Origin of the sequence: Ligilactobacillus apodemi DSM 16634 = JCM 16172, assembly GCF_001434405.1 — a bacterium.
GTDB classification, from domain to species: Bacteria; Bacillota; Bacilli; order Lactobacillales; family Lactobacillaceae; genus Ligilactobacillus; species Ligilactobacillus apodemi.
In genome coordinates this window covers 1-57,671 of record NZ_AZFT01000043.1, presented here as the reverse complement: position 1 = coordinate 57,671, position 57,671 = coordinate 1, and the positions used below count along the sequence as shown (strand labels likewise).

The 57,671-nt window shown below is 38.1% G+C and carries 52 protein-coding genes (1 of these 52 running past the window's edge); 37 read left to right on the top strand and 15 right to left on the bottom strand.

All coding sequences use genetic code 11. The features are described from left to right. The 8 genes from FC32_RS03570 to guaB form a co-directional block, all read left to right on the top strand. Positions 1-350: the 3' portion of a hypothetical protein gene (locus FC32_RS03570; RefSeq protein WP_025087524.1), read on the top strand. 127 nt of this gene lie to the left of the window's left edge; only the last 350 of its 477 coding nucleotides appear in the window; the start codon falls outside the window, past its left edge; the stop codon is at positions 348-350. Between the two features lie 512 nt (positions 351-862). Then, on the top strand, positions 863-1,903 hold the full coding sequence (locus FC32_RS03565) for a methionine ABC transporter ATP-binding protein (protein ID WP_025087525.1): 1,041 nt from the start codon (positions 863-865) through the stop codon (positions 1,901-1,903). Next, a complete protein-coding gene (locus FC32_RS03560; protein ID WP_025087526.1) occupies positions 1,896-2,582 on the top strand; it encodes a methionine ABC transporter permease in 687 nt (228 codons plus the stop codon). The genes FC32_RS03565 and FC32_RS03560 overlap by 8 nt, the downstream gene beginning before the upstream one ends. A 23-nt stretch (positions 2,583-2,605) precedes the next feature. Further along, the gene (locus FC32_RS03555) at positions 2,606-3,430 is read left to right on the top strand and encodes a MetQ/NlpA family ABC transporter substrate-binding protein (RefSeq protein ID WP_025087527.1); all 825 of its coding nucleotides are present in this window, start codon (positions 2,606-2,608) and stop codon (positions 3,428-3,430) included. A gap of 126 nt (positions 3,431-3,556) precedes the next feature. Further along, complete coding sequence (locus FC32_RS03550; RefSeq protein WP_025087528.1) at positions 3,557-4,909, top strand: hemolysin family protein; 1,353 nt, start codon at positions 3,557-3,559, stop codon at positions 4,907-4,909. 112 nt (positions 4,910-5,021) lie between these two features. Further along, positions 5,022-5,426 (top strand): (deoxy)nucleoside triphosphate pyrophosphohydrolase, encoded by a 405-nt coding sequence (locus FC32_RS03545; protein WP_025087529.1) that lies wholly within the window; start codon positions 5,022-5,024, stop codon positions 5,424-5,426. Continuing rightward, on the top strand, positions 5,419-8,268 hold the full coding sequence (locus tag FC32_RS03540; RefSeq protein ID WP_025087530.1) for a DEAD/DEAH box helicase: 2,850 nt from the start codon (positions 5,419-5,421) through the stop codon (positions 8,266-8,268). Before FC32_RS03545 ends, FC32_RS03540 begins: the two co-directional genes overlap by 8 nt. 121 nt (positions 8,269-8,389) lie before the next feature. After that, positions 8,390-9,877 carry an IMP dehydrogenase gene (gene guaB / locus FC32_RS03535; protein ID WP_056957265.1) on the top strand — a complete coding sequence of 496 codons (1,488 nt, stop codon included), beginning with the start codon at positions 8,390-8,392 and terminating at the stop codon, positions 9,875-9,877. 80 nt (positions 9,878-9,957) lie between these two features. Here the strand turns inward: guaB and FC32_RS03530 are convergent, their stop codons facing one another. The 6 genes from FC32_RS03530 to mscL form a co-directional block, all read right to left on the bottom strand. Beyond that, the gene (locus FC32_RS03530) at positions 9,958-10,632 is read right to left on the bottom strand and encodes an ABC transporter ATP-binding protein (protein ID WP_025087531.1); all 675 of its coding nucleotides are present in this window, start codon (positions 10,630-10,632) and stop codon (positions 9,958-9,960) included. Between the two features lie 44 nt (positions 10,633-10,676). Then, positions 10,677-11,738, bottom strand: coding sequence for an ABC transporter permease (locus tag FC32_RS03525; protein ID WP_056957264.1), 1,062 nt, complete (start codon positions 11,736-11,738; stop codon positions 10,677-10,679). 6 nt (positions 11,739-11,744) lie between these two features. Beyond that, on the bottom strand, positions 11,745-12,254 hold the full coding sequence (locus tag FC32_RS03520; protein WP_025087532.1) for a TetR/AcrR family transcriptional regulator: 510 nt from the start codon (positions 12,252-12,254) through the stop codon (positions 11,745-11,747). A gap of 120 nt (positions 12,255-12,374) precedes the next feature. Continuing rightward, positions 12,375-13,214, bottom strand: a complete 840-nt coding sequence (locus FC32_RS03515) for a YitT family protein (protein WP_025087533.1) — start codon at positions 13,212-13,214, stop codon at positions 12,375-12,377. Between the two features lie 69 nt (positions 13,215-13,283). Next, on the bottom strand, positions 13,284-14,222 hold the full coding sequence (locus FC32_RS03510) for a diacylglycerol/lipid kinase family protein (protein WP_025087534.1): 939 nt from the start codon (positions 14,220-14,222) through the stop codon (positions 13,284-13,286). A gap of 58 nt (positions 14,223-14,280) precedes the next feature. Then, the gene (gene mscL / locus FC32_RS03505) at positions 14,281-14,655 is read right to left on the bottom strand and encodes a large-conductance mechanosensitive channel protein MscL (RefSeq protein ID WP_025087535.1); all 375 of its coding nucleotides are present in this window, start codon (positions 14,653-14,655) and stop codon (positions 14,281-14,283) included. A 339-nt stretch (positions 14,656-14,994) separates the two neighbouring features. On the opposite strand from mscL, the gene gdhA reads away from it, so the two are divergent. Next, complete coding sequence (gene gdhA, locus FC32_RS03500; protein ID WP_025087536.1) at positions 14,995-16,329, top strand: NADP-specific glutamate dehydrogenase; 1,335 nt, start codon at positions 14,995-14,997, stop codon at positions 16,327-16,329. A gap of 76 nt (positions 16,330-16,405) precedes the next feature. On the opposite strand, the gene FC32_RS03495 is transcribed toward gdhA, so the two are convergent. After that, a complete protein-coding gene (locus tag FC32_RS03495; RefSeq protein WP_025087537.1) occupies positions 16,406-16,894 on the bottom strand; it encodes a hypothetical protein in 489 nt (162 codons plus the stop codon). 192 nt (positions 16,895-17,086) lie between these two features. Between FC32_RS03495 and FC32_RS03490 the strand changes: the two genes are divergently transcribed. From FC32_RS03490 to FC32_RS03475, 4 genes are all read left to right on the top strand, one after another. Next, positions 17,087-17,797 (top strand): TVP38/TMEM64 family protein, encoded by a 711-nt coding sequence (locus FC32_RS03490; protein WP_056957263.1) that lies wholly within the window; start codon positions 17,087-17,089, stop codon positions 17,795-17,797. A 576-nt stretch (positions 17,798-18,373) separates the two neighbouring features. Next, a complete protein-coding gene (apf, locus tag FC32_RS03485) occupies positions 18,374-19,105 on the top strand; it encodes an aggregation-promoting factor (RefSeq protein WP_056957262.1) in 732 nt (243 codons plus the stop codon). A gap of 218 nt (positions 19,106-19,323) precedes the next feature. Continuing rightward, positions 19,324-19,506 carry a hypothetical protein gene (locus FC32_RS03480; RefSeq protein WP_025087539.1) on the top strand — a complete coding sequence of 61 codons (183 nt, stop codon included), beginning with the start codon at positions 19,324-19,326 and terminating at the stop codon, positions 19,504-19,506. Between the two features lie 83 nt (positions 19,507-19,589). Then, on the top strand, positions 19,590-19,823 hold the full coding sequence (locus FC32_RS03475; protein ID WP_025087540.1) for a cytochrome b5 domain-containing protein: 234 nt from the start codon (positions 19,590-19,592) through the stop codon (positions 19,821-19,823). Positions 19,824-19,925: 102 nt separating this feature from the next. On the opposite strand, the gene FC32_RS03470 is transcribed toward FC32_RS03475, so the two are convergent. Continuing rightward, positions 19,926-21,161, bottom strand: a complete 1,236-nt coding sequence (locus tag FC32_RS03470; protein ID WP_025087541.1) for an aminopeptidase — start codon at positions 21,159-21,161, stop codon at positions 19,926-19,928. 178 nt (positions 21,162-21,339) lie between these two features. Between FC32_RS03470 and wecB the strand changes: the two genes are divergently transcribed. Continuing rightward, positions 21,340-22,482 (top strand): non-hydrolyzing UDP-N-acetylglucosamine 2-epimerase, encoded by a 1,143-nt coding sequence (wecB, locus tag FC32_RS03465; protein ID WP_025087542.1) that lies wholly within the window; start codon positions 21,340-21,342, stop codon positions 22,480-22,482. Positions 22,483-22,604: 122 nt separating this feature from the next. Here wecB and FC32_RS03460 read toward each other — a convergent pair whose 3' ends face one another. Continuing rightward, entirely contained in the window at positions 22,605-25,487 is a 2,883-nt protein-coding gene (locus FC32_RS03460; RefSeq protein WP_025087543.1) for a YfhO family protein, read from the bottom strand. 52 nt (positions 25,488-25,539) lie between these two features. Then, complete coding sequence (locus tag FC32_RS03455) at positions 25,540-25,995, bottom strand: flavodoxin (protein ID WP_025087544.1); 456 nt, start codon at positions 25,993-25,995, stop codon at positions 25,540-25,542. Between the two features lie 427 nt (positions 25,996-26,422). Here FC32_RS03455 and map point away from each other — a divergent pair, with 427 nt between their 5' ends. The 4 genes from map (at position 26,423) to FC32_RS03435 (ending at position 29,904) form a co-directional block, all read left to right on the top strand. Beyond that, positions 26,423-27,217 (top strand): type I methionyl aminopeptidase, encoded by a 795-nt coding sequence (gene map, locus FC32_RS03450; RefSeq protein ID WP_025087545.1) that lies wholly within the window; start codon positions 26,423-26,425, stop codon positions 27,215-27,217. 188 nt (positions 27,218-27,405) lie between these two features. Next, positions 27,406-28,278 carry a UTP--glucose-1-phosphate uridylyltransferase GalU gene (gene galU / locus FC32_RS03445; protein ID WP_025087546.1) on the top strand — a complete coding sequence of 291 codons (873 nt, stop codon included), beginning with the start codon at positions 27,406-27,408 and terminating at the stop codon, positions 28,276-28,278. An 80-nt stretch (positions 28,279-28,358) separates the two neighbouring features. Further along, on the top strand, positions 28,359-28,994 hold the full coding sequence (locus FC32_RS03440; RefSeq protein WP_025087547.1) for a LysM peptidoglycan-binding domain-containing protein: 636 nt from the start codon (positions 28,359-28,361) through the stop codon (positions 28,992-28,994). Next, the gene (locus tag FC32_RS03435; protein ID WP_235804340.1) at positions 28,981-29,904 is read left to right on the top strand and encodes a YihY/virulence factor BrkB family protein; all 924 of its coding nucleotides are present in this window, start codon (positions 28,981-28,983) and stop codon (positions 29,902-29,904) included. The genes FC32_RS03440 and FC32_RS03435 overlap by 14 nt, the downstream gene beginning before the upstream one ends. A gap of 45 nt (positions 29,905-29,949) precedes the next feature. Here the strand turns inward: FC32_RS03435 and recX are convergent, their stop codons facing one another. Continuing rightward, positions 29,950-30,744, bottom strand: coding sequence for a recombination regulator RecX (recX, locus tag FC32_RS03430; RefSeq protein WP_025087549.1), 795 nt, complete (start codon positions 30,742-30,744; stop codon positions 29,950-29,952). 93 nt (positions 30,745-30,837) lie between these two features. On the opposite strand from recX, the gene rlmD reads away from it, so the two are divergent. From rlmD to FC32_RS03390, 8 genes are all read left to right on the top strand, one after another. Beyond that, the gene (rlmD, locus tag FC32_RS03425; RefSeq protein WP_025087550.1) at positions 30,838-32,226 is read left to right on the top strand and encodes a 23S rRNA (uracil(1939)-C(5))-methyltransferase RlmD; all 1,389 of its coding nucleotides are present in this window, start codon (positions 30,838-30,840) and stop codon (positions 32,224-32,226) included. A 94-nt stretch (positions 32,227-32,320) separates the two neighbouring features. After that, positions 32,321-32,938: a GTP pyrophosphokinase gene (locus tag FC32_RS03420; protein WP_035460036.1), complete on the top strand. Its 618-nt coding sequence runs from the start codon at positions 32,321-32,323 to the stop codon at positions 32,936-32,938. 12 nt (positions 32,939-32,950) lie between these two features. Then, positions 32,951-33,616: a response regulator transcription factor gene (locus FC32_RS03415; protein WP_025087551.1), complete on the top strand. Its 666-nt coding sequence runs from the start codon at positions 32,951-32,953 to the stop codon at positions 33,614-33,616. Positions 33,617-33,627: 11 nt separating this feature from the next. Next, the gene (locus tag FC32_RS03410; protein WP_025087552.1) at positions 33,628-34,860 is read left to right on the top strand and encodes a sensor histidine kinase; all 1,233 of its coding nucleotides are present in this window, start codon (positions 33,628-33,630) and stop codon (positions 34,858-34,860) included. A 138-nt stretch (positions 34,861-34,998) separates the two neighbouring features. Further along, entirely contained in the window at positions 34,999-36,372 is a 1,374-nt protein-coding gene (locus tag FC32_RS03405) for an MDR family MFS transporter (protein WP_056957261.1), read from the top strand. Positions 36,373-36,512: 140 nt separating this feature from the next. After that, on the top strand, positions 36,513-37,058 hold the full coding sequence (gene ntdP, locus FC32_RS03400; protein ID WP_025087553.1) for a nucleoside tri-diphosphate phosphatase: 546 nt from the start codon (positions 36,513-36,515) through the stop codon (positions 37,056-37,058). Positions 37,059-37,393: 335 nt separating this feature from the next. Then, positions 37,394-38,518 (top strand): AI-2E family transporter, encoded by a 1,125-nt coding sequence (locus FC32_RS03395; RefSeq protein ID WP_025087554.1) that lies wholly within the window; start codon positions 37,394-37,396, stop codon positions 38,516-38,518. A gap of 88 nt (positions 38,519-38,606) precedes the next feature. Beyond that, on the top strand, positions 38,607-39,635 hold the full coding sequence (locus tag FC32_RS03390) for an NAD(P)H-dependent glycerol-3-phosphate dehydrogenase (protein WP_025087555.1): 1,029 nt from the start codon (positions 38,607-38,609) through the stop codon (positions 39,633-39,635). A 47-nt stretch (positions 39,636-39,682) separates the two neighbouring features. On the opposite strand, the gene FC32_RS03385 is transcribed toward FC32_RS03390, so the two are convergent. After that, complete coding sequence (locus FC32_RS03385) at positions 39,683-40,117, bottom strand: GtrA family protein (RefSeq protein ID WP_056957260.1); 435 nt, start codon at positions 40,115-40,117, stop codon at positions 39,683-39,685. 183 nt (positions 40,118-40,300) lie between these two features. Between FC32_RS03385 and FC32_RS03380 the strand changes: the two genes are divergently transcribed. The 3 genes from FC32_RS03380 to FC32_RS03370 all read left to right on the top strand — a co-directional run bounded on the left by FC32_RS03380 (position 40,301) and on the right by FC32_RS03370 (position 44,669). Further along, a complete protein-coding gene (locus FC32_RS03380; RefSeq protein WP_025087556.1) occupies positions 40,301-41,710 on the top strand; it encodes an ATP-binding cassette domain-containing protein in 1,410 nt (469 codons plus the stop codon). Between the two features lie 63 nt (positions 41,711-41,773). After that, on the top strand, positions 41,774-42,991 hold the full coding sequence (locus FC32_RS03375; protein WP_235722569.1) for a hemolysin family protein: 1,218 nt from the start codon (positions 41,774-41,776) through the stop codon (positions 42,989-42,991). Between the two features lie 100 nt (positions 42,992-43,091). Then, positions 43,092-44,669, top strand: a complete 1,578-nt coding sequence (locus FC32_RS03370) for a peptide chain release factor 3 (protein ID WP_025087558.1) — start codon at positions 43,092-43,094, stop codon at positions 44,667-44,669. Positions 44,670-44,715: 46 nt separating this feature from the next. On the opposite strand, the gene FC32_RS03365 is transcribed toward FC32_RS03370, so the two are convergent. The 3 genes from FC32_RS03365 to FC32_RS03355 form a co-directional block, all read right to left on the bottom strand. Continuing rightward, on the bottom strand, positions 44,716-45,864 hold the full coding sequence (locus tag FC32_RS03365; protein ID WP_025087559.1) for a MucBP domain-containing protein: 1,149 nt from the start codon (positions 45,862-45,864) through the stop codon (positions 44,716-44,718). 151 nt (positions 45,865-46,015) lie between these two features. After that, positions 46,016-46,291, bottom strand: coding sequence for a DUF1827 family protein (locus FC32_RS03360; protein ID WP_025087560.1), 276 nt, complete (start codon positions 46,289-46,291; stop codon positions 46,016-46,018). 127 nt (positions 46,292-46,418) lie between these two features. Beyond that, positions 46,419-48,563, bottom strand: a complete 2,145-nt coding sequence (locus FC32_RS03355; protein ID WP_025087561.1) for an ATP-dependent Clp protease ATP-binding subunit — start codon at positions 48,561-48,563, stop codon at positions 46,419-46,421. 152 nt (positions 48,564-48,715) lie between these two features. Between FC32_RS03355 and FC32_RS03350 the strand changes: the two genes are divergently transcribed. The 8 genes from FC32_RS03350 (at position 48,716) to FC32_RS03315 (ending at position 57,081) form a co-directional block, all read left to right on the top strand. After that, positions 48,716-48,901: a hypothetical protein gene (locus FC32_RS03350; RefSeq protein ID WP_025087562.1), complete on the top strand. Its 186-nt coding sequence runs from the start codon at positions 48,716-48,718 to the stop codon at positions 48,899-48,901. Between the two features lie 202 nt (positions 48,902-49,103). Continuing rightward, positions 49,104-49,370, top strand: a complete 267-nt coding sequence (locus FC32_RS03345) for a phosphocarrier protein HPr (protein ID WP_010688426.1) — start codon at positions 49,104-49,106, stop codon at positions 49,368-49,370. Next, positions 49,370-51,091 (top strand): phosphoenolpyruvate--protein phosphotransferase, encoded by a 1,722-nt coding sequence (gene ptsP / locus FC32_RS03340; protein WP_025087563.1) that lies wholly within the window; start codon positions 49,370-49,372, stop codon positions 51,089-51,091. Before FC32_RS03345 ends, ptsP begins: the two co-directional genes overlap by 1 nt. A gap of 178 nt (positions 51,092-51,269) precedes the next feature. Next, a complete protein-coding gene (locus tag FC32_RS03335; protein WP_025087564.1) occupies positions 51,270-52,457 on the top strand; it encodes a glycosyltransferase family 4 protein in 1,188 nt (395 codons plus the stop codon). A 20-nt stretch (positions 52,458-52,477) separates the two neighbouring features. Continuing rightward, positions 52,478-53,515, top strand: a complete 1,038-nt coding sequence (locus FC32_RS03330; protein ID WP_025087565.1) for a glycosyltransferase family 4 protein — start codon at positions 52,478-52,480, stop codon at positions 53,513-53,515. Beyond that, complete coding sequence (locus FC32_RS03325; protein ID WP_025087566.1) at positions 53,499-54,536, top strand: lysylphosphatidylglycerol synthase transmembrane domain-containing protein; 1,038 nt, start codon at positions 53,499-53,501, stop codon at positions 54,534-54,536. Before FC32_RS03330 ends, FC32_RS03325 begins: the two co-directional genes overlap by 17 nt. 113 nt (positions 54,537-54,649) lie before the next feature. Further along, on the top strand, positions 54,650-54,883 hold the full coding sequence (locus tag FC32_RS03320; RefSeq protein ID WP_025087567.1) for a YkuJ family protein: 234 nt from the start codon (positions 54,650-54,652) through the stop codon (positions 54,881-54,883). Between the two features lie 107 nt (positions 54,884-54,990). After that, on the top strand, positions 54,991-57,081 hold the full coding sequence (locus FC32_RS03315) for an LTA synthase family protein (protein ID WP_025087568.1): 2,091 nt from the start codon (positions 54,991-54,993) through the stop codon (positions 57,079-57,081). Positions 57,082-57,671 lie beyond the last annotated feature (590 nt).

Here is a 57,671-nt window from a genome sequence, read left to right as displayed (position 1 = left end):
AGAAAATGGTCGACGCCTTACAACAAGAGAAACTTGAACAAGCTGAATTAGCGATCGAAGGTAGTGATGATCCCATTTATGTAAGGTTAGAAACGGGGATAATCAATTTACCTTTTGAAAATATCAATCGTGTAGCTAATTTTTTTGATGATTTAACTGCTGAAGTACCAGTAAATATTTATTTAGTGGTCGTTTCACCTGATTTAAATGCATCTGGGCTTCACATTATGCAAATTTGTCCTGCAACTGATTTTGTCAACGGCGAAGGTCAAGATGCTGTTGTAGTTGCGGTGGCAGAAAGTTTAAAACAAATAAAAGAAAATATTGCTCAAAAAGTAACAACAAAATAGCATAAAAGGGTGTTTGCCAAGTGCAAGCCCTTTTTTTATGAGTTTTTTATTCGGCGTTTCTAATGGAATGTAAATTTTATCGTCGGGCTAAAAGCTAGATATATCAACAAATGAAAGCGAATATCAAAGTTTATTAATGAATAAAATTAAAAAAATTATTGACAAATGAGACAATTAAGGATAATATCAAGACAACAAGAATTTAATACCTAAAAGATGTTGATGAGAAGAGTAGTTTTTCGGAGTAGATAGACAGAGACTCTCGGTTGCTGAAAAGGGAGATCGAAAGGAAAAATGAAGATGAGCTCGGAGTCTGATCGTTGGTGCAAGCTTGCGGTCCGTTTTAATGCGATATAATTTGAGACTACTGACGTCACGTTAGTAGTTGATGAGTCTATTTTTGCGAAAAAATAGAAAAATAAGGTGGTACCGCGAGTTTTCGTCCTTTTAGGGATGGAAGCTTTTTTTTTGCCCTAAATTGAAAAATTAACGAATGAGAAAGTAGTGATCAGATGATTGAATTAAAGAACGTTTCAAAGACGTTTGAAACAGCCAATGGAAAAGTCGAGGCCGTTAAAAATGTTGAACTAACGGTCGATGCAGGCGAAATTTTTGGGATCGTCGGTTTTTCAGGCGCTGGTAAGAGTACCTTAGTTCGAATGTTGAATGGTCTAGAAACACCAACAAGCGGTGAAGTGATCATCAATGATGTCCGAATTGATACTTTAAAGGGCAAAGATTTACGTGAACAACGGAAAAAAATCGGGATCATTTTCCAACACTTTAACTTATTATGGTCACGAACGGTGTTAGAAAATATCGAATTTCCGCTCGAATTGATCGGCATGCCTAAAGCAGAACGCGAAACAAAAGCAAAGCACTTGGCTGAATTAGTTGGTTTGGGTGAACGGATCAATGCTTATCCTTCCCAACTTTCTGGCGGTCAAAAGCAAAGAGTGGGGATTGCTAGAGCGTTAGCTAATGATCCGGATATTTTGATTTCAGATGAAGCAACTAGTGCTTTAGATCCGCAAACGACTGATGAAGTTTTAGATCTGTTAGACGAGATCAATCAAAAACTCGATTTGACGATCGTAATCATTACCCACGAAATGCACGTTATCCGGCGCTTAGCCGATCGAGTAGCGGTAATGGAAAATGGGCGTGTGATCGAACAAGGACCTGTTTCAGAAGTCTTTACCCACCCACAAGAGGAATTGACTAAGCGCTTTGTTAGTTCTGAAGTTGAATTACCCCAAACAACAGATGTTAAACAAATTGCTCAAAAGTTATTGCAAAAAAATCCAACTGGCAAGTTAGTTGAGTTGAGATTTAGTGGTCAACAAGTAGAACGTCCAGTCATTAATGAATTAAGTAAGAATTTCCCAGAATTAGAAATCAGTATTTTGGAAGGTTCGATCCATCAATTAGCTGATAAGGGTACTTTAGGCTCGCTTTTTGTTCAATTGAATGGAACTGAGCAAAAGGTCCAAGCAGCCTTAGAATTTTTAAATGAACTTCAAGTGGAAGCGAAGGTGATCGAACATGGATAGTCAAGGATTGTCATCATATTTTAGATTTAGTGATGTTAACTGGCCTAATATGTGGGAAGCAACGTGGGAAACGATTTGGATGACTGTTGTCTCAGTTGCGATCGTAGCTGTCTTAGGGTTATTACTCGGGTTATTATTATACGAAACAGCTGGAAGTAATAAACCAGCTGTCAAAGTTTTAAACTGGATCGTAGCATTATTTGTGAATGTCTTTCGTTCAATTCCGTTTATTATTTTGATCGTCTTGCTTTTACCAGTCACCCAGGTGCTTGTCGGAGCAATCACTGGGGCTAAAGCAGCGATCCCATCATTAGTTATTTCAGCGGCACCGTTTTATGCGCGTTTAGTAGAAATTGCTTTTCACGAAGTTGACGGTGGTGTGATCGAAGCGGCCGATGCAATGGGGGCAACTAAATGGCAGATCGTGTATAAAGTTTTGATTCCAGAAAGTTTGCCCGCTTTAGTTTCAGGTCTTACAGTTACGGCGATTTCTTTGATCGGATATACTGCTATGGCTGGTGCGATCGGTGCCGGTGGTTTAGGTCAATTGGCTTATACTGATGGTTTCCAATCGTATAACAATGCGATCACTTTAGTAGCCACAGCGGTGATTGTGATCATTGTCTTTATTTTCCAATATATTGGTGATTTTTCAGTTCGTAAGATCGATAAAAGATAGATTATAAAAAGGAGGAGTTTATCATGAAAAAAGGATTTAAAAAGGTATTAGGGGCTGCTCTTGCAGCAGTAGCAATTTTTATTGGGGGAACACAAAGCGCACAGGCCGCTACAACATTGACCGTTGGTGCTTCATCTTCCCCACACGCTAAGATTTTGGAACATGTTAAGCCAGAGTTAAAGAAACAAGGGATCAACTTAAAAATTAAGGTTTTTAGCGACTATATTTTACCTAACAAAGCTTTAGCTAATAAAGAAATTGATGCTAACTACTTTCAACATGAACCATTTTTGAAAAATTGGAATGAAAAAAATAACGGGACTTTGATCAATGCTGGTGCGATCCACTTGGAACCGATCGGGGTCTACTCGAAAAAATATAAGAGTCTAAAAAGTTTACCAAAAAATGCGACAGTCTACGTTTCAAGCAACACAGCTGACTATGGACGTGTTTTACAGATCTTTAAAGATGCAGGCTTGATCACCTTGAAAAAGGGTACAGATTTAACCAATGCAACCTTTGATGACATCAAGACAAATAAGAAAAACATCACATTTAAGCATACTTTTGAAGCTAAATTGATGCCTAAACTTTACGAAGCAAATGAAGCTGATGCAGTTGTGATCAACGCTAACTACGCTGTTCAAGCAGGGATCAACCCAACTAAGACAGCGATCGCACTTGAAAAGAAAACGTCGGCATACGCAAATATTATTGCGATCCGCAAAGACGAAAAGAACAACAAGGCTATCAAAGCTTTAGTAAAAGTTCTTCGTTCCAAGTCAACACAAAAATGGATCGAAAAAGAATTTGACGGAGCTGTTATTCCGGTTGCCTCAACTAAATAAGCTTAAAAGTACTCGGTATTTGCCGGGTACTTTTTTGCGAGCAAATTTTGGATCTGATTTCGTTTTCTGCTAAAAAAATGATATTATTAGGGTAGCAAATTATTTTTGAAATGGGGATGGAGCTATATGTCTAGTGGTCAGGCGTTAACCAATCTGATCATCATCTTAATTGTTTTTTACTTTGCGGCTTTTTTTGTTGCTGCAGAATTTGCGATCGTTTCAGTTAGAAAAAGTGCGATCGAAAGTGCACTTGAAGCTGGAAAGGGCAATCAGCGCAAACTGAAATTAGCCTTAAAAATGGTCTCAAATATGAATGAGTATCTTTCAACGACTCAAGTTGGGATCTCAACTACGGGGATCATTTTAGGGTGGATCGGGGCAGACACTTTAACCAAGATCTTAACTGATGTCTTAGGTTTTATGCCGATCAATCATGCTACAACTGTGGCTATTAGCGCAATTTTAGGGGTCGTGATCTTGACTTATTTAGAAGTGGTCGTGACTGAGATCGTTCCTAAAAATATCAGTATCGATATGCCACTAAAAGTAATGATGTTTATTGTGACGCCACTCCATTATTTCCACGTTGCGTTTTATCCGTTTGTTTGGTTGTTGAATGCTTCTGCTTCGGGGATCGTACGTTTGATCGGGTTAAAACCAGCTGGGGAAGGACAGGATGTTTTATCACAAAATGAAATTTTAAATATTTCACGTAATGCGGTAACTGGTGGGGCAATCGATAAAGATGACTTTGTCTACATGCAACGGGCGTTTGAATTTAATGATAAGGTCGCTAAAGATATCATGGTCGATCGTACTAGTTTAGAAGTCGTTGATATTACTGATTCTGTCCGCGATGTGATCAATAAATATTTGGACAAAAAATATACGCGTTTTCCGGTTGTCGCTAATAATGACAAGGACAAGATCTTGGGGTACGTTTATATCTATGATATGATTCGCCAAGCCCAAGTCGATGATTCAGTGCGTGTAAGTAAATTGATGCGGACGATCATCACTGTGCCAGAAGTTACGCCGATCCAAAAACTCTTACAAAGCATGGTCCAAAAACAAACTCCGATCGTAGTCATTTTAGATGAATATGGTGGGACAAGTGGGATCGTGACTGATAGAGATATTTATGAAGAGCTCTTTGGAACGGTACGTGATGAAGCCGATGATGTGATTCAAGAAGATATTGTGGACAACCATGATGGTACGTATAAAGTTTCTGGGAAAACTACGCTGTATGATTTTCAACGTTACTTTGATTTTCAAGCAAAAGATTTCCAAGAAGCTGAAAGTGTAACAATTGCCGGTTATCTGCTAGAAAATTATAAAGTTGAATTAGGAACTGTCATTACTTTAGGCGGGTTTGATGTTAAAGTGATCGACTTTAGCCGAAATTACATTGAATGGCTTGAAGTTAGCCCCCATCAGTCAGCAACTGAAACAGAGACTGCAGACTCTGATGAGTAAATAACTGAATAATTGCAAAATAAGTGTGTGTCAATAACAGATGCACACTTATTTTGTTTCGGGCAAGCTCGTGCTAAACTAAGGATAAAAATTAGGAAGTGAAGGTGAGTTTATGCTTAAAGTAGCGGCTAGTGTGATCGTTAAAGATGGTAAAATTTTAGCAGCACGGCGCAAAGCGGAACGAATCGGCGGAGGATATTGGGAATTTCCTGGCGGTAAGGTCGAAGCAAATGAGACGCCTAAGCAAGCATGCCAGCGTGAAGTTTTAGAAGAGCTCGGTGATGAAGCTGAGATCTTAGAACGTTTAAAAGTTAAGCGCCATTATCAGACACCTTATGGTTCATTAGAAATTGATTTCTTTTGGACGCGGCTAAAAACGTTTAACCTTAAGCACGTGGCGGCTAGCGAATACCGTTGGCTTACCAAAGAAGAATTATGGGATGTTGACTGGCTAGAGGCATCTAAGCCTGCGGTAAGTTTGATCGCCCAAACGAATTTGGAGAAATACGATGAGTGAAGAATTAAAAGCGGCCGTTTTAGCTGGATTATACGATCAAGATAAGTATTTAGTCGATGAGAGCTATGGTCCCAAAATGATAATGAATCAAAACAAAGAAACAGTGTGGGAGTATTTACAACAAGAATTACTAAGTTGCACTTCTTTTGTGTTAGCACCAGCGTTTATTACGACTGACATGTTAGTTCCGTTAAAGGCGATTTGTGTGCAGCTGGCCAAAAAAGGGGTCACGGGGACGATCGTAACTTCAGATTATTTGGGATTTAATTCACCAGAAATGTTTAAAGAACTATTGAAATTGCCCAATGTAAAGACGCAGATCGTTGCGCAAGGTGCCTTTCACGCCAAGGGTTATTTCTTTTGGCACGATGGTTATCAGAACGCTTATATTGGTAGTTCAAACTTTACGCGGAATGCCTTATTAAAAAATTGTGAATTTAATTTGCGTTTATCTAGCGCTGATAATGCAGAATTTACCCAACAAATACAGCAAATATTGACGCAAATAATGCACCAAGCACAGCCACTAGAGCCGGCTTGGATCACTGATTATGAAAAAAATTATCTTGCACCTAACGCAGCAACACGTTTAGCACCTACTACACATGAGATCAAGCCAAATCAGATGCAACAAGTTGCCTTAAAAGAACTACATGAGTTGCGAAAAAATAAGACTACCAAAGGTTTGATCGTTTCTGCGACCGGAACGGGGAAAACGTATTTAGGGGCATTTGATGTTAAAGCTTACCGTCCGAAACGCTTTTTATATTTAGTCCATCGAAGGCAGATCTTAGAAAAAGCTAAGCAGAGTTTTCAAAAAGTTCTCGGACCAGGGAGCTATGGCATTTACTCGGGACAAAGTCGGGACGATAATGCGAAATATTTGTTTGCGACGATCCAAACTATGGCCAAAGATGAAGTTTTAGCGCAGTTTGCTAAAGATGAATTTGACTATATTTTATTTGATGAAGCTCATCATATTGGCGCAAAGAGCTATCAAAAGATCATGGCTCACTTTGAACCTAAGTTTTGTTTAGGGATGACAGCTACCCCGGAACGGATGGATGATTTTAACGTTTACCAAGCTTTTGACTACAACTTAGCGTATGAGATCAATTTAAGTGACGCTTTGCAAGCCGGTATGTTGTGTCCGTTTGACTATGTTGGGGTAACTGACTATGAATATGAAGGTCAAATGATCGATGAAAAAGCTCCGTTGCAGGCTTTAGTAGCCCCTAAGCGCGTAGCTCACATTTTAAAACAACTCGCATATTATGGGGGCAAAAGTAACGGTGGCTTAGTTTTTTGTAGTCGCCAAGCAGAAGCAAAAGACTTGGCAAAAAGCTTTACTAAGGCGGGGTATCCTAGCCTAGCCCTTACAAATGAGACTAGTATCACGCAACGAAAGAAAGCAGTGGCTGCGCTAGAAAAAGGCGAATTAAAATATTTGATCTCGGTTGATATTTTTAACGAAGGGATCGATATTCCGTGTGTTGATCAGATCATTTTATTGCGCAATACGCAGTCAAGTATCGTTTTTGCCCAACAGTTAGGGCGGGGGTTAAGGTTATATCCGCACAAGAAAAGTACTTTGATCTTAGATTTTATCGGAAATTATAAAAATAACTATCTGATCCCGCAAGTGTTAACGGCAGATCGTTCTTTAAATAAAGATCGCCTGTTGACAGATTTAAAGCAACAAGTTGTCTATGAATTATCAACGATCAACTTTGAAGAAATTGCTTATGAACGGATCTTAGCAGGGATTCAAAAAACAAAATTAGATGCGCTCAAACACTTGCGTGAAGCATACCAAAAGCTTAAACAAAAACTAGGACGAATGCCTAAATTACTAGATTTTATGCGCTTTAGTCAAATTGATCCGCTGATTTTTACGCAAAATTCACAGCTGGCAAGTTATGCTGATTTTGTTGAAAAAGTCGAACGTAAAAAATTATTTACTTCCTACGAGCATCAGGTTATCAGTTTTTTAGAGAAGGAACTGTTAAATGGGATGCGGCGTCATGAGCTGTTATTGCTACAGCAACTAGTAAAGCATGGTAGTATTTCCCGGGAAAAGTATTGTGAATTATTACTTGAAAATGATTGTTACGTCGATCAAGCGGTCTTAACATCGGTGGAAAATATTTTAACGCTGAGCTTTTTTGCAGTTAAGGCAGGTAAAAAATTACGCTCGGAAGCATATGGAAAGCAGCCGCTTATTTTAGTTGGTGATGACTATCAATTGGCGCCACAGCTAGCTGATTGTTTAAGCGCTCCTGATTTTAAGGCATACGTGACCGATGTTTTGGAAACTGGGTTATTACTGGCACAGAATTACGCGCCAACGAAACGCTTTACGCTTTATCAAAAGTATACGCGTAAAGATGTCTGTCGGTTGCTTGACTTTGATAAAGATATCAGCGCACCCCTTTATGGCTACCGGGTCGTGGGCGAAGTTTGCCCGATCTTTATCACTTATCAAAAAGCATCAACACGTCATGGATATCAAAATGTGTTGACCGATAATACTGCGATCAGGTGGTATACCAGAAGTCCACGGACACTTGCATCGCAAGAAGTAAAAGCTTTGTTAGCAAAAAATTCAGCGGGACAGGCCCAAGTTAGTTTACTGCTCTTTATCAAGCCAAGTGACGCTTTTGGGGCAGAATTTTACTATGTGGGTCAAGCAAAGATCGCACCTGATTCGGTCAAAGAAGAGCAGTTAGCTGCTGGTAAGAAAGTTAAAAAAGTTGTGGGGATGGACTTAATATTTGAACAGCCATTACCGTTAAATTTACTTGAAAAACTAAAACCTCTTAGGGAAGATCCCGAATATTAAAATTAAATTTTATTAGATTAGAGATTTTTTCCAAAAAATAACCCGAGAAAAACTTGCAATTGTAAAGAATTTTTTGTAAATTATAAGACAATATCATATTTATCACAAAGGAGAGTCTACGATGTCCAATTGGGATACAAAGTTTACAAAAGAAGGATTAACGTTTGATGACGTATTATTAATACCGGCAGAAAGCCATGTTTTGCCTAATGAGGTCGATTTAAGTGTAAAACTTGCTAAAAACCTAAATTTAAATATCCCAATCATCAGTGCTGGGATGGATACGGTAACTGAATCTTCGATGGCGATTGCCATGGCTCGTCAAGGTGGATTAGGTGTTATCCATAAAAATATGACGATCGAACAACAAGCTGATGAAGTTAACAAAGTAAAACGTTCAGAAAGTGGTGTTATAATTGATCCATTCTTCTTAACACCAGTTCATACAGTTGCTGAAGCAGAAGCTTTAATGGCTAAATATCGCATTAGCGGTGTGCCAATCGTTGAATCAATGGAAAGCCGTAAATTCTGTGGAATCATTACAAACCGTGATATTCGCTTTGTTTCTGATCATAGCGTAGAAATCGGTACAGTAATGTCTAAGACTAACTTGATCACAGCACCAGAAGGCACTTCCTTAGAAAAAGCAGAAGCTATCTTGCAACAACACAAGATCGAAAAATTACCGATCATTAATGATAACGGTGAATTAACTGGTTTGATCACGATCAAAGATATTGAAAAAGTCGTTGAATTCCCACATGCTGCTAAAGATGAACATGGTCGTCTCTTAGTGGCTGCTGCTGTTGGGGTAACAAGTGATACTTTTGAACGTGCGACTGCACTTTTAAATGCTGGCGCAGATGCTTTAGTTATTGATACAGCTCACGGTCATTCCGCAGGTGTTATTCGCAAGATCAAAGAAATCCGTGAACATTTCCCAGATGCAACATTGATTGCCGGAAATGTTGCTACAGCAGAAGCTACTCGCGCCTTGTTTGACGTTGGGGTCGATGTTGTTAAAGTTGGTATTGGACCTGGTTCGATCTGTACAACTCGTGTGGTTGCAGGTGTTGGTGTTCCACAATTAACTGCAATTTATGATGCAGCTGGTGTTGCACGTGAATACGGTAAGTCGATCATTGCCGATGGTGGGATCAAGTATTCAGGTGAAATCGTAAAAGCTATTGCAGCTGGTGGGAATGCCGTTATGTTAGGTTCAATGTTAGCCGGGACAGACGAAGCACCAGGCGAAACGATTATCTATGAAGGACGTCGTTTTAAGACATATCGTGGTATGGGTAGTCTAGGTGCGATGGATTCAACACATGGCTCTTCTGATCGTTACTTCCAAAGTGGGATCAACGAAGCTAACAAGCTTGTGCCAGAAGGTATCGAAGGTCGCGTAGCTTATAAAGGTAGCGTTGCTGATATTATCTATCAAATGGATGGCGGTTTGCGTGCCGGTATGGGTTACGTTGGGGCAGCTAATTTGAAAGATTTAGGTGACAACGCACAATTTGTTCGCATCACAGGTGCTGGTTTACGTGAATCACACCCACATGATGTTCAAATCACCAAAGAAGCTCCTAACTATTCAACTCGTTAATAACTAAAAAATAATCCTTAGCAAGTGAAGTGCCTCATAATTGTGAGACATTTCATGCATGCTAAGGATTATTTTTTGTGTTAATTTTTAAGCGTTAATTTGCCATCGTTTAATTCATATATTTTATCTGCTTGTTCAACTAAGCGGAGATCATGAGTTACCGCAATAACGGCTTTATTTTGTGATTTAGCGAGATGATGTAGAATTTCACCAACGACCTTAACTCGCTTACTGTCTAAGGCAGCAGTCGGTTCATCGGCTAAGACGATTTGAGGATCAGTATATAAAGCTCGTGCGATCGCAACGCGTTGGCTTTGTCCGCCAGAGAGTTGTTCGGGATACTTTTTAATGAGTTCGCTGATTTCTAATTGCTCAAGTAGCCCAGTCAAGTTATCGGGGGTCAGATTTCCTGATTTTTTGACCTTGTCGGCTAGTTCAAATTGTTCTTTAACTGTGAGATAAGGAACAAGGTTGTGTGATTGTAAAACAAAGCCTAAGTCCGTCAAACGCAGACTTTCACGTTCCTTAGTGGAATAAGTACTGATATCTTTTCCGTTGATAAAAACTTGCCCGTTAGTAGGCGATAAAATATTACCGGCAATTGTCAAAAAGGTGCTTTTACCTGAACCAGAGGGACCTAAGATTAAAACAAATTCGCCCGCATTAGCTGAAAAATCAATATCTTTTAAGACATGAACGCGAGCAGAACCAGTCCCAAAATGTTTGTTAACTTTTTTAAATTCAATTACGGCCATCTTTGTTTACCACGCTATGAAAATAGCTTCCTTTCGTTATTTATTTAACTGATCGCTTTAACCGGATCAATGTGTAAAATGGTTTGAACTGGAATGAGTGAGCCTAAGACCGAAGTAATGATCAAACCAAGCGAAACTAAGCCAAGTAACGGAATGTTAAAGGACATTGGCACGCTATTTGGAATGGCGATCGCGGTGATCATAGCCAAGAGCGCACCGATTGCTAAGCCACTGATGACTAAGATCAAAGACTGATTGATCGTATTTTTGATCAAAAACTTGTTGGAAATACCTTGGACTCGTAAAACAGCAAAGTTAGGTAATTTTTGAATCGTGATAATGTATAAAAAGACAGCGATCACGATCAAAGAAATGACCATTAAAAAGGCAATCATAAAAGTAAAGGTCTTATTTTGGGCACTATAGCCAGGAAGATTATCGATCAAAGTTTGTTTTGAATAACTTCCTAATTCAGAGCTAGGAACAGAATAGTTATTGTTCTTAGTAATAAGAGCACTAGCAACAAAATTAGGGGTAACGCTCTTTAATTCCGGCCAAGCAGAAAGTAGGCCATAAACGACTGGGGCGACACTTAGTTTGGCATTTTTAACAAAGCCTGTGATTTTATATGGTGTTTTGAGCGAATTAAAATAGATCTTGTCACCGATTTTATAGCCCTTATCTGCAAAAGATGAGTCAACCACGACTTCATGACTAGTCGTTGGGAGTTTGCCAGAACTTAATTTTAATTCACGGTAGAGAAATTGCTCCTTTTTTACGCCAATAAAATTAGCCGAGATATTTTCTTTGCCACTTGATTTAGCAACGATCGAAGCTTGTCCGATCAATGCTTCCTTATTATTATCAATTTTTAGTGCTTCAACTTGTTTTTCTGAGAGCAGTGATTGGCGTAACGCAATATCAGAATCTTTATTTAAAATGATCTGTTTAAAATTCCAACTTTCGATCGCCGAAGTATTTTGTTGAGCTAAGCCAAGAGCTAAACTAGTCAAAATAAAAATTAAGTAGCTGATCAAAACGATCATCGAAATTATCAAAGAGTAGCGTAATTTCTCATGTTTGATCTCTTTGAGCGCTAAGTACATAAAAATTCACCCTTTCTGGGTAGGAAATAGAGTCAAAGAAACAGCTTCAAGTCGTGCCAAATAGTCAGCAGTATGTTTAGGATCGAGCATAGCTTCACAGATCGTTTGATGACACAGATTGATCAAAGCCCATCTTTTGGGTGCTAATTGGCGTTTATGATCAGTGAAGACGATCGTTTTTTCATTGACCGTCAAATGCAATTTAATAAATTCAAAATAGGGACTAGCACTTGTGGCTGTGAGAAAATCACGCGTGGCGTCTAAGAGTTCAGTCGCAGAACTATTGGAAGATAGATGGGGGCGAATATCAGCTAAAGCGCACCGATAAATGTAATCATAGGCATCGGTGAGATCGTCAAAGTATTTATAAAAGGCTCCACGAGCGATATCCGCATTTTTTATGATTCGAGCAACCTGTGCTTTCACCAAGGGATAATGGGAAAATTCTGTTAATAAAGCTGTGGTGATCCGTTGCTTCTTTTTAGGCGCTAAATTGAGAAAAGTTTTTGAAGCCATCTCAAATAATAACCTACCTTTCTTTAATTTTTTTCGGTTTAAATTTAACATTAAAAGTGACACGGTGTCAACTTTTGTGCATAAAAAAATCGCTAACTAAAACTAGCGATTTTAAGTGGCTCAAATTCCAAAAGTACCACCGTGAACTTTAACGACATTCGAGGTGACGATAAAAGCATCTGGATCAATATCATGGACAGCCGCAACTAAGGGACCATAACTTTGATTATCAATAACAGCCATGACTAATTCTTTTTCGTTGGCGGAATAACCCCCCCGAACGTTAAAAATAGTCATCGCATGATCTTCAGATTCAAGCATTTTTTTGATTTCAGGTAATTTATCTTGACTCATAACTTGTACTTGATATTTGTGGTCTAAGCCCGCTTCGGTATAGCGCATTACAAAAGAAGTAACTACAAGTGAAAATGATGCCATAAAAAAGGCGTTTAGCCCAGAAACAAAAATGTTGAAAAAGGTCACTAACATATCGATCGCTAACAAGGTGATCGCTGGATCAAGATGGAAGTATTTTTTTAAGATCATTGGTGGTACCGTGGTGCCTCCACTAGAAGCATTGATGCGATAAAGCGCAGCGATCCCTAAAGCAAAGACAGCCCCACCCACGATCACAGCTAAAAGATCGTCTTCAACGATTTTTTGACTAGGAGTGATATACATCAATAATGGTAGTAAAAAACTACCAAAAATAATATTTTTAACAGTTTTTTTATCTAGTAACAACCAAGCAGCACCGATCATGATCAGGTTGATCACTAAAACGGTCAGTGAGCGATTGATTCCAAAAGAGGCGTCAAGTAAAATTGCAAGGCCCGTAGCACCACCAGCTGCAATGTTGATCGGAGCATAAAAGAAGTTGACCGAAATGGCGATCATTTCTAGGGCAACGACTAAGACGATCCAGTAAAACCATGGCTTTTGAACAAGTCTTTTTTTCATTGGCAAGTCCCTCCTGAATATGATTGGTAATTTAAGTGTAACCTATTAGATCAGTTTGAGCTATATTTTTTAAAATATAAATTTTTGAGTAACAACTTGAAAATTTAATGTGGTAGGCCCAAGTTGTAGTGTTTCACCGTTGATTTGCACGGGTTGAGCAGTAGTAGTGTGAATTTTAAAATGTGTGGCTTTGAAATGCTGCAGTGATTTGGGCTTAAACCACAGCTTTCCTGGTAAGATCAGCAACAAAAATAGCCAAATGAATTTTAACCAATTAGTATTTTCAAGGACTACTAAATCAAGTTTCTTTTCGGCTAAATCAGCAGTTGGGGCAACCGCAAAACCACCACCAAAATAAGGTTGATTGGTGATCGTACACAGGAATGCATACTTGATTTTTTGGGGCTTTTGGTGGGGTAACTCAACAGTGATCTCAAAATTTTTTTGTTGCCAAAGGGCCTTGAAAAACAAGGTAGCATAGGAAAATTTTCCGAGATGGAATTTATTTAAAGAACGTTTGATCGCTGAATTATTTGCTAAAGTTACGATCCTTGCATCAAAGCCTAAACCAAAATTATTAGAAAAGACGCCTTCTTTTTTGGGATACTGATAGTAACCTAAAGCTAGTTTTTTTTCAATAGGAGATTCCAATAAATGCTTTAATGCTTGGAGCGGATCGGTGGCGATCTTAGCTGCTTTAGCGAAATCGTTGCCTGACCCGCAAGGAATGTAAGCTAAAGGAATCGCCAGTTTAGTAGGAAAGTGTAGGCAATTTAAGGCGGCATAAAGGGTGCCATCTCCGCCTAAGATCACTAACTGGTGGGAGGATTTTTGCTGTGCTAGTTTTTGAAAGTGGGTGCAAAAATCTTGGAGTGAAGTTGAGTAATAGGCGGAATAATTTACTTGCTGGGCCTCAAGGTATGTTTTTAACTTATCCCAAATTTTGGTAGAGTTACCATTTCCTGAAGTGGGGTTGATAAGAAATATGTATTTAGTAGCCGTGTGCATATAAAAAGCCTCCGATTTAAGGATTCTTTTATTATACCTTAAATTGGAGGCTGACCGATTATTTTTGTTCTTTTTTCAATAAATCGCGGATCTCTGCCAATAATTCAACTTCTGGTGCAGGTTTATCAGCAGCTTCTTCCTCTTTTTTAGGAAGAACTTTGTTAAACGCTTTAACGATCAAGAAGATAACAAATGCGATAATCAAGAAATTAATAATAGCATTTATGAAACTACCGACCATGAAGTTAGCGCCACCGACTGAGAACTTTAAATCGGAAAGATCGATCTTCCCTAAGAAAAGCCCGATAAACGGATTGATCAAATCTTTAACTAAAGAATTAACAATGGCTGTAAAGGCACTACCGATGATCACACCGACTGCCAAGTCAAGCACACTTCCGCGTGAAATAAACTCTTTAAACTCTTTTAACACTAATCTCACCCCTTTGACATTAAATTAGATTAAGGCATCTTAGAAATAAGTCTAACTAATCTACTTCGAGAAGACAAGTTAAACGCTTTATCAATTTATTTTTATCAATGTTTGAGAATTGCTTTAGCAGATTAAGGTTTGCTATAAATACCTTGTGAGACTTGAAATTAACTTTAACATTAAGGTAAAATGAGAACCAAAGTTTATGCGGTAGAAAGTTTAACGTAGATACTGTAAAGAAATTTTATATTCTTAGGGAAGGTAACGCTATTTAAGCTTTCAAAATACAGCGTCTTGACGTTGTATTTTGCTACGTAAGTAAATAGTTAAGGTGTGCAAATGGGATATGTTGATGAAGTTTTACAACGTGTAAAGTCACAAAATGGTGAACAAAAAGAATTTAATCAAGCAGTACAAGAAGTTTTAGAATCTTTACGTCCGGTGATCGAACAAGACGAAGCAAAATATCGTAAACAAGCAATTTTGGAACGCTTAACAACACCAGATCGTCAATTGCTATTTAGAGTTTCTTGGGTCGATGATCAAGGACAAACACAAGTCAACAATGCTTATCGGGTTCAATTTAACAATGCTATTGGGCCATATAAGGGTGGCTTACGTTTGCACCCATCAGTTAATTTGAGTATTATCAAATTTTTGGGCTTTGAACAAATCTTCAAGAATGCCTTAACGGGATTACCGATCGGTGGCGGTAAAGGTGGCTGTGATTTTGATCCTAAGGGTAAGTCTGACCGTGAAATCATGGCATTTTGCCAAAGCTTTATGACGGAACTAGCTAAATACATCGGGGCAGATATGGATGTTCCGGCTGGTGATATTGGGACTGGTGCGCGTGAAATTGGCTATTTATTTGGGCAATATAAGCGCCTAAAAGGTGTTTATGAAGGGGTCTTAACCGGTAAAGGTCTTGAATTTGGTGGCTCACTTGTTCGAACTGAAGCAACTGGTTATGGCTTATTGTATTTAGTAGATGCCTTGTTACGTGACCATGAGCAAACCTTAAAAGGCAAAGTGATTGCTGTTTCTGGTGCTGGAAATGTGGCGATCTATGCGATCAAAAAGGCACAAGAATTAGGAGCAAAAGTAGTAACTTGCTCGGATTCGACGGGATGGATCTATGACCCAGAAGGAATTGATCTTGAGTTATTACGTGAAGTAAAAGAAGTTAAGCGCGAACGCCTTACTGCCTATGCTGAGAACCGTCCAAGTGCGCAATATCATGAAGGACGGGGAGTATGGCAAGTAAAAGTTGATGTTGCTTTACCATGTGCAACTCAAAATGAGTTAGCTCTAGAAGACGCTAAGCAATTAGTAGCTAATGGCGTTTTAGCTGTAGCAGAAGGTGCAAACATGCCAACTACGCTTGAAGCAACTAAATATTTCCAAGAAAATGGTGTTTTATTTGTTCCAGGTAAAGCAGCTAATGCCGGTGGGGTAGCTGTTTCAGCGTTAGAAATGAGTCAAAATTCAGAACGTTTAAGTTGGACTTTTGCAGAAACTGACGAAAAATTAAAAGCTATCATGGAAAACATTTACTATACGATCAAAGATGCCGCTAAAGAATATGGTGTGGCTGACGATTTTGTTTTAGGTGCTAACATTGCAGGTTTTAAAAAAGTTGCAACGGCAATGCAAGCGCAAGGTGTTTACTAAAAAATAATTTTCTATATTATAGAAGAAAAAAAGCGATTCTTCATCTATGTAGGCGAAGAATCGCTTTTTTGTATGCTTAATCTTTTGTGGTAGTAAGTTCTGCCGAAGAGACCGTAAAACTAGCTAATGATGAACTATCTGGGCGTAAATAATTGATCTCAATGTGTAAATCAGGAAATGTCGCTAAAGTTTGTGTAAGATAGGGAGTTAGCATTTGCAATATTAGCGGATGGGTTGCTTGGATATCAAATTCACTGCTCATTTGAGGTGAGAGCTGAAAATTATAAATAAGCGTGCTATTTGGTCCTTCTTCGACCCAAGTATCACTGAAAGTATCGTCTAGTTGTGGTTTTAAGTCTGTTAATTGAGCGTTAGCAGTCTTGACCACCGTGGAAAAGGAATTAGAATTCCCCATTTGAGATTTTGTTTTATTACTTGTGCTGATTTGCTGACTGCTGGTTGATTTAGTAGCAATATTGTGGGTCACTGCAGAATTGGCTTTAGTACAACCAGCAAGGATGTTGATAAGAAAAATAATAATAAGTGCTAAAGTACCTTTTTTCATGTCAAAAGACCTACTTTCCCCGTTAGAATACTAGATAAGTTAATTATAACAATTTTTGATAGCGTTTACACTAAGGTGATGATTTATCAAAAAATATTCCTACCTATATAATAGCTGAAATTAACTAACTGGAAGTTTAGGTAATTAATTGTTAAACTAAAAGTAATTATAAATGAATGGTGAGGAACATTAATGGAAGAGTTACGTATCAGACACCGTAAGTTACTTTACGGTTTGAGCATACTGGGGATAATTTTAGCTTTTTTTCTGATATATATCATTTTTAAGGATAATGAACAGCAATATTTAAAATTCTTGAATCCAAGTCATGATAAAGATTTGCTGATGGATACATTTAGGGGACATGGCTTAAAGGATATGTTCCTCTTGGTCTTGTTAACTGCGGTCACGTCAGCCGTGCCTGCTTTATCAAGTTCGGTGATCTGCATTTTTAATGGCGTTTGTTTTGGGCCAGTTGTTGGCTTGATCATGAATATTATTGGAAATACGCTGGGAAATTTAGTTGTGACGGGCTTTTTTATTCGGTTTGAAACAGAACGTGATAATAAAGCAACTTCTGCTAAGCCAAATCGAATTTTAGAAAAACTAGCACATTTTAAAAATAAGATGTTAGCGTTGATTTTAGGTTACATGATTCCGATCGTGCCGTCGTTTTTAGTTAATTATATGGGAGTTCATCTAAAATTAGGTTTTAAAAAACAACTATTATGTATTGTGATCGGTGTCTTGCCTACTTCATTTTTATATGCCTTTGGTGGTGATGCGATTTTCAATGGTAATGATTTACGGATGATCGTTAGTGCGGTATGCATTATCGTGTTAGTAGTAGGTGGGGTCACATTTTATCGTAGAAAGAAAAGAGATCATAGCGTAACAGACTAAAGAAGAAGTATCTTATATTCACGAAAAAAGTGGGTGTAAGATATTTTTTTGTTGTTCTGACTTATTTTTGTTACATAAAAAAAAGTTTATCCAGAAAAAAAGCATGAAACACCTAAAAAAATAAGAACATACGTTTGTTCGGGTTGTTACACTATTTCAGTAATGTAACAAAAAATGTGATTTTAAGCTGAAAAAAGCGAAAAAAAGACTTTTTTTCAGTAAAAAAAATTTTTTTTCAAATTTATCGAAAAAAATTTGGAAAACTTGGCAAAAGAAGAGCATTTTTTGTCACAAAACTCAAAACTGCTATAAAAGCTGTTATTTAGGGCGAAAAAGCTACTTATGCGAATGAGAAATCGGATTGTTTATTACTAAATATTACGAAATGTTACAAATTTTACACAAAACTGATTTTACGTAAAATTACTGGTACTTTGATGTCATAAAGTATCCGTATACTATTCATTGTTAGCTCGACAGGGGCTAAGGTAACAGATTACTTTAGATGTTATTTGAAATAGGATTTAAAATATAGATTAATTACAGAAGAGAATTTTACAGGAGTGAATATTTTTTATGAAGTTAAATAAAGTTTTATTGTCAGCCGCGACGGTCGTAGGTTTTACAGCTGCTACAGCAGTTGCAGCAAATGCAGATTCAGTAACAGTTCAAGCTGGTGATACAGTTTCTCACATCGCTGCACGTTACAATACAACAATTGAAGAAATTCAAAAATTAAACAACTTAGAAAATGTTAACTTGATCTTCCCAGGTCAAACTATCCAAGTTAGTGGTGAAGCTACAACAACTTCAACACAAACATCAACTCAAACTGTTGCACAAACACAAACGGCTCAAGTAGCCCAAGCACAACAACAAGCTCAAGCAGCAGCACAAGCGCAACAACAAGCAGCTCAAGCCCAAGCAGAAGCGCAAGCGCAACAACAAGCAGCTCAAGCCCAAGCAGCAGCACAAGCGCAACAACAAGCAGCTCAAGCACAACAAGCTCAAACAACAACACAAACAACAACAGTAGCAGCAAGTACAACAGCTACAACTTCTACAACAACTACAACAACTTCTGATGATGAAGCAGCAGCTCGTGAATGGATCGCTAACAAAGAATCTGGTGGTTCATACACAGTAACAAACGGTCAATATATTGGTAAATACCAACTTTCAGCATCATACTTAAATGGTGACTACTCTGCAGAAAACCAAGAACGAGTAGCAGAAAGCTATGTAGCATCACGTTACGGTTCATGGGCAAATGCTAAACAACACTGGTTATCAACAGGTTGGTACTAAGATAAAAGTTTAGCTACTATTATTTAATAAAAAACCGAGGGTATCTTTGAATATTCTCGGTTTTTTGTGTTGCCTCATTTTTTAGTTATAAATACTTAATGTTTTGAAAATGTAAATTTTCATAAATGTTTACAATAGTTAGCGAATTTTCATGAAAATACGTTGCTTAAGTATTATAATTAAAGTTAATAAATTTTTGGTAATTTGGGGTGAAGGGAATGCCACTATCAACAACGTTAGTTATTTTACTGATATGCTTGTTTGGGCTATTGATGATCTTAAGCGCTGTTAATATGCATGAAAAAAGTTCGCTGATTATGCGGGGAATCTTATTTATGGTTGGACTCTTATGTGTCTTAGTAGGAATCTATTTAGTAGTTCAATTTTTAATTTTAAATTAAGACGCTAAACAGATAATTTGGTCTGAGAAAATAATTGTGATACCTTTATGTTGTGGTAAAGATATTTTATGGAGGAGATCACAGTGGAAAAAACATTTACTTTAAAAGAATTAGCACATTACAATGGGCAAGATGGAGCACCTGCTTACATTGCCGTTGATGGCGTCGTTTATGATGTCAGTCAAAGATCTGCTTGGAAAAATGGCCAACATCACGGCTATAAGGCTGGAAATGACTTTAGTGAACAGATCAAGCGTGCCCCACATGAAAAATCAGTCTTACCTAGATTACCTAAGGTCGGAAAATTAATAAACTAAAAAAAAGATCTTACTGAGATCCAACAAACAGGAATGTTTGTCTTTCTTTTCAGTAAGATCTTTTGGCGTATTATCTGTAAAAAAATTATATTTTACACTATCTTAAGCCCAATCGCCATTTCTAAAAATTGGGACGCGACTACCATCGGCACGGATGCCATCAATATTCATATCGCTTGAACCCATCATGAAATCAACGTGGACTTGACTTAGATTAAGACCTGCTTGGGTCAATTGTTCATCAGTCATGTTAGTGCCATTTTTTATGCTAAAAGGATAGGCACTACCAAGCGCTAAGTGATTACTTGCATTTTCATCAAATAAGGTATTATAAAAGGTAATGCCAGAACGTGAAATAGGTGATGGATCAGAAACGAGCGCAACTTCCCCTAAAGAGCTTGCACCATCATCTGTTTTGATCAAATGTTCTAAAATGGTTTGCCCATTTTTAGCGGAAATATCAACTACTTTACCACCTTTAAATTCAAATTTGATCTCCTCTAAGATATTTCCAGCATAGCTAAGGGGCTTAGTTGAAGTCACATAACCATTGATTCGATTTTTGTCAGCAGCAGTAAAGACTTCTTCGGTAGGCATATTAGCCATAAATTCGATGTTTTCGGCACTATAGCTTCCAGCCCCTTCCCAAATGTGATCTTTTGGTAGCCCGATCACCAAGTCAGTTTTAGCTGAAGTGTAGTGAAGTGCACTAAATTGTTCTTGATTTAACCATTGAGCTTTAGCGCGTAATTTTTGATCATGTTCGTGCCAAGTTGCAATTGGATCGGACTCATTGATGCGACAAGTTTTGAAAATTTCTTCCCAAAGACGCTCAACCGCCTCTTGTTCAGTTAACGCTGGAAAAACTTTTTTAGCCCAGGCAACATCAGCTGCAGCCACAACAGTCCAAGTAAGGTCATTGTTTTGAGTCGCTTTGCGGACGCTATTGAGCACTTTGCCCATTGCTGCTTGATTTTTAGCGATTCTTTGGGGGTCAATCCCAGCAAAAGCATCTGGATCTTCAGAAATAACAGAGATGCGCGCTGCTTTTTTAGCCGTGATATAGTCAGCTTCTTTGACTAAATATTCCGGAATATTTTCTAGGCGAGCGTCAGCAGCATGTTGTAAAAATTGGCGCGTACTAAATGTATCTTGCCATTTTACCATGACATCACTTGCGCCAGCAGCATAGGCCTCTTTGATAATAAGATGTGCCAAAGGTTGTTGTGTCACTGAGATATAGAGTACGACCGTTTGCCCCGGTTGAAGATTAACTCCTGTTTTGATGATCAAGTTAGCATATTTAGCTAATTTTTCAGAAAAATTTGCAATTGGCATAAGCAACCTCCATATTTTTCTCTTATCATACCATATTTGTAAATAATTAAGATACCATTAAATTTTTTCTTGAGTTGATCTTTGATATAATAAACAAGATCAATCTATAAGCTGATGAAAGGAAAAACTATTAGGTGAGTAACAGGACTCACGTTTGTAATAGTTAACGATATATTTTATGAAAAAAATCAAAGTAATGACAGTTTTTGGGACCCGTCCAGAAGCAATTAAAATGGCGCCGTTAATTTTAGCTTTACAAAAAAGAGCATCTGAGTTTGAAACAGTAGTTACGGTAACGGCACAACATCGTGAAATGTTAGATCAAGCTCTAAATATTTTTGGGATCCAACCTGATCATGATTTAGATATTATGCAAAAAGATCAAACGATCACAACGATCACGACAAATGTGTTACTTAAATTAGATCAGGTCATCAAACAAGAAAAACCTGACATTATTTTAGTTCATGGTGATACGACGACAACTTTTGCTGCAAGCTTAGCGGCTTTTTATAACCAAATAGCAATTGGGCATGTTGAAGCAGGGCTTAGAACCTGGAATAAATATTCGCCTTATCCAGAAGAAATGAACCGCCAAATGACCGATGTTTTAGGCGATCTTTATTTTGCGCCAACTGTGCAAAGTAAAGAAAATCTTTTACAAGAGCATCATCAAGCACAAAATATTTATGTCACCGGTAATACGGCGATCGATGCTTTACAACAGACAGTTGCTAAAGACTACCATCACAATATTTTAGAGCAAGTTGATTTAAATAAAAAAATCGTGTTAGTGACGATGCATCGGCGTGAAAATCAAGGTGAGCCAATGAAAGCTGTCTTTAAAGCAATGCGTGAAGTTGTTCTTGAACGTGAAGATACGGAAATAATTTATCCGGTCCATTTAAGTCCGGCAGTTCAAAAAGTTGCCCATGAAATTTTTGATGGGATCGAACGTATCCATTTGATCGATCCTTTAGATGTCGTTGATTTCCATAATTTAGCGGCTAGAAGTTATTTTATTATGAGTGATTCGGGTGGGGTGCAAGAAGAAGCACCATCGCTTGGAAAACCAGTGTTAGTTTTACGTGATACGACCGAACGTCCAGAAGGGATCAAAGCTGGTACCTTAAAATTAGTTGGCACCGATTTTGATACCGTTAAGCAAGAAATGTTGAACTTATTAACAGATGAAAAAGCCTATCGTCAAATGGCAGAGGCTAAAAATCCTTATGGTGATGGGAAAGCGAGTCAGCGGATCTTAGATGCGATCGCCTATTATTTTGGCCAGACAACGCAAAAACCAACGGAATTTAAGTGAAATTGTTATATGGTTCAGACCATGCCAACGTAGGCAAAAACTTGTGAGTTAAGCTCTCGTAAAAATATAATAAAAAAGGCAAACACAAGCTGCGTGTTTGCCTTTAAGGACAGGTAGGAAAACTACTTGTCCTTTTTATTTAGTTGCCGTTTTTTTAAATAAGTAAACATTACAACTACTAATAGTAGGATCAAGCCGCTAAGAGAAAGGAACGCACCAGTTTTGACGCCCGGGATGTGGTAAACAAATTTGATCTGATGTGATCCTTTGCTTAAACGGATCCCTACAAAACCTTGGTTCGTTTCGAGTACTTTTTGAGCTTTGCCATCAACATAGACTGTCCAACTGCTAGAATAAGGGATCGAAGACGTTAAGATCCCGTTTTTATTAACAGTGATCTGACCAGTCAAGCCGTTATTAATGAATTTTAGGTTTTGTAATGCATTTTTTTGTAAGGTGCTGACTTGCTTGTCATAAGTTGCGCCTAACTTTTCAACATAGATCTTGAGCTTGAATTGATAATTACCAAGTTTTGATGGCTCTAAAGTCAATGTTTGCGGGAGTTCTTTAAAGTATCCACTATTTAAAGTTCCACTTGTGACCGTCTTGTAAAATGACAGTGCATTTTGTTTTGGTTGGAAGAGCCTTTCAGAGCCTAAGCTAGAAGTTACGGTTAGACCAAAACTGCTATCGGGTGAACCTTGTAAGACGTGATAGCGGAAATATTTATAGCTTGTTAGCATCTTGTTTTGATCCAACAGTCCTTGGGTCAAATCAGTGCTAGCATTTTGACTTTCAAGCTTTAGTTGTTCCCTTAAAGTATATGGTGTGTATTTGATATTAGAAAATTCTAGGTGTAATTCACCTGCACCATATTGTTCTGGGTCTTGCAAGACGATTTTATAAGTTTCATCAGCATCTTGTTTATTTAAATCAGCGGGGTCAACGATATTTCCCCGACTAGAGACGATATAGTAAGGAACTTCGATCACTTCGTCAGTGGCTAAAGTTGCCTTAGTGTAGTCTTTAGCGGTCTGATCGTCAACGACCACGCTAGTTGCTAAGGCACGTTCACGTTGAGTAGCCGACATTTTCTTGGCTGCTGAACTTGAGATCACGCTTGTTTGGAAATAAACGAGCGGAAACGCATTACTTGTTTGATAAAGCTGCGTTTGTTGGTCTTTAGTAGTTTTACCATTGGGATCAACTTTTCTTTGTGATACTTGGGCTAAATCATAGCCGTAAGGGATCTTTTGGTCATTAGGTTGGTTGATTTGGGTAAATAAGTAACGCACACCTAAGAAGTTATTTAAAATAGTGCGATCAGAGACTTGCCCGAGTGGGATGTTGGCCTCGTATTGAGAATTTTGCATACTCTTTGAAAATTCACCGAGCGCTTTATTTTGGAGCGAATAATAAGAGTTGATCTGATAAAGTTTGCTGGCTAACAGGTTATAAAGATGATAGTCAGCGCCAAGATAATAATTCTTACTGATCGTTGAAACACGATAAAAATCGGTATTAGGATCAGGTAGATTTTGATCGAGATTAGCAAAACGATTTTTTTTGAGATTTTCGTAAGAATTTAATGGCAACATTTCATCAGCATAGCCCCCATTATATGGAGCTTCAAAGTAAACCGCATTTAAGCAGACATTTAAAATGATCGCTAAAAAGAGCAAGTGTCGTGGCAATTTAGCTGCGACTCGAGTGTTTAAGGCGATCAAACTTCCCCAGAAAATAAATAAAAAGATCACAGGGATAAAGACCTTCTCGTCATTTTCAAAGAAATAAGTTAAACAAATATATGCAACGTAAGCAAACAGAGAAAACGAAAAGATTTTTAAGGTTTTTTCTGAAAGCTGGCGAGCATGTTTTAGCAAAATACAAACAGCCAGTGAGACTGGAAGGCAACTTAGTAAAGTCCAGCGGTTTGAAGGAGACATCATGCCGTTAAAGAAAGCACCGAAAAAGGGTAACAATAGCATGACAAAACTAATGATAAAACTTAAACAAAGTAGCGGATATTTTTTGCGTTGTTGGATGATATAGACGATCGCAAAAAAGACGATGCTAGCAAAACCTAAGGCGCTCCAAAAATAAAAATCACGGTTACCACCATTGATCAATTGGCTTGGTAGGGCCAAATAATAATATGGTGGATAAAAAGTCAATCCGTTAGCAAAGACGCCCCCAGTCCGCGTAGAATTTTTGACGGCTAAGATCTCAGGGAGCAACATGATGCTGGCACATAACAAGCTGATCACTGCGGCAAAAACTAAGTTAAAAAAGACTAAGGCGCCTTCTTTAAAAGAAGCATAGCGTTTTTTATAGTATAAAAAGAAACGTAATGCCACATAGATCATGGCCCCGATCCCTAAGACATAAGCAAAGTAAAAACTACTGATCAACATCCAGCTAAAAACTAAGATCAATGGCAAGATGGAACGCTTTTGGAAAACACGTTCAAGTGCAACGATGATCAGTGGAAACAAAATGAATGGGGTCGTGAAAAATGGTTGGGCAACATTTGAGTAAAGCAAAAAAGCATTAAACAAATATACCATTGCACCACCGACGATCGTAAAACGATCAAAGTCAAAATGCTTGGCTAAAAAGCAAAAAGAAAGTCCAGCACAGTAAAGGCGTAAAACGATCGTTAATTGATACGCTAACGCCACTTTAGAAGCGGGAAAAAGAAGTGCTAAGTAGGCGAACACATCACCGATCGTATAATATGAATACACTTGAAATGTGTCGCTGCCAAGCCCAAAATGCCAAGACCATTGAGCCAGTCCAGCACTAGGATTTTTCAAAAAATCAAGCAAGAAACTACGATATTGTTCGAGTAATGGTAAATGTTGATTGGCTCCGTCTAGATGCCAGATCAACGAATGGCCTGTGAGTAAATATGTTCCATAAACAAAAATGGCAACAGTGATAAAGGCCAAAGTATATGTTAGATAAAGATGAGTAATCTTTCTTTTATTGAATGAAAAATTCACGATCTTGTCCTCATTTCAGATGAATAGTTATCTATATCTAATACATGAAAAATTAATTAGCTTGGACTTTTTGAGCTAACTTTTTAGCGAATTCATCTAGTCGTGCGATATCTTCATCGCTATCTGGTGCCAGATTGATTTTTACATTATCTGCACCTTTAGTAGCACCCGCTTTAGCTAAAGCTTGGTCGAATTTATCGATCGCTAGACCATAATACTCACCATAAAATGTGTCGCCAGAACCAGCAACGCCATAAATCTTGCCACTTAAATCAGTTTCAGCTAGTTCTTCAAAGAAATCGAGCCCTTCATCGGGAAGTGAACCTTCATCGTAAGTATAAGGGCATACGACGCAAAGATCGACTTCTTCAAATTCAGTTGGATCAGCTTGTGAGATTTCTTCAGTTTCGACTTCTAGTCCTTCACTTTCTAATGTTTGGGCGATGATATCAGCAATATCTTCGTTGTTGCCAGTGATCGTGGCAAAAATAACTTTAGCTGTAGCCATAATTAATTCCTTCTTTCAACATGTTTATTACATCAACCATTATACCAAAAATGCCACATATTATTAGTATGAAGCAAATAAGATATTTGTGAAGAAAAGATGATGACGATTTTGGTAACACTCAAAGGCAAGTATCAGGGGGCATAAATGTGATTTTAACGCGATTTTTGCCTAGGTTAGGAATGTGTTATAATTAAAAAAGTCAAATATTAAGTGTAAATACTCAACTGTTAACAAAAGCATTACTAATTTTTTGTCAGTAGTGATCTAAGTTGTTCATAGAAAATGTGGAATGTGAAATGGAGATACTTAGGAAAATGCTAACGGTAAGAGGTCAGAAACAAAATCAAGAAAGGATAGGCTGTATTTCTTTCTCAAGGGTAGTTGAGAGATCCTTGTTCACATTTGATACGGCGGTCGAGCAAAGATGATAACATTAAAATCACCACGTGAAGTAGAAGAAATGGCAAAGTCAGGTGCGATCCTTGCTGGGATGCATGTTGGACTTAGAGAGATCATTAAACCGGGGATCTCAAGTTGGGATATTGAAGAATTTGCCCGGAAATATTTTAAAGAACACGGTGCGGTTGCTGCTCAAATTGGCTTTGAAGGCTATGAGTATGCTACTTGTGTCAGTGTTAATGATGAGATCTGTCATGGCTTTCCCCGAAAAAAATTGATTTTAAAAGAAGGCGATCTCGTAAAAGTCGATACGGTTGTTGATTATCACGGTGCTTTTAGTGATTCTTGCTGGAGTTATGTGGTTGGTAAGGCCTCTCCTGAAGTTGAACGTTTGATGGAAGTTACTAAAAAAGCTCTATATTTAGGGATCGATCAAGCTAAAGTCGGAAATCGCATCGGTGACATTGGCGCAGTTATTCAAAAATATGTCGAAGATGAAAATGGTTACGGTGATGTTCGCGAATTTATTGGGCATGGTATTGGACCAACAATGCATGAAAGTCCTAACGTGCCACATTATGGTGAAGCTGGCAAGGGTGTCCGTTTGCGTGAAGGGATGACGATCACGATCGAACCAATGGTGACTACAGGTGATTGGCGTGCAGATATGAGCGATCCTAATGGCTGGGTCGCACGTACTGTTGATGGTAGTTTATGTTGCCAATATGAACACACGATCGTGATCACTAAAGATGGTCCTAAGATCTTAACTTCCCAAGATCCTGATATTGATGCTAAATATTTATATAAAAATAATTAATACTTTAATCCATTGTAGTAACGGCATTGTCACGGGATCTTGGCACGAAAGTTTAGTTGTTACGCAGTACAATAAGATCACTATAACTTGTAAATAATACGAGTACTGGTATAATGAATATGGAATACTCAAGTGTTACTATTACTACTAGGAGTAGTAACTTAGAAATCTCAAAAGGGGTATAGCAAATGAAAGTAAGAAAAGCCGTTATTCCTGCCGCAGGGTTGGGAACACGTTTCTTGCCTGCAACAAAGGCTTTGGCAAAAGAAATGTTGCCAATTATTGATAAACCAACAATTCAATACATTGTTGAAGAAGCTAAAAAATCTGGAATCGAAGATATCTTAGTTGTTACCGGTAAAGGTAAGCGTCCGATCGAAGACCACTTTGACTCTGTTCCAGAACTTGAACAAAACTTAAAAGAAAAAGGCAAGACGGAATTATTACGTCTAGTTGAACAAACAACAGATATCAACCTTTATTTCATTCGTCAATCACATCCACGTGGTTTAGGGGATGCCGTATTGATGGCGAAAGACTTTGTTGGTAACGAACCATTTGTTGTTATGCTTGGCGATGATATTATGGAAGATAAAGTTCCTTTGACTAAGCAATTGATGAATCGTTACGATGAAACCCATGCTTCAACTTTAGCTGTTATGAAGGTTCCACATGATGAAGTTAACAAGTATGGTGTGATCGACCCAACAGCTGAAACAAAGCCAGGATTGTACGATGTTAAAAAATTTGTTGAAAAACCAGCTGTTGATAAAGCTCCATCTGATTTGGCAATCATTGGTCGTTACTTATTAACACCTGAGATCTTTACAATGCTTGAAACACAAGAACCAGGTGCAGGTAATGAAATCCAATTGACTGACGCGATCGATCGTTTGAATAAGATCCAACGTGTCTTTGCCCATGAATTTAAGGGGCAACGTTACGATGTTGGTTATAAATTTGGTTATCTTAAGACTTCGATTCAATTCGGGTTACGTCACCCAGAAGTACAAGGCGAGTTGAAAGAATACATTAAAGAGTTAGGTAAAACGCTTAAATAATGATCACGAAAGCTGGGTATTTGCCCCGGCTTTTTTAGCTTTAGCAATTATCTATAAATATGAAGGGAAAGAAAGTAAATATGACACGTTCGCGACACACGAGCAAACGCAAACTTACAAAACTTCAAGCTCGTTTCTTAAAAATAGGCCTAGCAGTGATCGCAATTTTATTATTGTGCATTGTCGCTGTTAGAAATGAGCGAGTTCAAGGGCGTTTGATCAGTAGTTTTGGTGATAATCAAAAATTACAAAAACAAGAGTATGAACGTCAAAAAGCAATTGCCACTAGCAAATATGGCAGTACTAGCACAACTGCCAGTTCATCAACTAAGGAAAGTGAAAAAGCGGCTGAGTCTGATGATTCGACCACGAAAGCTCCTTCGAGCCAGGAAAATTCTGCTAAATCAAGTTCGTCGACTAAGAAAAAAGCAACTGATAGCGGAAATTATACGACCTATACGGTGCGTTCGGGGGATTACTTATCAACGATCGCAGCCAAATATAATACAACGGTCCAAGAATTGATGGAATTAAACGATCTTTCAAGTAGCAGTGTTAATGCTGGCGAAGTCTTGAAAGTTCCAGCAACTACAAGCACGACAAGCTCAGCAACGGACACAGCAACTTCAAGTACAGCAACACAAAATACACAAACTCAAAGTAGTCAAACAACCCAATCCGCAACTAATACTTATCAAGATGATGATGAATATTAATATTAAGGAAAAAATACAAGCATTACAAACTTTCTATAAAATTGCTAGCAAAAATTTTAAGCGGGCTAATGTCAGTGGAGCTGCCATTGTGATCGCTTATTATACCTTAGTTGCTATTTTTCCGATGGTTATTTTTATTGGCAATATCTTGCCGCTATTTCATTTAGATTCTAGTGCAATTTTGCCATATTTAAAAATTGCCGTTCCGGTTTCTGTTTATGGTACTTTAGAGCCTCTACTCAAGAATTTTTTAGATGCAGGTTCATCTAGTGGGGCTGCTTCGATCAGTGGGCTGTTGACTTTATGGGCAGCTAGTCGCGGGATCAATGCGTTAAAAAAAGCATTTAATGAAACTTTTGGTGTTGGTGTCGATCAAGGAATGTTTACCCAACGGATTTTGTCATTTTTAATTACGATTTTTATCGGAGTATTATTAGTCGTATTTTTCTTTATTTATAGTTTTGGGCAACAGATCCTTGAATATATCACGCCAATTTTTAACTTACCGCTTGATTGGTTGACTACGTTTATGCAGTTAAAGTGGCCGACCACAATAATTGGAATTTTTAGTATCATGTGTGTGTTGTATCTCTTAGTTCCAAATGCAAAGATCCACTTTAAATTTCTGTGGCCAGGGGCATTATTTGCCACCTTTGGCTGGATGATCTTGACTCAAGGTTTTAGTTACTATGTGCGCTATTTTGCTCATTCAGTGATGAGTTATGGCGCCTTAGGGACATTTATCGTGTTATTATTTTGGATGAATTACAGTTCGTTAGTGATCATGATCGGAGCTGTGATCAACGCCAGTTTGGAAGAACAAGAATTTGGTAAGATCAGGACTAAACGGTCATTAGATCATTTCAATGATAGTTCGGTCAAACGTATTTTTAAACGGAAAAATAAGTAAAGTAAATAGCTCCTGTTTCGTTCAAAGGGAAACAGGAGCTATTGTTTATTCGGCTAGTTCTTGGAGATAACTTTCGATTTCGGTCAAAGAAAAACCTTTACGATATAAAGCTTGTTTTAGCTTAAAAGAGCGTTCTGGTTCGTCAAAGCGTTGATAACGACGCCAAATTTTTTGCGCTTGTTTTTTTAGTGCTTCAGCTTGTTGGTCTTCGTCTTTTGTTAGTTGTAGTTCATCCATAACTAAACTGATAACTTCACTTGAAAAACCTTTAGTGGCCAGACGTTGTTGTAATTTAGTCTTCAATGCTTGAAATGAAATACTTGAATTTTTAGCCACGAATTTTTGCGCAATTTTCACGGCGTTTTGGACTTGTTGTTCGAGGCTAAATTCGGTTAGAGCCTCTGTGATCAACGCTTGTGAAACGCCTTTTTGTTTCAATTTTTGGGTGATCACAAAAGGACCTTTATCAGTCGTATTAGCACTAGTCCGAACATAGCTTTTAGCGTAAGCAAGATCATCAAGTAAGTTTAATTCGTGTAATTTAGCAATAATATCGGCAATATCATCGGCTGGAGTAGCTAATTTTTTCAAATAAGTGCTGATTTCTTTTTCAGTACGCAACTGATAGCTCAAATAATCAAGGGCTTTATTATAAGCCTTAGCCTGCAGATCAGCTTGTTTTAGTGCGGTGATCAAGTCTTCAGTGAGTTCCATTCCTTTAGTCAACCGATACTTGATCAAAACATTTTCACTGACTGGAAATGCATATTGACCATCAAGAAAGATATTAAAGCGTCCAGGCTTTTTTTGTGCTGCAATGGATGTGATCTTTTTGACCATTATTCCCATCCTTTCACAAGATTAGTTACTACTATCTTAGACTGTATATGGTATAATTTCAAAGATAAAATTTAATGGAGGTAGAAGTTTCAAGTGAAGCAAGTAAAAAGACAACCATCAACTGGAGTTCAGTTAAAAAAGGGCCAAAAGATCGTAGTGACGATCAAGCGTTTAGGGATCAATGGTGAAGGAATCGGCTATTACAAGCGAAAGATCGTCTTTATTCCTAAAACCTTGCCCGGTGAAGTAGTACTTGCTCAAATAACTGAAGCTAAAACTAAATATGCTAAGGCTCGCTTGCTTAAAGTTAAACAAGCTAGTGAAAAAAGGGTCACTCCGATCGACAAGTACGATGTTGGGGGAATCGAATTAGAGCATTTAGCATATGATGCGCAACTAGAATTTAAGCGCGATGTGATTGCTCAAGCCTTAGAAAAGTTCAAACCTAAAGGCTATAAAAATTACGAATTACGCCCGACTTTGGGGATAGCTGAGCCGTATCATTATCGTAATAAGGCACAATTTCAAGTGCGTAAAACAAAAGAGGGCAAAGTTATGGCAGGCTTGTATAAAGAAAATAGCCATCAATTAGTCGACTTGCCGACTTTTGCGACCCAACGTGACTTGACGATGCAAATCATACGTGAGCTTTGTTCACTGTTAGAAAAATGGCAAGTTTCAATTTACGATGAAAGAAAAAATCAAGGGTCGCTAAAAACGATCGTCGTACGTGAAGCATTTGCGACGGGCGAAGTTCAGCTTGTTTTTGTGACCAATACTTTGCAATTACCGCATAAAAACGAAGTAATTGCAGAAATTTTGCAAAAATTCCCGGCAATTGTTTCCGTGATGCAAAATATCAATCCTGGGAGAACATCACTTGTTTGGGGCAAAGAAACGCAATTATTGGCGGGTAAAGAAAGTATTACTGAAAAAATCGGTGATGTTTGGTTTGACTTATCTGCTCGGGCATTTTTCCAAATGAATCCTAAACAGACCGAAGTTTTATACGATGAAGTGAAAAAAGCTTTAGCCTTATCGGAATCTGAAACGCTGGTCGATGCTTATTGTGGTGTGGGAACAATCGGGTTATATGTGGGGAAAAATGCCCAAGAGATCCGTGGCATGGATATTATTGCTGAGTCGATCAGTGATGCGCAAAAAAATGCCCAAAAAGCGCAAAGAAAGGCGCATTATGAGACTGGAAAAGCTGAAGAGCTGTTGCCTAAATGGATCAAAGCAGGGTTTAGCTTTGATGCTTTAGTGGTCGATCCACCGCGGACAGGGCTAGATGATGCTTTGATCGCAACGATCTTAAAGTATCGACCAGAAAAATTTGTTTACGTTTCTTGCAACCCCTCAACGTTAGCACGTGATCTGGTGAAATTGACTGCTGCTTATGATGTTTCCTATATTCAATCGGTCGACATGTTTCCACAAACGGCACGAGCGGAAGCGGTAGTGAAGCTACAAAGAAAATAACTTTGTGCTGATAACAGGTTTTTACTTTTTTTTAAAAAAAATTTGTTATGCTAGTAAATCATTAGTATTAAAAAAACAAAAGTGGGTGTCACTGATGGAACAGACCGAAGTATATGGTGATTATGCACAGTATTTACCATTGATCTTAGAAGATTTTACTAAAGAGATCGTTTCAGCCAATAAAACAGTAAAAGAAAAAACTGGCTTTAAAATGTATGAACATTTGATTGCCCGCATTAAAGCGCCTGATTCGATGGCAGAAAAATGTCAGCGGAAAAATCTGCCCCTGACACCAAAATCTGCCTTGGATGATATTCATGATAGCATTGGGATCCGGATCGTCTGTGGTTTTGTTGATGATGTTTATCAAACGATCGCGCAGATCAAGGCTTTACCACAAGTTACGATCTATAATGAAAAAGACTACATTACCAATGCTAAACCAAATGGATATCGTTCGTATCATTTGATTTTAAAATTACAAACACCATATCCCGATATTTTAGGTAACGAGCACGGTTCATATTTTGTTGAAGTCCAATTACGCACGATCGCAATGGATTCTTGGGCCAGCCTTGAACATGAGATGAAATATAAACATGAAGTCAAAAATCCCGAGATGATCACACAGGAATTGAAGCGTTGTGCTGATGAGCTGGCATCGTGTGATCTTACGATGCAAACGATCCGCAATTTGATCCAAGATAAGTAAGGAAGTGAGTAGATGAGAGTGCTACTAGCTGAAGACGAAGTACAAATGTCACAAGTTTTAGTAACCGCAATGACACATCAAAATTACGAAATAACAGCTGTGTATGATGGCGAACAAGCCGTTAGCGCAGCTAGTAAAGATCCATATGATGTCATTATTTTAGATATCATGATGCCTAAAAAAGATGGTTTAGAAGCGCTAAAAGAAATTCGCGCTGCTGGAAATCGGGCTCATATCATTATGCTAACAGCGATGGCAGAAATCGATGACCGCGTGACAGGTCTTGATCTAGGAGCCGATGATTACTTAACTAAACCATTTTCGCTCAAAGAATTGTTAGCACGTTTACGCTCAATGGAACGAAGAGCCGATAGTACTTTTACGCCCAATGTTTTAGCGTATGGCTCGGTGAAACTAAATGTGTCAGAACAAGAAATAGTTGCGAAAAACTCGATCCGTCTTTCGGGTAAAGAAACAAAATTAATGGAATATTTGCTGTTAAATACGGATAAAGAATTAACGACAGATAACATTTTCCAACACATTTGGGAAGACGATGACGATAAAAATATTGTTTGGGTCTATGTTTCTTATCTGAGACAAAAACTTCAAGCAATCAATGCTGATATTCAGATCACTGGCGAAAAAGATGGGATCTTTAAACTGACAATGATTTAGGAGGGATGGAGATGTTTAAAAAACTTAGACTCCGTTTCTTGCTGATCGCTGCCGGGGCGATTTTGTTGATTTTGGCATCAACGCTAGGGATCATCAATTCGGCGCGCTACTTTCAAACACAACAACAAATCACGCGTGTTTTGACCGTTCTTTCGGCTAATAACGGGCGTTTCCCCAGTTTAGAAAAAACGTCAAAAGACTTAGGTAATAAACTTTCAGATGACGACTTACGAAGTTTTCGTTACTATAGTGCGACCGTTGATGCTCAGACTAAAGATATTCAGCTCAATACTGAAAATGTAGCCAATATCACTGACAAAGAAGCGATTGCTCGAATTCGAAAAATTGTTAAATCAGGTAAAAAACAAGGAGCATTTAGTGAAGGAAGAAGTCAATATTCATATTTAGTTACGAAAAATAAAGCAGGCAATAAAGTGATCGTTGTCTTGGATGTGACGGCATACCAACAATCATTCCAAGATCTCTTGAGTATCTCGGTAATGTTGGCGATTCTGGGATTTATCTTTTTTATGGCGATCGTTGTCGGGTTATCAAGTTTAATGATCAAACCCTTTGTTGAAAACTACGAAAAGCAACGGCGTTTTATTACGAATGCAGGCCATGAACTAAAGACCCCCTTAGCGATCATTGCCGCCAATAATGAATTGATCGAAATGGTGGCTGGTGAATCAGAATGGACTAAAAGCACCGATGATCAAGTAAAAAGATTGACTAAATTGATCGACCGTCTAGTTAGCCTAGCTCGGTTAGAAGAACAACCCGATATGGTGTTAAAAGAAGTTGATTTTTCAGCGATCACACAAGATGCAGCGGCTGATTTTAAGAGTGTGATCGTAAAAGACGGTAAGACATTAGAACTCGATATTCAACCCGATATCAGCGTTAAAGCAGAAGAAAAAGCACTGTTTGAAATGGTCTCGATCTTGACTGATAATGCCAATAAATACTGTGATCAAAATGGAACTGTCAAAGTTCAATTAGATACAGTCGGGCATACCCGAAAACGTGGACGCTTGCAGATCTCTAATACTTATGCTGCCGGTGAAGATGTAGACTATAGTCGCTTTTTTGAACGTTTTTATCGTGAAGATGAATCACATAATAGCCAAAAGAAGGGCTATGGGATCGGATTATCGATGGCGCAAAGTATCGTTAAGGCTTTTAAAGGGCAAATCAATATTAGTTACAAAAATAAGGTAATAACTTTTACAGTTATTATTTAATCAAAAGCCGTTCTTTAGAAATAAAGAACGGCTTTTTTAGTTAAAAATCCAACATTTTAAGCGAAAGATGTTGTGTGAGCAGCTAAAAAATTTTTCTATAATAATGAAATAAGTTAAAGAAGAAGGGAATTATGCTAAATGCTCACTAATAAAAAAAGAACACTGATCTTTCTTTGTTTGGTCATCAGTTGTATTGCGACTTCGATGTTGGCAACTGCTTTAACGACGGCGTTACCGCTGATCATCAAAGATTTAGCGATCACAACTTCAATCGGACAATGGCTGACAAGTGGTTATTCATTAGCGATGGGGATCGCAATGCCACTGTCAGCATTTTTAATCACTCGTTTCCCTACGAAGAAATTGTATTTATCGGCTTTGGGGATCTTTCTTATCGGGACAGTAATCGCCATTTTTGCGCCTAATTTTCCAATTTTGATGGTTGCTCGCGTTTTTCAAGCAATCGGAAATGGAATCTTGACTTCAATGGCGCAAGTTATTTTACTTTCGATCTATCCCAAAGAAAAATTAGGGACTGTCATGGGCTGGTATGGATTATCTGTTACCGCTGCTCCAGTTATTGCACCTACTTTAGCGGGAGTCGTAGTTGATGCTTACGGCTGGCGAGCTATTTTTGTCGGGATCTTAGCCATTGTGGCTCTTTCGTTTATTGTTTCAAGTTTTGTGTTTGCAGATGTCTTGGAAACAACTAAAAAACAATTTGACGTGTTATCCTTTGCAATTTCGGCGTTAGCCTTTGGGGGGATCACGTTAGGTTTAGGTAATTTAGGGGTAAGCCCATTTATGAGTTTTACAGTTTTAGGTTGTTTAGCTATCGGGGTGATCGCAGGAATCTTCTTTGTTTACCGGCAATTGCGTTTAACAGAACCATTCTTAGACGTCCGTGTGTTTTCTGAACGGACATTTACGCTCAGTGTTATTGGCAGTATGTTGATGTACATGGTCATGATGGGTTCGTCGGTGATCATGCCAATCTATATCCAATCATATTTAGGTTATTCGGCTTTAGTATCAGGTTTAGTCGTTTTACCAGGTTCATTAGCGATGGCGTTAGTTTCACCCCTTGCAGGACGCATGTATGACCAATTAGGCATGAAAAAACTGTTTATTGTTGGTAGTTTGCTGTTGGCTTTGAGTAGTGGTTTGATGTTTTTTGTTCAAGCTCAAACAGGCTTATGGGCACCAGTCATTTTGAATTTGTTCCGTAGTGTAGCAATCGGGTGCTTAATGATGCCATTTGTAACTTGGGGCACAAGTGGTTTGACACCAAAACAAACCGCACATGGGACCGCTTTGTTGACTTCATTGCGGACAATTGCTGGTGCGATCGGTTCGGCGGTCTTTGTCAGTGTAATGAGCGTGGCAAGTCAAGCTAGTCAGTTGACGGGCGTAAATGCTAACATGTTTGGCTTGCATATAGCTTTTATTTCGATGGCAGTGATTGCAATCATCCTAGTTTTATTAGGGGTTAAAGGTGTGACTGAAAAATAAATAAGGTCGCTAAAATTTGATTGATAAATTTTACTGTAAATCTGTGAATATCTTTGCATAGGCAATTAGTTTAATCTTTGGTATAATTGAAATGATATTGGTGTAACTACACCCGTGTTCATAGAAAGCAGGAAAGTTATATGCGTCATTCAAATGGGCCAAAGGAAGGCGAGTTTATTACGATCAAGAGTTATAAACACGATGGTAGCTTACATCGGACATGGCGCGATACAATGGTTCTTAAGACAAGTGAAAACGCCTTGATCGGCTGTAACGATCATACATTGGTCACAGAAGCTGATGGCAGACGTTGGGTCACGCGTGAACCTGCACTTGTTTACTTTCATAAGCACTATTGGTTTAATATTGTGACGATGATTCGCGATAATGGTGTTTCATATTATTGCAATTTGGCGTCACCAGTAGTTTTAGATAAAGAAGCACTGAAATATATAGATTACGATTTAGATGTTAAGGTTTTTCCAAATGGTGAAAAAAGATTGCTTGACGTAGATGAATATGAAGAGCACAGCGCCAGGTGGAAATATCCTGCTAAAACTGATTTGATCTTGAAACATAATGTCAAGACATTAGTCGATTGGATCGAACATGGTAAAGGACCATTCTCTAAAGAATATGTTGAGATCTGGTATAATCGCTATCTTGAATTATCGCGCCAACAGTAAGTGCCTGTTTATAACCATGTGGGTTGCGGATTCGTTCGCAACCTTTTTTAATATCTTTGGTCAAAGACACGGTTGTAGCAAACCGCTAAGTAGCCTAGGATAACTTAGGGTAAAGTATCATAGTTGAAATGGGGGAATGAGCAACCAACATCAAAAGAATAGTAGTAAACATTCATGAAAAGATAAAATGTGGCGTGAATATTAAATTTGATGTAGTAAAAAATACTATTATACTGTGTAGCAAGTGAATTTAAGAAAGGAAACACTATATTTCTTTTTAGTTATGCCTTATGTTTTGAATGCGCATGATTCCACATTTAATATAGCAGGAAATGATGTTTGATAAAAAAAGACGTTCTCGTTTGATGTATTGGACGATCGAGCTGTTATTGGTCGCTACGTTAATTTTTGTTTGTACTCAGATCGGTTTTGTGTTTAAACCGATCGGGATCTTTGTTTCAACTTTATTTGCTCCTGTTTTGATCGCGGGTTTTTTATTTTATGCGTTAAATCCGTTAGTCAATCTTTTGACCAAGATCCACTATAAACGTTTTCGGATCGGACGAACTTTGGCAGTGACGATCGTATTTGTTTTATTGATTGGTTTGATCGGTCTATCGGTCTCATATTTAGTTCCACGTGTGACTTATCAGGTTGAACAATTGGTTTTAAAGACGCCAGCATATTTAAAAGAAGTGCAAGTCTATTTAACGGATCTTGCCAAAGATGCTAAGCCACCTTCTTGGGCCGAAAATATTGATTTTTCAAAATATATCAAAAATATTGAAAATTCATTAAACGGGATCCTCAAGGGCTTTATGGGTTCGTTTACTTCGGGGATCGGGTCAATGGTCGGTGCGATCACAAGTATCACGGTGACGATCATTACTGTTCCGTTTGTGCTCTTTTATATGTTAAAAGATGGGCCTAAGCTTTTACCAACGATCAAAAAGATGTTGCCTGAAAGTCGCGCTGAAGTGATCGGGGATCTTTTGACTAAGATGAGTGACACGATCGCTAAGTATATCTCTGGCCAAGTGATCGAATGTCTTTTTGTCGGGACATTTTCGGCGATCGGTTATGGGTTAGTCGGAATCCCTTACGCACTTTTGATCGGGATCTTTGCGGGGATCACCAATATTATTCCTTATATTGGACCTTATATTGGGTTGATCCCAGCGATCTTTGTGGCCTTTTCAATGTCTTTTAAAACGGTTGTGCTCGTTATTATTGTCTGCATCGTGGTACAACAAATTGATGGGAATCTAGTTTATCCTAATGTGATCGGAAAATCTTTGAATATTCATCCGTTGACGATCATCATGATTTTATTAGCAGCGGGAAATATTGCGGGCTTGTTAGGGATGATCTTAGCGATCCCACTTTATGCGGTCACAAAGGTTGTAATAATTTATATTTATGACATTATCCAACTTGAAAAAGAGAACCAACAAAAGTAGCCGATTCTGTGTTTAAGTTGCGAGAGTAAAAAAATTGTGTTATTTTGAAATTGTATTGAAAATATCTTATAAGTAGGGATGTATAGTTATGACAGAAAAAATAGCAGTGTTGGGTGCAGGTTCGTGGGGGAGTACCCTTGCGAGCGTTTTGATCGAAAATGGGCATGATGTTACGCTTTACACAAATGTTGAGAAACAGGCTGCTGAGCTTAATGAAAAGCACACTAATGAACAATATATGCCTGGTTTTAAGTATTCAGAAAAACTACGGGCAACGACTGATTTAGCAGAAGCCGTGGCTGACGCAGATGAAGTTTTGTTCGTTGTTCCCACAAGTGTTACGCGCGTGGTAGCTAAGCAATTAAAAGAAGTTTTGGCTAAGCTTAATCGTCGCCCTTTGGTGATCCATGCAAGTAAAGGACTTGAAATTGGAACACATAAACGGATTTCCCAAATTCTGCAAGAAGAATTAACAGATCGCTACTGTTCAGGAATCGTTGTATTATCTGGTCCAAGTCATGCAGAAGAAGTGGCACGCCACGATATTACATTGATCACAGCAGCAAGTGCTGATATCAAAGCTGCTGAAAAAGTTCAAGATATGTTTACAAATGATTATTTACGGATCTATACTAACGATGATATCGTTGGGGTGGAAACTGGGGCTGCGTTTAAGAACGTGATCGCGATCGGAGCTGGTATTTTACATGGTTTAGGTTACGGTGATGATGCTAAGGCAGCCTTGATGACACGTGGGTTAGCTGAAGTTGCACGCTTAGGGATGGCTTTTGGCGCTAGTCCACTGACATTTATGGGTCTTTCCGGGGTCGGAGATTTGATCGTTACTTGTACCTCAGTTCACTCCAGAAACTGGCGTTGTGGTGAACAATTGGGTCAAGGTAAACCATTAGATCAAGTTATTGAAGATATGGGGATGGTGATCGAAGGGATCAATACTGCCAAGGCAGCTTATGACCTTTCACGCGATGAACATATTGAAATGCCGATCACCAAGGCCATTTACAATGTATTGTATAATAATGCTGATATTAAAGAAGAAATTGGCGGGTTAATGACACGCGACAGTAAATCTGAAGTTATCGGCAAGCGTAAATAAAAATAAAGAGGTTGGGCGACTTAGGCCCAGCCTCTTTTTAAGTTATATTAATTTTTTTCTTCATCAGGGAGGAATTTAGCGGTTGTTTTAAAAATAAACCACTTACTAAAGAAATAGTTAAGAATTCCGCAAATAACTTGGTCAATTATTTTGGCAAATGTTTTATAGAGCGATAAGAGCTGAACACCAGTAAACATCAGCCCAATATCTAAAAGAAATGAGAAAAAGCGGACATTGCAAAAAGAACAAAACTCTTTGAATGACTGGCTAAGAGAAGCGTGTTTTGAATTAAACACTAAATATTTATTGGTGATAAAAGTAAAGATGAGCGCAACGAGATACGCAATACAATTAGCCAATAAATAATTGAACGCAAGCTTAGTTTCGAGTAAATAAAACAAGAGCACATTTATTGTGCTAGCAAGTGTGCCAAAGAAAGTGTATGAGAAGAAAGCGTGGTACTTTTGATAGAATTTCTTCATGAAATATTCCAACTTTCTTTTTTTACAGTTAGCTAAAAAGCAAACTGACTTTTAACATTATATTAGAAAACTAGACCAAGATGCAAATTGTGATGTTGTTTTAAGGATACTAGTTGACGCTTTGAAAGTGTTTTTGTACTATAGAAGTTAGTCTAATTGAAGGATTTTACAGGTGAATTTATTATGGCAAAGATAGAAATAAAATATATTACAAAAAGTGTTCCTTTGCTGATCGATAAAAAGGATAAGCATCGGGTAAATGATGAAGTTCAAAAATTTTGGGAATTACGTGGGATCAACTTTAAGGTCAATGATGGCGAAGGTGTTGGGATCATTGGTGACAATGGTTCAGGTAAAGCCGTCTTAATGCGGATCTTAGCAGGAAAAGAAAAGCAAACGACTGGTTTTATTACGACCGATAGCCAGATCACATATGCTTCTTGTTATGCATTAGACCCAGAAAAAACGGGCTTGGATAACATTCGGCAAGAAATCGGTAAGGCGCAGATCAATGAATTTAAAGGTGATCATTATACCAATGGGATCATCAATTTTGCTGAGATCGGTGAACTTTTATATCGTCCCGTCAAAGAATACTCACTGGGGATGCAAGCACGTTTATCCTTGAGTATTGCTTTGTTTATTGATCCAGAGATCGTCATTTTGGATGAAGTTTTATCACCGTTAGACCGTAATTATTATTTTAAAGCGGTCAATAAGATCCAACAATTAAAAGATAGTGGTGTTTCCTTTATTGTTTCTGAGATTCGTCCAATGATCCTTGAAACGATCTGTGAACAAACGGCCTGGTTACAATTTGGGCTTTTACAAGATTTTGGCCCAACGACTGAAGTTTTACGCCAATATGATTATGCGATCGAATGGGAAGCGCATTTAACGTTACCTGAGAAAAATGAATTTATTGCGGAAAAACAACGTGAACAAGTTCAATTTAATATTGATAAGCTCTACGAAGTTTTCAAAAGTGAGCAGTTCAAACATGGGTATACGAGAAAAGATGAACCCCGCATGCGTAAAGCATTTTTTGTTGAACGGGGCAATGATCCCGTTAAGCAAGATAAGGTCGAAGAAAAGCACCAAAAAGAAAAAAATACTAATAAACTAAATAAGGGCTGGATCGCGGTAATTGTGATCGTGATCTTAGTTGGATGTGGTATTTTTTGGTACCAACATAGTAATGCAGCGAGCACAAGCCAAAGTACGGCTAGCAGTGCGACCACTAAAAGTTCAAAAAGTAGTTCGACAAGTAGTGCGGATACCTCAAAGGCACTAAGCTCTAAACAAGCAAGTGAATCTGCCGCAAGTGCTGCCAGTGAAAGCGCCAAGCAGGCATCTGAAAGTGCTAAACAAGCGTCAGAAAGCTCAGAAAGTGCGGCTAAAGCAAGTAGCGAAAGTGCTGCCAGTTTATCTTCTGAACAAGCTGATGCACAAACGATCACGGTTGCAGATGGTGAATCTCTAGAATCGCTTGCGACTAAATATGCAACCACAGTCGAAAAACTCCAAGAATTAAATGGACTTGGCTCAAGTGTTGATATTACTGCTGGTGAAACTTTGTACGTGCCTAAGTAAAAAGAAAGGATTTTGTAAATGAACCCAGATCCCGGACACCCTCTTTTATGGGGGGCAATAGCTTTGGGAGCGTTGGTCATCTTTTTGAGCAACGCCTTAAGTTTGAGTGCTTTAAAAATGATCACATCAAGCGAAGAAGCAGAACTTAATTTTAAAGAAACTGATGTGATCGTCGTTCGCTTAGGTGAATTTCTATGGGGATTCATCTTTTTAATGAGTAGCATGTTTAGCTTACAGAATTTAGCTTTAGGGCTGATCGTGCTGATCGTTTTATTATTGACCTGTTGTTTATTTGTGTTAGAAGCAATAGTAGCGAATCGTGTTAGTGGTGAAAATAAACGCCTTTTATGTCAACGATTTTCTTTTTTCATCAAAGCGCAAAGTTTTATTTATGCGCCTACTGTGAAAATCGTAGCGCGCTTTAACCAAAAAGCAACTGCTAAAACAGAAACCGATCCACCATTTGAAACGATCGTCGAAACGATTCAGCAACAACAGGAAAATAGTGAGTTAGATACCGATGATTTTGAAATGATCAATGGGGTTTTGTCGCTCCATGATAAGACGGCTCGCGAAGTAATGGTGCCACGTACGGATGCTTTTATGATCGATATCACTAATGACAACGATCGTAATATTGATAGCATTTTAGAAATGGATTATTCGCGGATCCCAGTCTATCACGAAGATAAGGATAATATTGTGGGTGTGATCCACATTAAAAATATGTTGAAACGTGCGCGTCAATTTGGCTTTGATCGGCTAACGATCAGACAAGTGATGCACCCAGCCTTTTTTGTGCCAGAATCGACACCAATCGATGAATTGTTACGCCAAATGAAAAAGACGCAAAATCAAATGGCAATCTTATTAGACGAATATGGTGGTGTCGTCGGGCTGACGACGCTAGAAGATCTGTTAGAAGAAATCGTTGGTGATATTGAAGACGAATCCGATGAACCTGATAAACTGATCGAACAAGTTGAAGAAAATGAATTTATCGTTCAAGGTAAAATGACCTTAACGGAATTTAACGATGAATTTGGCACAAAACTTGAAATGAGTGATGTCGATACGATTGCCGGTTATATTATTGCTAAAACCGGGAAAATTCCCGACGATGGCGAGGAATTAACGATCACAGAAGATGACGGATTACGCTTAAGAACGGTTGAGATCGTTGATGATACTAGAATCACTAAAGTTTTAGCAACGATTCCGGCACAATTAGCTGGTTGGCGTAAGATGCGTGCTTTAGCACGGGAAGAAGAACAAGAATAGATTTTTAGGGAAAATAGTTGGTTTCATCAAGTGTTGAAACCGACTATTTTTTCAAGTAAGATAATATGTGATGTTTTAGAATTAATTATGTGAGGTAGATATGAATAAGAATGAATTAAAGGAAGCTGTTGCTAAACGGCGTACATTTGCGATCATTTCTCACCCGGATGCGGGGAAGACAACGATCACGGAACAATTACTTTTGTTTGGTGGAGTCGTACGTCAAGCAGGAACAGTTAAAGCTAAGAAGAGTGGTAATTTCGCTAAATCCGACTGGATGGAGATCGAAAAGAAACGTGGTATTTCGGTTACTAGTTCGGTCATGCAATTTGATTATGCCGGAAAAAGAGTTAATATCTTAGATACACCAGGGCACGAAGATTTCTCGGAAGATACATACCGGACACTGATGGCGGTCGATTCTGCAGTCATGGTGATCGATTCAGCTAAAGGGATCGAGCCTCAAACCAAAAAGCTTTTCCAAATTTGTAAGATGCGGGGGATCCCGATCTTTACTTTCATTAATAAGCTAGACCGTGATGGACGCGAACCATTGGAATTAACGGCAGAATTAGAAGAAGTTTTAGGGATCGATGCTTATGCGATGAACTGGCCGATCGGGATGGGTAAAGGTCTAAAAGGCATTTACGATATTTACAATAACCGCATCGAGCTATATCGCAGTGAAAATGATGGTCAACAATTTTTAGAACTGGATGAAAATGGGGAGATCAAAGGTGACGATCCCCTTAAAAATGACAGTATTTACCAACAAGTTTTAGAAGAAGTTGAATTGGTCAAAGATGCCGGTAATGAATTTGATGAAGAAAAAATTGCTACCGGGCAATTGACACCAGTCTTTTTTGGTTCAGCGTTGACTAACTTTGGGGTCAAGACTTTCTTGGATGCATATTTGCAATTTGCACCAGCACCAAGCGCTCATCAAACACAAGCTGGTGAAAAGATCGCTCCAGATGATGAAAAGTTCTCTGGTTTTATTTTCAAGATCCAAGCTAATATGAATCCTAATCACCGTGATCGCATTGCCTTTGTGCGAATTTGTTCGGGCGAATTTGATCGTGGGATGGATGTATTCTTGAATCGAACAGGCAAAAAGATCAGATTATCAAATTCGACCCAATTTATGGCTGACACACGTGAAACAGTGGAAACTGCTGTCGCCGGAGATATTATTGGGCTTTATGACACTGGTAATTTCCAGATCGGTGATACGATCTATACTGGTAAGCAAAAGATCGAGTTTGAAAAATTACCACAATTTACGCCAGAATTATTTGCTAGAGTAACGGCGAAAAATGTGATGAAGCAAAAATCTTTCCACAAAGGGATCCAACAACTTGTTCAAGAAGGGGCTGTGCAACTTTACCAAAGTTACAGTACTGGGGATTATATTTTAGGGGCAGTTGGGCAACTTCAATTTGAAGTTTTCCAATTTAGAATGGCCAATGAATATAATTCTGAAGTTGTTATGACACCGATGGGCAATAAGATCGCTCGGTGGATCGACCCAGAACAATTGGACGAAAAAATGTCTAGTTCGCGTAACCTATTAGTAAAAGATCGCCAAGGATTGCCACTGTTCTTGTTTGAAAATGAATTTTCCGAACGGTGGTTTAAAGATAAGTATCCTGACGTTGAATTGACCGCTAAATTATAATAATAAAAAAGCAACTGATTTCACAAAAAATCAGTTGCTTTTTTTATTAAGGATCCAAATTTAGATACTCTCTAATTGTCCATCCTAGACCATTAACTTCAAACCATTGCATCCCATCAACGCGGATTCGGCCAGTTAAGGTAACGATTTGACCATTTTTAACGGTAGCAGCTTTTTTGCCAAATGGTTTATCATATAAAACGAGTTCACCATGTGGAATAAAATCGATCATGGCATTATGCTGTAAGGTGATCGACGTTGGCAGTTCACTTTCAGTGACTACGTTTTTATTAGCAGTAAATGTTTGCGGATTACGCTCTAATAGGGTCATCAATTCGGAATCATACTTGACCCAAATACTTCCGCCTAAACAGTACCAACGTTGCTCATTATCGGTGGTAATCGTTTCAAACGTTTGCCAGATCGTCCCCTTGGCTAAAATAACATCGGTCACTTGACCATCGGGGGCATCTAAGCAAGGTAATGATTCTTTGAATTGAAGAAAATGTGGGGTGTAGTCCACATTTTTCCAGTTATCACGGCGATAAAAGTAAGTTACTGCCTGTTGCTCATAAGTAAAGGTGCCGTGTGTGACGCCGCGTGCACGTAAAAGGGTATAATTGCGAACTGCAGGCGCAGAAAGTGAAAACTCTTCGCCGATTTTTCCCTTAACAAAAACTGGTTTTTGTAAAAAGTGGCGATCGTCGATATCTTGACAAAAGACCCAAATATTTCCGGCGTCTTTCTTGCGATAAGTAAAAGTGATCGCAGCATAAGGTAAGACAAATTCACTCGTAAAGCCATCCACGCGGATCAAATCGTAGCCTTCAAAATCCTTAAAACGAAACTTTATCGGTTCAAGGCGTTTGCCAGAGATGATTTGAGGTGAAGTTAAAAAGTGTTCTTTTTCGTCTTGGTAGATCAAGATAACGGTTGAATCTTGAGAATCTGCCTTCTTTTTTAGTTCAGTTTTGGCAGCTATTTCCTTATCTAAGACGACCTCAGTTTCTTTTTTTAATGGTGGTGCTGGAGCAATATCAGGTTGAATGGGAGCGGATTTTTCAACCTCAACTTCAACTTCTGCTTCATCAACTAACGCATCTTTTAAAGAGGTGACAGAAGAGACATGGTTACGTTTAGCAAAACGGGAACGATGCTTCTTCTTTTTTGATCTTGGATTAACTTTAGGTGCCAACTGGTCTCGCCTCCTTCTTATCAGTATCACGTCAATTATAACGTATCTAGATAATGATTGCACAAAATTATTACTTTAAAGTACTGAGTTTTTAGATATTATTTTACAACAAAAGCTCCACAAGTTCATTACTTGTGGAGCTTTTTAACGATCAATTCTCGAGATTGATTTCAACTAAGTTGCCTTGTGCTGTTACAGTGGCATCAGCTGCTTTATCCGCCAGAAGCTTTGTTTTAACAAAGTCGATCTCTTTTTGGGTAATGGGACGGATCTTATTTGAAATAACGATCTCTGAGAAATCATGTTTCTTTTTATAGACCACTTTTGAATTTCCTAAGGTATAAACCTTGATGAAGTGGACTGGTGATGCGATCAATTCACGTTGGATCATGCGTGAATAGCTATTAGTTACATCGATTAACTGCATGGCGCTCTCTCCCTTGTTAAGATTATAGTTCTTTTGCGTGTCTACGATTAAACGACGCATTGCTATAACTATTATAAACTAAGAAACCAAAATGTCGAAACTAAAGCATAAAAGTAGCTACAAAATTTTATTTCTCAGAAATCATGATCTCATCATCTTTAGTGACATCTGCATAAAAGTTACGTGTTTGGGGATGATCAAGGAAGTAGTCAGTAATTTTATCTTCGATTTGATCTTGGATCGTACGCCGTAATGGCCGTGCCCCCATCTTAGGGTCGTAACCTAATTCAACAAGTTTGGCGATCACTTCATCTGAGACGGTTAAAGCCATTTCGTTATCTTGCAGAGTCTGGTTGACTTTAGCCAGCATTAGCGTCACGATTTGACCAAGATTTTCTTTATCCAAGGCGTTAAATTCGATAATATCATCGAAACGATTTAAAAATTCTGGCTTAAAGTACTTCGTTAATTTATCTAAGACCGAATTTTTTTGCTTTTCAGTAGATCCAAAGCCTACATTTACGATGGGATCACCTGAACCAGCGTTACTTGTCATGATGATGATCGTATCTTTGAAACTGACAGTTTTACCTTTTGAGTCGGTCAAGCGGCCATCATCTAAGATTTGTAAGAACATATGCATTACATCGGGATGAGCTTTTTCGATCTCATCTAACAAGATCAAACTGTAAGGGTGACGGCGGACTTGTTCTGTTAATTGCCCAGCTTCTTCATAGCCAACGTATCCAGGAGGCGAACCGATCAATTTAGAAACGGAGAATTTTTCCATGTATTCACTCATGTCAAATCGGATCATCGCATCAGTTATGCCAAAAAGTTCGAGTGCGAGTTGTTTAGCAGCTTCAGTTTTACCGACACCAGTTGGTCCAACGAATAAAAATGAGCCGATCGGACGACCTGATTTATTAAAACCGATCCGGTTGCGACGAATCGCTTTAGCAACTTTTTCAACCGCAACGTCTTGGCCAATAATATTTTGTTTAAGCGTAGTAGCTAAAGTTTTAAGTTGTGTTTGTTCTTTTTGTTTTAGTTCACCGACTGGGATCGCAGTCATTTCTTCGACGATCTCTTCCATATCTTTAGCGGTGATAACTTGTTTTTCTTGATGTGCACTACTTTTAGCTAAACGGTCTTGTAATTTTTGTATCTGATCACGTAACAAAGCGGCTTTTTCATAGTCTTCTTGCGCAAGTGCAGCGGTTTTATCTTTTTTAGCTTGTTCGATTTGATGTTGGATCTCTTGGGGATCAAAAGTTTGAGTTGCTAAATTTTTACGTGAGCCAGCTTCATCTAGCAAATCGATTGCTTTATCTGGTAAGTAACGATCTTGGATATAGCGTGTTGCTAGTTGGATCGCACTTTGTAAAGCTTCATCAGTATAAGTTACTTGGTGGTAGTTTTCATATTTAGGACGTAGACCTTGTAAAATTGCCAAAGCTTCAGTTTGTGAAGGCTCAGCAACTTGAACTGGTTGCAAACGTCTTGCTAAGGCAGCATCCTTTTCGATCGTCCGAAATTCATCAAGTGTAGTAGCACCTACGAGTTGGAACTCACCACGAGCTAAGGCTGGTTTTAAAACATTACCAGCGTCCATCCCGCCTTCAGCGTTACCGGCACCTACGATTTCATGGATCTCATCAATAAATAAGATGATGTCTTGTTTTTGTTTTAATTCGTCCATCAATTCTTGCATGCGTTGTTCAAATTGACCACGGACACCAGTTCCTTGGACTAAAGAAACTACATCTAGGCGGACGACTTTTTTATTGAGTAATTTTTGTGGAACTTCACCATCAACGATTTTTTGAGCTAAACCTTCGACCACTGCGGTTTTACCGACACCAGCTTCACCTGTTAGGACGGGATTGTTTTTGGTGCGCCGATTTAAGATCTCGATCACACGCTTGATTTCTTGGTCACGCCCGATCACTGGGTCGATTTTGCCTTTTTTGGCTTCATTAGTTAGATCTAAACCGTATTTAGTTAAAATACTTTCTGTTTGTGGAGTTCTTTGAGGTCGATTTGTCTGTGCTTGTGATTGACGGTTCGTATTGATATTTTTGAAAAATTCATCAAACGGATCATTGTCAAACGGATCTTGAAAGATATTTTCAAAAGCGCTTGACTGTTGACTTTGCTGCTTTAGCTGACGATAACAATTAGCGCAAAGATCGATCGCGGACTGTTGCTCATTGATTTTGGCAGTTAAATGTAAAGTAGCTTGGTTTTGGTGACAATTTTGGCATAACACAGCCATTCACGCCCTTTCTATAAACAAAATAGTAAATCAAAGTTTGACCAACTTTGACCTTTGTAGTTTTATTATACAAATTTTTATTTCAAGTGCAAGCAAAAAAACTGGGGCTAAATGGTATAATGTGACAATAGGGGGTAGGCGTTATTATGGAAAAAGACTATCAACAATTATTAGATGACCTACATGCAGGAAAAATTGAAAACTTTGAAATTTCAACGGAAGAATTTATGGCATTTCAAAAAGTTTTAATGGCATATAACTATCGTAAAAATATTATTGGTATTGCTAAACGTGGTGGCGGAGTGCGATATCACTACAAAAATGAAGGCTAAATAAAAGTTAGAGTTATTTTTTTAAATATTATGCAATGTGAACGCTTGTCTTGTTAAAAAATTCATGTTATGATTGCATATATCAGGTGCAAGGCATCCTTGTTTCTTCACAATTGTAAACGAATTCTTTTACAATTGTGATACAATTAGATTGTGTTGCATTGCACAAATATTATTTATTGTTAAAGGAGCATGATCCACAATGGAAAAGAAAGAATTTCACGTAATCGCAGAAACAGGTATTCACGCACGTCCAGCTACACTTTTGGTGCAAGCTGCAAGCAAGTTCAATTCTGATATCACATTAGAATATCAAGGCAAGTCAGTTAACTTGAAGTCTATCATGGGCGTTATGTCTTTAGGCGTTGGCCAAAACGCTGATGTTGTTATTTCTGCAGACGGTGCTGATGAAGCAGAAGCTATCGCTGCAATTACAGAAACAATGACAAAGGAAGGACTTGCTGAATAATGACGAAAATGTTGAAGGGTATTGCAGCTAGTGATGGCATTGCTGCCGCAAAAGCATACATGCTTGTGCAGCCCGATCTTTCATTTTCTGAAACAAGCATCGATGATCCAGCTGCTGAAGTTAAGCGCTTGGAAGATGCGGTATCAGCTTCCAAAGGCGAGCTTGAAGCTATTAAGCAAAAAGCTGCTGAAAATTTAGGTGCGGAAGAAGCAGAAGTTTTTGAAGCACACTTAACGATCTTAGCTGACCCTGAAATGATCGGCCAGATCGAAGATAAGATCAAAAATGAAAAGATCAATGCCGAAGCTGCATTAAAGAGCGTCACGGATATGTTTATCGCAATGTTTGAAAGCATGACTGACAATGCTTACATGCAAGAACGTGCTGGAGATATTCGCGATGTTACTAAGCGTGTTATGAGTCATTTGTTAGGGGTAACTTTACCTAACCCAGCTTTGATCAATGAAGAAGTTGTGATCGTGGCTCACGATTTAACACCATCTGATACAGCGCAATTAGATCGCAATTTTGTGAAGGGCTTTATTACTGATATCGGTGGGAGAACTTCACACTCTGCTATTATGTCAAGAACCCTTGAAATTCCTGCTGTTGTAGGTTCAGGTTCAGCGACATCTGAAATTAATGAAGGAGATATGGTCATTATTGACGGTATCTCTGGTGATGCAGTTGTTGATCCAACTGCTGAACAATTAGCCGAATATGAACAAAAAGCTGCTGATTTTAAGGCGCAAAAAGCTGAATGGCAACAACTTAAGGATGCTAAATCCGTTTCTAAAGATGGCAAAGAAGTTATCTTAGGGGCAAACATTGGTACACCTAAAGACGTTGTTGGTGCAGTTGACAACGGTGCTGAAGCAGTTGGCTTGTTCCGTTCGGAATTCTTGTACATGGATGCAAGTGAACTTCCTAGTGAAGAAGAACAATTTAAAGCTTACAAAGAAGCTGTAGAAGGCATGAACGGTAAGCAAGTTGTTGTTCGGACAATGGATATCGGTGGGGATAAGGATCTTCCTTACTTACCACTACCTGAAGAAGAAAATCCATTCTTAGGCTATCGTGCTATCCGGATTTCTTTGGATCGTCAAGATATCTTCAGAACACAATTACGTGCGTTATTACGCGCTTCTCACTATGGTCGTTTAGCAATCATGTTCCCAATGATCGCAACTGTCAAAGAATTTAAAGATGCTAAAGCAATCTTTGAAGAAGAAAGAGCTAAGTTAGTCAAGGAAGGTATTCCTGTATCTGATGATATCGAAGTCGGAATGATGATGGAAATTCCTGCCGCAGCAATGATTGCTGATAAGTTGGCTAAATATGCTGATTTCTTCAGTATTGGGACAAACGACTTGATCCAATACTCAATGGCTGCAGACCGTGGTAACGAACGTGTATCTTACTTGTACCAACCATATAACCCATCTATCTTACGTTTGATCAAGAACATCATTGATGCTTCTCATAAAGAAGGTAAGTGGACAGGTATGTGTGGTGAAATGGCGGGCGATCAAGTTGCCGTTCCATTGTTATTAGGCTTAGGCTTAGATGAATTCTCAATGAGTGCTACTTCGATCTTGAAGACACGTAGCTTATTGAAGAAACTTGACTCGGCTAAGATGCAAGAATTAGCACAAAAAGCAGTTGAAGATTGTGAAACAACTGAAGAAGTAGAAGCTTTAGTAGCTGAATATACTAAATAATCACTTGATTACTTCTTAATAGAGAGAGACTAGAATATGATTTCTGGTCTCTTTTTGTTTAAAAATGGTAAAATGTTTAAGAGTGGATTTTCGTGACTAGCTTACCTGATAGTTAGCGTTGCAAAGGAAATCTGAAAAACATATAATTAATACTAATAATTAATTGAGGAGGATGCTTGTGAATATCGGCATATTTACTGATACGTATTTTCCGCAAGTCAGTGGAGTCGCAACTTCGATCAAAACATTAAGAACACAGCTTGAGCGCAAGGGACATACTGTTTATATTTTTACAACAACAGATCCTGATGTGGATAAAAACGTATATGAACGTAATGTCTTTCGTTTTGCTAGCATTCCGTTTATTTCATTTACCGATAGACGTATCGCAGTGCGCGGGCTTTTCCATTCTTACCAAGTTGCTAAAGAATTAAATTTAGATATTGTGCATACACAAACTGAATTTTCGATGGGGCTGATTGGAAAATTTGTCGCTAAAGCGTTGAAGATCCCGTGTGTTCATACCTATCACACTATGTATGAAGATTATTTGCATTATGTTGCTAAGGGTAAACTTTTACGACCAATTCACGTTCGCATGATGACTTGTTCTTTTTGTGAAAAAATGAGTGGGATCGTTGCACCTAGTGAGCGCGTATTGGACACGCTTACTGACTACGGGGTCAAAGAACCGATCACGATCATTCCAACTGGGGTAGATCTTGATCGCTTTAGGGAAGTGAATAATGACGGAATTGATGTTCGCAGTAAGTATGGAATTGCTGCCGACGCACCCTTGATGTTGACTTTAAGTCGTTTAGCTTTTGAAAAAGACATCGATCGGATGATCAAAGCTTTTCCGATGATCAAAGAACGCGTTTCTGGCGTTAAATTACTGATCGTTGGTGATGGTCCGGCAAAAGAATCATTAGAAGCTCAAGTAAAAGAACTTGGTTTGATAGATGATGTAATTTTTACTGGTGAAGTAGATAATGATTTAGTGGGTTCATTTTATCGGACCGCCGACCTTTTTGTGTCGACTTCTGTTTCTGAATCGCAAGGGATAACTTATATTGAAGCCTTAGCATCAGGAACTAAAGTTGTTTCTTACAAGAGTCCTTATACGGCGGAATTGTTAGATGATCCAGCGATCGGTGCTGTTTTTGAAACGTTAGAAGAGTTTACTGAGCTGACTGTTTCGTATTTGTTGAATCCAGATAAATATAATGACCCTGCTCCCTTAGAACAAAAATTAAAATCGATCTCAGCTGCTGAATTTGGCGAACGGATCGTGAAATTTTATGAGGATAGTCAGAATTATTATTTGAAACAGGAGCGACCAAGTAACCCCAATGAACTTAACTAAATTCATAAAGGAGTTTTTTGATGTTAAATGTTCATATGTATTCATCTGCCACTAAAGTTAAGGGGCAAGGTGTAGGCAGTGCATACACGGAACTGATAAAACTGTTAAAAAAATATTATCCAGATCAATTGGAGATTACGATCAACCAATTTAGTCCGGCTGATATTAGTCACTATCATACGATCGATCCAAAGTTCTTTTTGTCGACTTTTTCTAAAAAGCGGGGGAAAAAGATCGGTTATGTCCATTTTTTACCAGAAACACTGGAAGGTAGCTTGAAGCTTCCGTGGATCGCTAAAAAAGTCTTATACCGTTATGTGATCGCTTTTTATAAGCGAATGGATGCCTTGGTCGTAGTGAACCCGACTTTTATTCCTAAGTTGGAAGCTTACGGGATCAAAAAAGAAAAGATCACCTACATTCCTAATTTTGTTTCAAAGGCAGAATTTTTTCCGATGAATGCCCAGGAAAAACAGCAATTACGCGAAAAATATCAAATCGCTAAAGACCGCTTTGTTATTTTAGGTGTAGGACAAGTCCAAGAACGAAAAGGCGTCTTTGATTTCATAAAATTAGCGAAGCAAAACCCTGAACTTGAGTTTATCTGGGTCGGGGGGTTTTCGTTTGGTGTGATCACTGATGGCTATGCGGAATTAAAAAAAGTAGTTGAAGCGCCTCCAGCTAATTTATCTTTTCCGGGTATTGTCGAACGGAAAAAAATGAATGATTACTATAATATCGCGGATGTTTTTTTATTGCCTTCGTATAATGAATTATTCCCGATGAGTGTGTTAGAAGCTTTTAGTAGTCAAACACCCGTAATGTTACGTGAATTAGATTTATACCAAGGTGTTATTCAAGGATATTATGCTGGCTGCAATGATGTGACCGAAATGGATGCTAAGTTGCAAATGTTAGCTAAAGATGAGCGTGCATTAATGGCTCTTCAGAAAAAAGCTATTAGTGCAGCGAAGTTTTACTCGGAAGATCGCTTAGCTAAAATTTGGCTAGAATACTATCAAAAACAAGTGGGGAAAAATAATGTCAAAGAAAAATAAAATAGCATTAGCGCTGATGCTTTTGCTTGGCATTGGGATTTTTATTTATTCAGTGCGCGGTGTTTCGTATCGCGCCTTGGTAGATGATATTCATAATTTGCATTGGGGCTGGATCGTAGTTGCCTTTTTATGTATGGGGTTATCGATCTTATGTGAAGCAATTGTGGTAAAAAGATTGCTTAAGCGTCAGTTTCCTGATTTTTCCCTTAAAGATTCGTTGCGAATCCCTTTGATCGAAGCTCTGTTTAATGGGATAACCCCATTTTCGTCCGGGGGACAACCGGCACAATTGTTTGCTTTAGTTCAGTCTGGGGTTGATGCCGGGCGAGCAACTTCAATTCTATTGATGAAATTTGTTGTTTACCAGTCGATGATCGTGATCAATTTTATTGTTTGTCTTTTCCTAGGATTTCATTTAATTGCTGATAAGCTACATGTGATGGGAATCTTATTGATCTTTGGCTTTGTGATCCATTTAGCTGTTATTATTGGCTTACTTTTGATCATGTATTGGTATAATTTTACCAAGAAATTAACTAAGTTATGCCTTAAGCCATTTAAAAGGTTTCTAGCACCTGCACGTTACGAGCGCTATGACAAGATGATCAATGAAAAAATCGATAATTTTTATCGTGAAAGTTTGACGATGAAAGATAACTATAAGTTATTATTTCAAATAAGCTTGATAACTTTAGTGCAACTATTTTTCTATTACATCATCCCATACTTTATTTTACTAGCTTTGCGTGTTGACCATGTTAGTTTAGTAACCGTGATGACACTACATGTTTTGATCGTAATGATAATCTCGCTTTTTCCGATCCCAGGTGGAGCAGGTGGGGCAGAATATAGTTTCTCGCTTATTTTTTCGACCTTTGTAGATAGTGGGAGCAAGTTAGTGTTAGCAATGCTTATTTGGCGAATAATCACTTATTATTTTGGAATGTTTGGGGGGATGGTAGCTTTAGTTATTTCACCCCGCAAGTATCAGCGCAAAACTTTGGCAACAAAAGAAGACTGACTACTTAAACTTTTTTTGAATTGTTTCATCATATTTGGTGTGTTAGTATAGAATTTGCTAAAGTATATCACTGGTGGGTTTTTCCCACTTTAAAATGAAGGAGATTTATATCTATGGAAAATTCACAACTTGTTGCAATCATTGAAAGATTAGATGCGATGATGAAGACACAAAGTAACGAAGTTCAAGCACGTCGTTTTGAACGCGAAGGTCAAGAAAGAGGCTTTGTGACATACGATCCAGCAACTAAAACTTTTGAATTAGAAGAACTTGCAACACATCAAAAGTTTGATTTTGATGATATTGATTTAGCCGCAATGGAAATTTATGATCTTTTAAACGACTAAATTTAAGTTAAAGTTAAATGTTATAAAAAAGAGTTTCTTTTTTGAAGATTATTAACTATAATTTATCGCATGAACAATTAAATATAATAATAATTGGAGGCAATTAGATGCGTTCAGTGCTAAATAAAGTTCGCAGTGGACTTAATACACGCATGGGATTTTTTATCGTGACCGTAGTGTTATTTTGGATAAAAACATATTCTGTGTATGTAACTAAGTTTAGTTTAGGTGTTTCTGGGAGTGCACAGGAATTTTTACTCGTATTAAATCCATTACCTGCTGCGCTTTTGTTGTTAGGAATAGGACTTTATTTTAAAGGTAAAAAGTCTTATTGGATCATGATGATCATTGACTTGATAGCTTCGCTTTGGCTTTTTGCTAATATTTTATACTACCGTGAATTTTCTGATTTCTTATCATTAGGAATCATAAAGTCATCTGGTTCGGTTTCAAATAACCTAGGATTAAGTATTGGTGAAATTTTAAAACTAAGTGATCTATGGGTCTTTGCCGATATCATTGTCCTAACGCTGTTGTTGATCTTTAAAGTTATTAAAGTTGACAAGAAACCAGTTAAATTCCGTTATCCGATCGCGGTTACGGTTTTATCGTGTGTGCTTTTTGCAATCAACTTAAGTTTAGCGGAAAAGGACCGTTCACAATTATTGACGCGTACTTTTGATAATAACTATATCGTTAAATATTTAGGGATCGACTTTTTTGCAGCGTACAATGCCTATCAAACTTATAAAGAAAGTGCAACGCGTGCGAGTGCAAGCAGTAGCGACCTAAAAGAAGTTTTAGCGTACTTGAAGAAGAATCGTTCGGCAGCTAATCCAGAATATTATGGTAAGGCTAAGGGTAAAAATGTCTTTGTTTTCCATTTGGAAAGTTTCCAACAATTTATGATCAACTATAAGGTCAATGGTGAAGAAGTAACACCAAATATCAATAAGTTTTATAGTGATCAAAATACTATTTCTTTTGATAACTTCTATCATCAAGTTGGTCAAGGGAAAACTTCTGATGCTGAAACGATGTTAGAAAACTCCTTGTTTGGGTTACCATCTGGCTCAGTTATGACATCTTATGGGACGAATAATACTTTCCAAGCGATGCCAGCAATTTTAGACCAAAATGGCTATACGACTGCGGCCTTCCATGGGGACGTAGGGAGTTTTTGGAACCGTGACAATACATATAAGTCATGGGGTTATCAATACTTCTTCAGTGAAGATTATTACAAGACCAAATCAAACTACAGTGTTGGATATGGCTTGAAAGATAAGATTTTCTTACAACAGTCGATCCAATACATTGAACAATTGCCACAACCTTTCTATGCTAAGATCATTACGGTAACTAACCATTACCCATATGAATTAGATAAACAAAACCAAACGATCGCCAAAACAACTACTGGAGACAGTACAGTTGATGGGTATGTTCAAACTGCTCGTTATTTAGATGAAGCGTTTGGTGAATTTATCAGCTACTTGAAGAAGGTTGGTCTATATGACAATTCAATGATCGTCGTTTATGGTGACCACTATGGTATCTCTAATAACCATAAGAAAGCTATTGCACAACTTTTAGGTAAAGATAGTGTTAATAGCTATGACTTAGCTCAATTCCAAAAAGTACCATTTATGATTCATTTAAGTGGTATTCAAGGTGGGGTCAACCATACTTATGGTGGTGAAATTGATGTAATGCCTACATTACTTGACTTATTAGGGATCAAAAATACAGATACGATTCAGTTAGGTAATGATTTACTGTCGACCGATAGGAATCAGACCGTCGCCTTTAGAAATGGTGACTTTGTTTCACCGACATTCACTAAGATCGGAAGCACGATCTACAATAGTGAAGGTGAGGTCGTGACTAATAAACTGACAGCCGAGCAGAAGAAACAGGTTAAGGAACAAACTGAATTTGTTACTGAGCAGCTGTCGATCTCAGATAAGATCGTAACTGGTGATCTACTGCGATTCTATACACCGTCAAACTTTACTAAAGTCGATAAGACTAAATATAGCTATAAGTATGAAGACGCGATGAAACAGCTCAAAGAGGCACAGAAAAAGAATCCAACTAGTGTCTTGATGCAAAATGGTGGGAAATCTACCGTAAGTCAATATAAGACTGATGCACCAGAGTTGAAGAGTAGCAGCAGTAGCAGTAGTAGTAAATAAAGAAATTAGTCTAAGACTCACGTTGTAAGTGCAACGTGAGTCTTTTTATATATAATAGTTGTTAGCTTATGCTTGTCGCTGTGATAAGATTATGTGTATTTTAATAGAAAAAATAATCGGACAGTATGTAATTTAGTAGACTTACTTATAGCTTGAAACACAAGAATCCCACTAATTTTAATCGTCGGCATAACTTTTAATGGGTTAAGTTATAACTTATATATTAGAAAATAAAAAAATTTAAAAAAGTCATTGACGGACTTGGGGAATAATTGCTATACTATAAAAGTTGCTGATGCAGGACAGTTACTTAAAAATATAATATAAAAAATGTGTTGACATTGAATTGAGATACATGATATTATATTTAAGCTGACTTGTTACAGTATAACAAAAAAATTATTTTCCTATTGACAGGAAATGATGATTTTGATAAGATGATTAAGTCGTGTTAATTGATTGATAAAAAATATTTCAAAAAAGTTCTTGACAAAGAAAAACGAAATATGATATAATAATTATGTTAATTGCGACAATGATTAACAAGTAGATCTTTGAAAACTGAACAAAGTTTCGATAAGCAAATGTGC

What these genes read in the sequence shown, in the direction of transcription:
- FC32_RS03565 (WP_025087525.1), top strand. Translation starts at nt 863, where the DNA reads ATGATTGAATTAAAGAACGTTTCAAAGACGTTTGAAACAGCCAATGGA.
- FC32_RS03560 (WP_025087526.1), top strand. Translation starts at nt 1,896, where the DNA reads ATGGATAGTCAAGGATTGTCATCATATTTTAGATTTAGTGATGTTAAC.
- FC32_RS03555 (WP_025087527.1), top strand. Translation starts at nt 2,606, where the DNA reads ATGAAAAAAGGATTTAAAAAGGTATTAGGGGCTGCTCTTGCAGCAGTA.
- FC32_RS03550 (WP_025087528.1), top strand. Translation starts at nt 3,557, where the DNA reads ATGTCTAGTGGTCAGGCGTTAACCAATCTGATCATCATCTTAATTGTT.
- FC32_RS03545 (WP_025087529.1), top strand. Translation starts at nt 5,022, where the DNA reads ATGCTTAAAGTAGCGGCTAGTGTGATCGTTAAAGATGGTAAAATTTTA.
- FC32_RS03540 (WP_025087530.1), top strand. Translation starts at nt 5,419, where the DNA reads ATGAGTGAAGAATTAAAAGCGGCCGTTTTAGCTGGATTATACGATCAA.
- guaB (WP_056957265.1), top strand. Translation starts at nt 8,390, where the DNA reads ATGTCCAATTGGGATACAAAGTTTACAAAAGAAGGATTAACGTTTGAT.
- FC32_RS03530 (WP_025087531.1), bottom strand. Translation starts at nt 10,632, where the DNA reads ATGGCCGTAATTGAATTTAAAAAAGTTAACAAACATTTTGGGACTGGT.
- FC32_RS03525 (WP_056957264.1), bottom strand. Translation starts at nt 11,738, where the DNA reads ATGTACTTAGCGCTCAAAGAGATCAAACATGAGAAATTACGCTACTCT.
- FC32_RS03520 (WP_025087532.1), bottom strand. Translation starts at nt 12,254, where the DNA reads ATGGCTTCAAAAACTTTTCTCAATTTAGCGCCTAAAAAGAAGCAACGG.
- FC32_RS03515 (WP_025087533.1), bottom strand. Translation starts at nt 13,214, where the DNA reads ATGAAAAAAAGACTTGTTCAAAAGCCATGGTTTTACTGGATCGTCTTA.
- FC32_RS03510 (WP_025087534.1), bottom strand. Translation starts at nt 14,222, where the DNA reads ATGCACACGGCTACTAAATACATATTTCTTATCAACCCCACTTCAGGA.
- gdhA (WP_025087536.1), top strand. Translation starts at nt 14,995, where the DNA reads ATGGGATATGTTGATGAAGTTTTACAACGTGTAAAGTCACAAAATGGT.
- FC32_RS03495 (WP_025087537.1), bottom strand. Translation starts at nt 16,894, where the DNA reads ATGAAAAAAGGTACTTTAGCACTTATTATTATTTTTCTTATCAACATC.
- FC32_RS03490 (WP_056957263.1), top strand. Translation starts at nt 17,087, where the DNA reads ATGGAAGAGTTACGTATCAGACACCGTAAGTTACTTTACGGTTTGAGC.
- apf (WP_056957262.1), top strand. Translation starts at nt 18,374, where the DNA reads ATGAAGTTAAATAAAGTTTTATTGTCAGCCGCGACGGTCGTAGGTTTT.
- FC32_RS03480 (WP_025087539.1), top strand. Translation starts at nt 19,324, where the DNA reads ATGCCACTATCAACAACGTTAGTTATTTTACTGATATGCTTGTTTGGG.
- FC32_RS03470 (WP_025087541.1), bottom strand. Translation starts at nt 21,161, where the DNA reads ATGCCAATTGCAAATTTTTCTGAAAAATTAGCTAAATATGCTAACTTG.
- wecB (WP_025087542.1), top strand. Translation starts at nt 21,340, where the DNA reads ATGAAAAAAATCAAAGTAATGACAGTTTTTGGGACCCGTCCAGAAGCA.
- FC32_RS03455 (WP_025087544.1), bottom strand. Translation starts at nt 25,995, where the DNA reads ATGGCTACAGCTAAAGTTATTTTTGCCACGATCACTGGCAACAACGAA.
- map (WP_025087545.1), top strand. Translation starts at nt 26,423, where the DNA reads ATGATAACATTAAAATCACCACGTGAAGTAGAAGAAATGGCAAAGTCA.
- galU (WP_025087546.1), top strand. Translation starts at nt 27,406, where the DNA reads ATGAAAGTAAGAAAAGCCGTTATTCCTGCCGCAGGGTTGGGAACACGT.
- FC32_RS03440 (WP_025087547.1), top strand. Translation starts at nt 28,359, where the DNA reads ATGACACGTTCGCGACACACGAGCAAACGCAAACTTACAAAACTTCAA.
- FC32_RS03435 (WP_235804340.1), top strand. Translation starts at nt 28,981, where the DNA reads ATGATGAATATTAATATTAAGGAAAAAATACAAGCATTACAAACTTTC.
- recX (WP_025087549.1), bottom strand. Translation starts at nt 30,744, where the DNA reads ATGGTCAAAAAGATCACATCCATTGCAGCACAAAAAAAGCCTGGACGC.
- FC32_RS03420 (WP_035460036.1), top strand. Translation starts at nt 32,321, where the DNA reads ATGGAACAGACCGAAGTATATGGTGATTATGCACAGTATTTACCATTG.
- FC32_RS03415 (WP_025087551.1), top strand. Translation starts at nt 32,951, where the DNA reads ATGAGAGTGCTACTAGCTGAAGACGAAGTACAAATGTCACAAGTTTTA.
- FC32_RS03410 (WP_025087552.1), top strand. Translation starts at nt 33,628, where the DNA reads ATGTTTAAAAAACTTAGACTCCGTTTCTTGCTGATCGCTGCCGGGGCG.
- FC32_RS03405 (WP_056957261.1), top strand. Translation starts at nt 34,999, where the DNA reads ATGCTCACTAATAAAAAAAGAACACTGATCTTTCTTTGTTTGGTCATC.
- ntdP (WP_025087553.1), top strand. Translation starts at nt 36,513, where the DNA reads ATGCGTCATTCAAATGGGCCAAAGGAAGGCGAGTTTATTACGATCAAG.
- FC32_RS03395 (WP_025087554.1), top strand. Translation starts at nt 37,394, where the DNA reads ATGTTTGATAAAAAAAGACGTTCTCGTTTGATGTATTGGACGATCGAG.
- FC32_RS03390 (WP_025087555.1), top strand. Translation starts at nt 38,607, where the DNA reads ATGACAGAAAAAATAGCAGTGTTGGGTGCAGGTTCGTGGGGGAGTACC.
- FC32_RS03385 (WP_056957260.1), bottom strand. Translation starts at nt 40,117, where the DNA reads ATGAAGAAATTCTATCAAAAGTACCACGCTTTCTTCTCATACACTTTC.
- FC32_RS03380 (WP_025087556.1), top strand. Translation starts at nt 40,301, where the DNA reads ATGGCAAAGATAGAAATAAAATATATTACAAAAAGTGTTCCTTTGCTG.
- FC32_RS03370 (WP_025087558.1), top strand. Translation starts at nt 43,092, where the DNA reads ATGAATAAGAATGAATTAAAGGAAGCTGTTGCTAAACGGCGTACATTT.
- FC32_RS03360 (WP_025087560.1), bottom strand. Translation starts at nt 46,291, where the DNA reads ATGCAGTTAATCGATGTAACTAATAGCTATTCACGCATGATCCAACGT.
- FC32_RS03350 (WP_025087562.1), top strand. Translation starts at nt 48,716, where the DNA reads ATGGAAAAAGACTATCAACAATTATTAGATGACCTACATGCAGGAAAA.
- FC32_RS03345 (WP_010688426.1), top strand. Translation starts at nt 49,104, where the DNA reads ATGGAAAAGAAAGAATTTCACGTAATCGCAGAAACAGGTATTCACGCA.
- ptsP (WP_025087563.1), top strand. Translation starts at nt 49,370, where the DNA reads ATGACGAAAATGTTGAAGGGTATTGCAGCTAGTGATGGCATTGCTGCC.
- FC32_RS03330 (WP_025087565.1), top strand. Translation starts at nt 52,478, where the DNA reads ATGTTAAATGTTCATATGTATTCATCTGCCACTAAAGTTAAGGGGCAA.
- FC32_RS03325 (WP_025087566.1), top strand. Translation starts at nt 53,499, where the DNA reads ATGTCAAAGAAAAATAAAATAGCATTAGCGCTGATGCTTTTGCTTGGC.
- FC32_RS03320 (WP_025087567.1), top strand. Translation starts at nt 54,650, where the DNA reads ATGGAAAATTCACAACTTGTTGCAATCATTGAAAGATTAGATGCGATG.
- FC32_RS03315 (WP_025087568.1), top strand. Translation starts at nt 54,991, where the DNA reads ATGCGTTCAGTGCTAAATAAAGTTCGCAGTGGACTTAATACACGCATG.